Source organism: Cellulomonas humilata, assembly GCF_030814415.1.
Taxonomy (GTDB): domain Bacteria; phylum Actinomycetota; class Actinomycetes; order Actinomycetales; family Cellulomonadaceae; genus Cellulomonas; species Cellulomonas humilata_A.
In genome coordinates this window covers 286,221-343,891 of the sequence record NZ_JAUSVB010000001.1, presented here as the reverse complement: position 1 = coordinate 343,891, position 57,671 = coordinate 286,221, and the positions used below count along the sequence as shown (strand labels likewise).

48 protein-coding genes and 1 tRNA gene (2 of these 49 cut by a window edge) are annotated in these 57,671 nt (G+C 72.7%); 31 read left to right on the top strand and 18 right to left on the bottom strand.

Annotation, left to right across the window (positions count from 1 at the left end; translation table 11 throughout):
• The 3 genes in view from J2X26_RS01510 to J2X26_RS01500 are tightly spaced (at most 47 nt apart) and all read left to right on the top strand, a layout consistent with a single transcriptional unit that may run on beyond the window.
• A protein-coding gene (locus tag J2X26_RS01510) for a 4-(cytidine 5'-diphospho)-2-C-methyl-D-erythritol kinase (RefSeq protein ID WP_307489209.1) crosses the window boundary here: on the top strand, positions 1–909 show its 3' portion. Its footprint begins 30 nt before the window's first position; 909 of the gene's 939 nt are visible here — the last part of the coding sequence; its start codon lies off the left edge, out of view; its stop codon occupies positions 907–909.
• A gap of 47 nt (positions 910–956) precedes the next feature.
• A complete protein-coding gene (locus J2X26_RS01505) occupies positions 957–1,286 on the top strand; it encodes an ArsR/SmtB family transcription factor (RefSeq protein ID WP_307489208.1) in 330 nt (109 codons plus the stop codon).
• A 2-nt stretch (positions 1,287–1,288) separates the two neighbouring features.
• Positions 1,289–1,756 (top strand): SRPBCC domain-containing protein, encoded by a 468-nt coding sequence (locus tag J2X26_RS01500; protein WP_307489206.1) that lies wholly within the window; start codon positions 1,289–1,291, stop codon positions 1,754–1,756.
• A gap of 64 nt (positions 1,757–1,820) precedes the next feature.
• On the opposite strand, the gene J2X26_RS01495 is transcribed toward J2X26_RS01500, so the two are convergent.
• Positions 1,821–2,996: an LCP family protein gene (locus J2X26_RS01495; RefSeq protein WP_307489204.1), complete on the bottom strand. Its 1,176-nt coding sequence runs from the start codon at positions 2,994–2,996 to the stop codon at positions 1,821–1,823.
• 87 nt (positions 2,997–3,083) lie between these two features.
• On the opposite strand from J2X26_RS01495, the gene J2X26_RS01490 reads away from it, so the two are divergent.
• A complete protein-coding gene (locus tag J2X26_RS01490) occupies positions 3,084–4,874 on the top strand; it encodes an ABC-F family ATP-binding cassette domain-containing protein (RefSeq protein WP_307489202.1) in 1,791 nt (596 codons plus the stop codon).
• On the opposite strand, the gene J2X26_RS01485 is transcribed toward J2X26_RS01490, so the two are convergent.
• The 3 genes from J2X26_RS01485 to J2X26_RS01475 are packed head-to-tail and all read right to left on the bottom strand — an operon-like array spanning position 4,871 to position 7,216.
• Positions 4,871–6,055, bottom strand: a complete 1,185-nt coding sequence (locus J2X26_RS01485) for an MFS transporter (protein WP_307489200.1) — start codon at positions 6,053–6,055, stop codon at positions 4,871–4,873. The genes J2X26_RS01490 and J2X26_RS01485 overlap by 4 nt on opposite strands.
• 4 nt (positions 6,056–6,059) lie before the next feature.
• A complete protein-coding gene (locus J2X26_RS01480; protein ID WP_055917434.1) occupies positions 6,060–6,584 on the bottom strand; it encodes a MarR family winged helix-turn-helix transcriptional regulator in 525 nt (174 codons plus the stop codon).
• 35 nt (positions 6,585–6,619) lie between these two features.
• A complete protein-coding gene (locus tag J2X26_RS01475; protein ID WP_307490682.1) occupies positions 6,620–7,216 on the bottom strand; it encodes a TetR/AcrR family transcriptional regulator in 597 nt (198 codons plus the stop codon).
• Positions 7,217–7,331: 115 nt separating this feature from the next.
• Here J2X26_RS01475 and J2X26_RS01470 point away from each other — a divergent pair.
• The 8 genes from J2X26_RS01470 to J2X26_RS01435 all read left to right on the top strand — a co-directional run bounded on the left by J2X26_RS01470 (position 7,332) and on the right by J2X26_RS01435 (position 14,397).
• Positions 7,332–7,403, top strand: a tRNA-Gln gene (locus J2X26_RS01470).
• Positions 7,404–7,469: 66 nt separating this feature from the next.
• Positions 7,470–7,745 carry a hypothetical protein gene (locus tag J2X26_RS01465; RefSeq protein WP_307489199.1) on the top strand — a complete coding sequence of 92 codons (276 nt, stop codon included), beginning with the start codon at positions 7,470–7,472 and terminating at the stop codon, positions 7,743–7,745.
• A 64-nt stretch (positions 7,746–7,809) separates the two neighbouring features.
• Entirely contained in the window at positions 7,810–9,423 is a 1,614-nt protein-coding gene (gene glmU, locus J2X26_RS01460; protein WP_307489198.1) for a bifunctional UDP-N-acetylglucosamine diphosphorylase/glucosamine-1-phosphate N-acetyltransferase GlmU, read from the top strand.
• A complete protein-coding gene (locus J2X26_RS01455) occupies positions 9,420–10,403 on the top strand; it encodes a ribose-phosphate diphosphokinase (protein ID WP_307489196.1) in 984 nt (327 codons plus the stop codon). The genes glmU and J2X26_RS01455 overlap by 4 nt, the downstream gene beginning before the upstream one ends.
• 56 nt (positions 10,404–10,459) lie before the next feature.
• Positions 10,460–11,107, top strand: coding sequence for an SIMPL domain-containing protein (locus J2X26_RS01450; protein ID WP_307489195.1), 648 nt, complete (start codon positions 10,460–10,462; stop codon positions 11,105–11,107).
• A gap of 225 nt (positions 11,108–11,332) precedes the next feature.
• The gene (locus J2X26_RS01445) at positions 11,333–11,956 is read left to right on the top strand and encodes a 50S ribosomal protein L25/general stress protein Ctc (protein WP_307489193.1); all 624 of its coding nucleotides are present in this window, start codon (positions 11,333–11,335) and stop codon (positions 11,954–11,956) included.
• A 181-nt stretch (positions 11,957–12,137) separates the two neighbouring features.
• Positions 12,138–12,758, top strand: coding sequence for an aminoacyl-tRNA hydrolase (gene pth / locus J2X26_RS01440; protein ID WP_307489191.1), 621 nt, complete (start codon positions 12,138–12,140; stop codon positions 12,756–12,758).
• A 127-nt stretch (positions 12,759–12,885) separates the two neighbouring features.
• On the top strand, positions 12,886–14,397 hold the full coding sequence (locus tag J2X26_RS01435; protein ID WP_307489189.1) for a sugar transferase: 1,512 nt from the start codon (positions 12,886–12,888) through the stop codon (positions 14,395–14,397).
• On the opposite strand, the gene J2X26_RS01430 is transcribed toward J2X26_RS01435, so the two are convergent.
• A complete protein-coding gene (locus J2X26_RS01430) occupies positions 14,391–14,993 on the bottom strand; it encodes an acyltransferase (RefSeq protein ID WP_307489187.1) in 603 nt (200 codons plus the stop codon). The genes J2X26_RS01435 and J2X26_RS01430 overlap by 7 nt on opposite strands.
• Before the next feature lie 260 nt (positions 14,994–15,253).
• Between J2X26_RS01430 and J2X26_RS01425 the strand changes: the two genes are divergently transcribed.
• The 7 genes from J2X26_RS01425 to J2X26_RS01395 all read left to right on the top strand — a co-directional run bounded on the left by J2X26_RS01425 (position 15,254) and on the right by J2X26_RS01395 (position 26,323).
• Positions 15,254–19,960: a DUF4082 domain-containing protein gene (locus J2X26_RS01425; protein ID WP_307489185.1), complete on the top strand. Its 4,707-nt coding sequence runs from the start codon at positions 15,254–15,256 to the stop codon at positions 19,958–19,960.
• 186 nt (positions 19,961–20,146) lie between these two features.
• A complete protein-coding gene (locus tag J2X26_RS01420; RefSeq protein ID WP_307489183.1) occupies positions 20,147–21,202 on the top strand; it encodes a Gfo/Idh/MocA family protein in 1,056 nt (351 codons plus the stop codon).
• A complete protein-coding gene (locus J2X26_RS01415) occupies positions 21,199–22,206 on the top strand; it encodes an NAD-dependent epimerase/dehydratase family protein (RefSeq protein WP_307489181.1) in 1,008 nt (335 codons plus the stop codon). Before J2X26_RS01420 ends, J2X26_RS01415 begins: the two co-directional genes overlap by 4 nt.
• 14 nt (positions 22,207–22,220) lie before the next feature.
• Positions 22,221–23,333, top strand: coding sequence for a DegT/DnrJ/EryC1/StrS family aminotransferase (locus J2X26_RS01410; RefSeq protein WP_307490681.1), 1,113 nt, complete (start codon positions 22,221–22,223; stop codon positions 23,331–23,333).
• A 1-nt stretch (position 23,334) separates the two neighbouring features.
• Positions 23,335–24,054: a NeuD/PglB/VioB family sugar acetyltransferase gene (locus J2X26_RS01405; RefSeq protein WP_307489179.1), complete on the top strand. Its 720-nt coding sequence runs from the start codon at positions 23,335–23,337 to the stop codon at positions 24,052–24,054.
• Entirely contained in the window at positions 24,051–25,154 is a 1,104-nt protein-coding gene (locus tag J2X26_RS01400; RefSeq protein WP_307489178.1) for a DegT/DnrJ/EryC1/StrS family aminotransferase, read from the top strand. Before J2X26_RS01405 ends, J2X26_RS01400 begins: the two co-directional genes overlap by 4 nt.
• Positions 25,154–26,323 (top strand): glycosyltransferase family 4 protein, encoded by a 1,170-nt coding sequence (locus tag J2X26_RS01395; protein WP_307489176.1) that lies wholly within the window; start codon positions 25,154–25,156, stop codon positions 26,321–26,323. The genes J2X26_RS01400 and J2X26_RS01395 overlap by 1 nt, the downstream gene beginning before the upstream one ends.
• Before the next feature lie 61 nt (positions 26,324–26,384).
• On the opposite strand, the gene J2X26_RS01390 is transcribed toward J2X26_RS01395, so the two are convergent.
• Genes J2X26_RS01390 through J2X26_RS01380 form a run of 3 tightly spaced genes read right to left on the bottom strand, consistent with a single transcriptional unit; the run spans position 26,385 to position 30,619 of the window.
• Positions 26,385–27,938 (bottom strand): oligosaccharide flippase family protein, encoded by a 1,554-nt coding sequence (locus J2X26_RS01390; RefSeq protein WP_307489174.1) that lies wholly within the window; start codon positions 27,936–27,938, stop codon positions 26,385–26,387.
• Positions 27,935–29,356, bottom strand: a complete 1,422-nt coding sequence (locus tag J2X26_RS01385; RefSeq protein WP_307489173.1) for a glycosyltransferase family 4 protein — start codon at positions 29,354–29,356, stop codon at positions 27,935–27,937. Before J2X26_RS01385 ends, J2X26_RS01390 begins: the two co-directional genes overlap by 4 nt.
• 12 nt (positions 29,357–29,368) lie before the next feature.
• Positions 29,369–30,619: a glycosyltransferase gene (locus J2X26_RS01380; protein WP_307489171.1), complete on the bottom strand. Its 1,251-nt coding sequence runs from the start codon at positions 30,617–30,619 to the stop codon at positions 29,369–29,371.
• Between the two features lie 207 nt (positions 30,620–30,826).
• Between J2X26_RS01380 and J2X26_RS01375 the strand changes: the two genes are divergently transcribed.
• The gene (locus J2X26_RS01375; protein WP_307489169.1) at positions 30,827–31,780 is read left to right on the top strand and encodes a glycosyltransferase family 2 protein; all 954 of its coding nucleotides are present in this window, start codon (positions 30,827–30,829) and stop codon (positions 31,778–31,780) included.
• Here the strand turns inward: J2X26_RS01375 and J2X26_RS01370 are convergent.
• The 3 genes from J2X26_RS01370 to J2X26_RS01360 form a co-directional block, all read right to left on the bottom strand.
• Positions 31,764–32,426 carry a polysaccharide deacetylase family protein gene (locus J2X26_RS01370; protein WP_307489167.1) on the bottom strand — a complete coding sequence of 221 codons (663 nt, stop codon included), beginning with the start codon at positions 32,424–32,426 and terminating at the stop codon, positions 31,764–31,766. The two genes, J2X26_RS01375 and J2X26_RS01370, sit on opposite strands and share 17 nt — an antisense overlap.
• A complete protein-coding gene (locus J2X26_RS01365; protein WP_307489166.1) occupies positions 32,426–33,271 on the bottom strand; it encodes a glycosyltransferase in 846 nt (281 codons plus the stop codon). Before J2X26_RS01365 ends, J2X26_RS01370 begins: the two co-directional genes overlap by 1 nt.
• A gap of 118 nt (positions 33,272–33,389) precedes the next feature.
• A complete protein-coding gene (locus tag J2X26_RS01360) occupies positions 33,390–34,931 on the bottom strand; it encodes a DUF4082 domain-containing protein (RefSeq protein WP_307489165.1) in 1,542 nt (513 codons plus the stop codon).
• Between the two features lie 454 nt (positions 34,932–35,385).
• Here J2X26_RS01360 and J2X26_RS01355 point away from each other — a divergent pair, with 454 nt between their 5' ends.
• The 5 genes from J2X26_RS01355 to J2X26_RS01335 are packed head-to-tail and all read left to right on the top strand — an operon-like array spanning position 35,386 to position 40,674.
• Entirely contained in the window at positions 35,386–36,237 is an 852-nt protein-coding gene (locus J2X26_RS01355; protein WP_307489163.1) for a hypothetical protein, read from the top strand.
• A gap of 52 nt (positions 36,238–36,289) precedes the next feature.
• Positions 36,290–37,852, top strand: coding sequence for an acyl-CoA ligase (AMP-forming), exosortase A system-associated (locus J2X26_RS01350; RefSeq protein ID WP_307489161.1), 1,563 nt, complete (start codon positions 36,290–36,292; stop codon positions 37,850–37,852).
• Positions 37,849–39,075, top strand: coding sequence for a pyridoxal-dependent decarboxylase, exosortase A system-associated (locus tag J2X26_RS01345; RefSeq protein WP_307489159.1), 1,227 nt, complete (start codon positions 37,849–37,851; stop codon positions 39,073–39,075). Before J2X26_RS01350 ends, J2X26_RS01345 begins: the two co-directional genes overlap by 4 nt.
• A gap of 19 nt (positions 39,076–39,094) precedes the next feature.
• The gene (locus tag J2X26_RS01340) at positions 39,095–39,355 is read left to right on the top strand and encodes an acyl carrier protein (RefSeq protein WP_307489157.1); all 261 of its coding nucleotides are present in this window, start codon (positions 39,095–39,097) and stop codon (positions 39,353–39,355) included.
• Positions 39,355–40,674, top strand: coding sequence for a glycosyltransferase family 4 protein (locus J2X26_RS01335; protein WP_307489155.1), 1,320 nt, complete (start codon positions 39,355–39,357; stop codon positions 40,672–40,674). The genes J2X26_RS01340 and J2X26_RS01335 overlap by 1 nt, the downstream gene beginning before the upstream one ends.
• 13 nt (positions 40,675–40,687) lie before the next feature.
• Here the strand turns inward: J2X26_RS01335 and J2X26_RS01330 are convergent, their stop codons facing one another.
• Both J2X26_RS01330 and J2X26_RS01325 read right to left on the bottom strand, forming a co-directional pair.
• Positions 40,688–42,109 (bottom strand): O-antigen ligase family protein, encoded by a 1,422-nt coding sequence (locus tag J2X26_RS01330; RefSeq protein WP_307489154.1) that lies wholly within the window; start codon positions 42,107–42,109, stop codon positions 40,688–40,690.
• Complete coding sequence (locus tag J2X26_RS01325) at positions 42,102–43,022, bottom strand: hypothetical protein (RefSeq protein WP_307489152.1); 921 nt, start codon at positions 43,020–43,022, stop codon at positions 42,102–42,104. Before J2X26_RS01325 ends, J2X26_RS01330 begins: the two co-directional genes overlap by 8 nt.
• Before the next feature lie 195 nt (positions 43,023–43,217).
• Between J2X26_RS01325 and J2X26_RS01320 the strand changes: the two genes are divergently transcribed.
• Positions 43,218–44,129: a hypothetical protein gene (locus J2X26_RS01320; RefSeq protein ID WP_307489150.1), complete on the top strand. Its 912-nt coding sequence runs from the start codon at positions 43,218–43,220 to the stop codon at positions 44,127–44,129.
• Here J2X26_RS01320 and J2X26_RS01315 read toward each other — a convergent pair.
• The 5 genes from J2X26_RS01315 to lhgO all read right to left on the bottom strand — a co-directional run bounded on the left by J2X26_RS01315 (position 44,056) and on the right by lhgO (position 49,699).
• Positions 44,056–45,246, bottom strand: a complete 1,191-nt coding sequence (locus J2X26_RS01315; RefSeq protein WP_307489149.1) for a glycosyltransferase — start codon at positions 45,244–45,246, stop codon at positions 44,056–44,058. The genes J2X26_RS01320 and J2X26_RS01315 overlap by 74 nt on opposite strands.
• On the bottom strand, positions 45,222–46,235 hold the full coding sequence (locus J2X26_RS01310; protein WP_307489148.1) for a hypothetical protein: 1,014 nt from the start codon (positions 46,233–46,235) through the stop codon (positions 45,222–45,224). Before J2X26_RS01310 ends, J2X26_RS01315 begins: the two co-directional genes overlap by 25 nt.
• A gap of 5 nt (positions 46,236–46,240) precedes the next feature.
• On the bottom strand, positions 46,241–47,608 hold the full coding sequence (locus tag J2X26_RS01305) for an MFS transporter (protein WP_307489147.1): 1,368 nt from the start codon (positions 47,606–47,608) through the stop codon (positions 46,241–46,243).
• A gap of 6 nt (positions 47,609–47,614) precedes the next feature.
• Positions 47,615–48,337: a hypothetical protein gene (locus J2X26_RS01300; RefSeq protein WP_307489146.1), complete on the bottom strand. Its 723-nt coding sequence runs from the start codon at positions 48,335–48,337 to the stop codon at positions 47,615–47,617.
• Between the two features lie 171 nt (positions 48,338–48,508).
• Positions 48,509–49,699 carry an L-2-hydroxyglutarate oxidase gene (lhgO, locus tag J2X26_RS01295; protein WP_307489145.1) on the bottom strand — a complete coding sequence of 397 codons (1,191 nt, stop codon included), beginning with the start codon at positions 49,697–49,699 and terminating at the stop codon, positions 48,509–48,511.
• 151 nt (positions 49,700–49,850) lie between these two features.
• Here lhgO and mfd point away from each other — a divergent pair, with 151 nt between their 5' ends.
• The 5 genes from mfd to pntB all read left to right on the top strand — a co-directional run.
• On the top strand, positions 49,851–53,516 hold the full coding sequence (gene mfd, locus J2X26_RS01290; RefSeq protein ID WP_307489143.1) for a transcription-repair coupling factor: 3,666 nt from the start codon (positions 49,851–49,853) through the stop codon (positions 53,514–53,516).
• Between the two features lie 106 nt (positions 53,517–53,622).
• Positions 53,623–54,189, top strand: a complete 567-nt coding sequence (locus J2X26_RS01285) for a hypothetical protein (RefSeq protein WP_307489141.1) — start codon at positions 53,623–53,625, stop codon at positions 54,187–54,189.
• On the top strand, positions 54,186–54,827 hold the full coding sequence (locus J2X26_RS01280; RefSeq protein ID WP_307489140.1) for a MazG family protein: 642 nt from the start codon (positions 54,186–54,188) through the stop codon (positions 54,825–54,827). Before J2X26_RS01285 ends, J2X26_RS01280 begins: the two co-directional genes overlap by 4 nt.
• Before the next feature lie 127 nt (positions 54,828–54,954).
• On the top strand, positions 54,955–56,508 hold the full coding sequence (locus J2X26_RS01275) for a Re/Si-specific NAD(P)(+) transhydrogenase subunit alpha (protein WP_307489138.1): 1,554 nt from the start codon (positions 54,955–54,957) through the stop codon (positions 56,506–56,508).
• Positions 56,509–56,512: 4 nt separating this feature from the next.
• Positions 56,513–57,671, top strand: partial view of a Re/Si-specific NAD(P)(+) transhydrogenase subunit beta gene (gene pntB, locus J2X26_RS01270; RefSeq protein ID WP_307489137.1) — the 5' portion only. 224 nt of this gene lie beyond the right edge of the window; only the first 1,159 of its 1,383 coding nucleotides appear in the window; it begins with the start codon at positions 56,513–56,515; its stop codon lies off the right edge, out of view.

Genomic DNA, 57,671 nt, shown 5'->3' with positions numbered 1-57,671 from the left:
GAGCACGAGGTCAGAGTCCGCGCGCCCGGCAAGGTCAACCTCTCGCTACGGGTCGGTCCGCGCGAGGACGACGGCTACCACGCGGTGTCCACCGTGTTCCAGGCGGTGTCGGTGTTCGAGGAGGTCGTCGCCACCCCGTCGGAGCAGCGCACGCTGACCGTGAGCGGCCCGCAGGCCGAGCTGGTGCCGACGGACGGGTCCAACCTCGCCCTGCGCGCGGCGGCCCTGCTGGCGGACCGGGCCGGGATCGACGACGGCGTCCACCTGCACCTGCACAAGGGGGTGCCGGTCGCGGGCGGCATGGCGGGCGGCTCGGCGGACGCCGCGGCGACGCTGGTCGCCTGCGACGCGCTGTGGCGCACCGGGCTCAGCCGTGACGACCTGCTCGAGCTGGCCGCCGAGCTGGGGTCGGACGTGCCGTTCTCGCTGGCCGGCCACACCGCCGTCGGCTCCGGCCGCGGCCATCTGCTGACACCCGCGCTCAGCCGCGGCGAGTTCCACTGGGCGTTCGCGGTGCAGGACCGCGGGCTGTCCACCGCCGACGTCTACGCCGCGTTCGACGACCTGCACGGCACGGCGCTCGTGCCCGACCAGGACGACGACGTGCCGCTGATGCAGGCGCTGCGTGCCGGGGACCCGCGGGCGCTCGGTGCCGCACTGCACAACGACCTGCAGATGGCGGCGCTCGAGCTCGACCCGGGGCTGGCGGAGCCGCTCGCGGTCGCGCAGGACGCGGGGGCGCTCGGCGTCGTCGTGTCGGGATCCGGCCCGACGGTCGCCGCCCTCGGCCGGAGCCGCCAGCACGCGCTGGTGCTCGCGGCGGCGTTCACGGCGTCGGGTGTGGCCGACCGCGTCCTGACCGCCGCCGGCCCGGTGGCCGGTGCGCGCGTCGTCAGCTCGACGGACTGACACCTCGACCCCTTGACATCTCGTCGTGCGGAGCAATACTTAAGAACATGCTTAACAATGGCGAGCTGGACAAGGTCTTCAAGGCCCTGTCCGACGCGACCCGCCGCGCGATGGTCGAACGCCTCGTGCGCGGTCCGGTGTCGGTCAGCCAGCTCGCCGAGCCCTTCGCGATGTCCCTGCCGGCCGTCCATCAGCACCTCGCCGTGCTCGAGGACGCGGGCATCGTCACCTCGCACAAGATCGGCCGCGTCCGCACGGTCCAGCTCGCCACCGACGCCCTGACGGGCGCAGGGGAGTGGATGGGCCGGCAGCGGCTGCCCGCCGAGCGCCGGATGGACCGGCTCGGCACGTACCTCGCCTCCACGAAAGGACCCTGACCATGCCCACCGAGACCTCCACCACGGTCACCCACGCGACCTTCGTCGTCGAGCGCACGTTCGACGCCGACCTCGCCCGCGTCTGGGACGCGTTCGCCGTCCCCGAGCAGCACGCCCAGTGGTTCGGGTCGGACCCCGGGTTCACGCCGACCGAGGAGCACGAGGACTTCCGCGTCGGCGGGCAGGCCGTGCAGGACGGCCAGTGGCACGGCGGCCCCACCAGCCGCTACGTCGCCACCTACACGGACATCGTCGAGCGCTCGCGCATCGTGGCCACCTACGACATGTGGGTCGGCGGCGAGCACCTGTCGACGTCGCTCAACTCGACCGTGTTCGAGGCGGTCGAGGGCGGCACCCGCCTCACCTACACGGAGCAGAGCGTGTTCCTGGACGGCAAGGAGGACGGCAGCCAGCGCGAGGCCGGCTTCCAGGGCATCTTCGACGTGCTCGCGACGTACCTCGCCGGCTGAGCCACCGTCGAACCCGACAGGGGTGCCGTCATGACGACCATGGCGGCACCCCTGTCGGGTTCGATCACGCGCAGGTGGTGGACGAGTCGTCCGCGGACGTGAGGACGCCGTCCGGGGGCGTCCATGGGGGGTCGACCGCGGCCGGGGGAGCGGTCGGGTCCGTGGCCGGGGGTGCGGCCGGCGCCTCGCCCACGGGCTGGTCCGCCGCGATCCGGGCCCACAGCTCGGCCGCGGCGGCGGTGGCGACCCTGCGGTTGCCGTCCCGGGGGTCCGGCTCGGTGGGCATCGACGCGAACACGATCCGCTCCGCCTCCAGGTTGCGCAGCGACAGGCCGAACCCGGTCAGGTCGGTGAGGTCGCGGAACCCCTGGCTCGCGGTCAGGGAGCTCGTCGCGGCCTGCGCGAACCGGAGCAGCGACGTGGGGCTCGTGAGCACCTCCTGGCTGAGCACCGAGCGGGTCATGGCGGCCATCAGGTCGTGCTGACGCGTGATCCGGCCGGTGTCCGAGCCGTCGCCGATGTCGTGCCGGGCCCGGGCGAACTGCACGGCGGTCGTGCCGTCGAACACCTGCGCGCCCGCGGGGACGTCCAGCCCGGTGTCCTCGTCGCTCAGGGCGGTCGGCAGGCAGATGGGCACCCCGCCGACCGCTTCGACCATGTCCCGCAGCCCTACGAAGTCGACCAGCACCAACCCGTCCAGCCGGACGCCCGTGAGGGCCTCGACGGTCTTCCACGTGCACCCCGACGCCGACTCGACGTCCTGGCCCTCGGCCCACCCGATCGCGAACGCCTCGTTGAACTGCCGGGACGTCCGGGCAGGCGTCGTCGACCCGTCCGACATGGTGCACGACGGCCGGTCGGCCATCAGGTCCCGGGGGATCGACACCAGCTCGACCCGGGACCGGTCGGCGGACACGTGCGCGACGATCGTGGTGTCGGAGGCCATCCCCTCGTTCTCGCCGCCGATCGCAGCGTTCTCGCCGCTGCGGTCGTCGGACCCGATGATCAGCAGGTTCACCGGCGAGCCCGCCCGCGCGTCCCCGGGAGGCGGCTCCGTCGCCTGCGGTCGTGCGCTCTCGTCGCCCACGAGGCCGGTCAGGTCGACCTCCGCGACGTTCGACTGGAGCTCCCGGTACACGGCGGCCGCAGCGGCGACGGTGAAGACGAGGACGCCCACGGTCGCGAGGCCGACCGCACGAAGGGCCCGTCGTGGTGGCACTGCGCGCGCGTGCTGGCTCATCCTTCGGACGCTAGTGCGCAGGTCAGTGCCGCTGCCGGTGGTCGGCGTGGAGGACCTGCGCAGGTCTGCGGGTAGCCTTCACAGGACATGGCACACCTTCTCGGCGCGGATCGCGTCACGCTCGCGCTGGGTACGCGCACCCTCCTCGACGAGGTCTCCCTCGGGCTCGACGACGGCCAACGCATCGGCGTCGTCGGCCCCAACGGCGCCGGCAAGTCCACCCTGCTGCGCGTGCTGTCCGGCCTGCAGGAGCCCGACGACGGCCGCGTCACCCGTGCGGGTGGCGTGCGGATCGCCGTGCTGGACCAGCGCGACGACCTGCTGGCCGGCAGCACCGTCCTCGACGTGGTGCACGGGTCCGCCGACGAGCACGAGTGGGCGACCGACTCCCGCATCCGGTCGGTGCACGCCGGGCTGCTCGGGGACGTGTCCCTCGACGCGGACGTGGCCACCCTCTCCGGTGGCCAGCGCCGACGGGTCGCCCTGGCGGCGCTGCTCGTGCAGGACGACGAGGTCCTCGTCCTAGACGAGCCGACCAACCACCTCGACGTCGAGGGCGTGGCGTGGCTCGCCGCGCACCTGGTCGAGCGGTACCGGGGGTCCAACGGCGCGCTCGTCGTCGTCACCCACGACCGCTGGTTCCTCGACGCGGTCTGCACGCGCACGTGGGAGGTGCACGACGGGACGGTCGACCAGTACGAGGGCGGGTACGCCGCCTACGTGCTGGCGCGCGCCGAGCGGGCACGGACCGCGTCGACCACCGAGGAGAAGCGCCAGAACCTGCTGCGCAAGGAGCTCGCGTGGCTGCGCCGGGGAGCGCCCGCGCGCACCAGCAAGCCGAAGTTCCGCATCGACGCGGCCAACGCCCTCATCGAGAACGAGCCGCCGCCGCGTGACCAGCTGAGCCTGACCCGCATGGCGACCGCGCGGCTGGGCAAGGACGTGCTCGACATCGAGGACGCATCGGTGGTCTACGGCGACCGGGTCCTCCTGCACGACGTCACCTGGCGGCTCGGCCCCGGCGACAGGGTCGGCCTTGTCGGCGTGAACGGCGCCGGCAAGACCTCGCTGCTGCGGCTCCTGTCCGGGAGGCAGCAGCCGACGACCGGCCGGGTCAAGCGCGGCAAGACCGTGCAGGTGGCGGAGCTGACCCAGGACGTCGAGGAGCTCGACGAGCTGGCCGGCCTGCGCGTGATCGAGGTGATCGAGAGCGAGAAGCGCTCGGTCGTCGTCGGCGGCAAGGAGCTCACGGCCGCGCAGCTGGTCGAGCGCCTCGGCTTCGACCGCGAGCGCTCGCGGACCCCCGTGCGGGACCTGTCCGGTGGCGAACGCCGCAGGCTGCAGCTGCTGCGGCTCCTCGTCGGCGAGCCGAACGTGCTGCTGCTCGACGAGCCCACCAACGACCTCGACACGGACACGCTGGCCGCGCTCGAGGACCTGCTGGACGGCTGGCCGGGCACCCTGATCGTCGTCTCGCACGACCGCTACCTGCTGGAGCGGGTGTGCGACACGCAGATGGCCCTCCTGGGCGACGGACTGCTGCGTCAGCTGCCCGGCGGCGTCGAGCAGTACCTGGACCTGCGCCGCACCGCGACGGCGACCGCGGCATCCCCGCTGGACGCCCGCCCGGCCTCTGAGGTGGCCCCCGCCGCCGCCATCTCCACCGCCGACCTGCGCACCGCGCGCAAGGAGATCGCCCGGATCGAGCGCCGCCTGTCGCGGATCGCCGACCAGGAAGCCACCCTGCACCAGCGGATGTCCGACCAGGCGACCGACCACCAGGCCGTGATCGCGCTGGACGCCGAGCTGCGGGCGCTCGCCGCCGAGAAGGACGAGCTCGAGGCCGCGTGGCTCGAGGCCGCGGAGATCGTGGGCTAGGAAGGCCCGGGCTCCCGGCGCATGCTCCGCAGGCCCAGGCCCGTCGAGAGGCCCATGGTCAGCACCGCGCCGAGCACGACGAGCAGCGGTGCGGTCCACCCGCCGCTGGACGCGTGCACAGCCCCGAGGACGCTCGGGCCGAGGGCTGCGCAGCCGTAGCCGAGGCTCTGCACCGTCGCCGACATGCGGCGCGCGGCGGCCTGCGACCCGGCGCTGGAGGCGATGACGGTGAAGATCACCGCGAAGTTCCCGCCCTGCGCGACACCGGCGAACGTGCACCAGACCGGCCACCACCTGGGCGCGAGCAGCAGGCCGAGGGGGAGCACGGCCCAGCCGACGGCGATCGCCGCGGCGACGGCGGCGACCGGTGCGCGCCGACCCAGGGCGATCGGCACCGCGATGCCACCGACCATGCCGAACAGCTGGAACAGGGCCGCGGCCCCGCCGGACGCGGCGCGCTCCAGGCCGAGGGTGTCGTGCAGGACCGACGGCAGCCACGCGCTCACGGCGTAGTACCCGAACGCCTGCCCGGCGAACGCGACGGCGAGGAACCAGGTGACGGGTCGTCGCCAGACGTCCGGGGCGTTCGTGCTGGTGGGCAGCGCGACCGGCTCGGCACGGGAGAACGGGTAGGCCCGCTGCCACACCACGAGCGCGACGACGGCGAGCAGCCCCCACGACGCGAGCGCCCACCGCCAGCCGACGACGTCCGCGAGCGGTGCGGTCAGCGTGGTGGTCAGGACGCTGCCGCCGTTGAGCGCGGCCGTGTACAGGCCGGTCACCCGCGGCACGTGCCCGGGGAAGTCCCGCCCGATCACGACCGGCACGGCGACGTTGCCCGCGGTGATGGCCACCCCGATCAGGACGGTGCCGACGAGCGCGGTGCCGAACCCGTCGGCGGACCGCAGCAGCGTGCCTGCCAGGACGGTCACCAGCGACGCCGCGACCACCCGTCCGGTGCCGAGCCGCCCGAGCAGCACCGCCATGAGCGGGGTGGCGAGCGCGAAGCAGAGGACCGGGATGCCGGTGAGCAGGCCGACGCCCGCGGCGCTCAGGCCGAGGTCGGCCCGGACGTCGTCGACGACCGGGGCGAGCGCCGTGATCGGGGCGCGCAGGTTCAGCGCGTACAGCAGCACCGCCGCGAGAAGCAGCCCGCGCGCAGCGGACCGAGCAGCCGTCATGCCCTCACGACGCGTCGAACGGCGCGGTCACCTCGCGCAGCAGGTCCGCCAGCCGGTCGCGGTCCGCCTCGTCGAGGTCGCCCAGCAGTCCCCGCTCGACGTCGAGCAGGTCCGCGAACGCGGCGTCCACCCGGTCCAGGCCCGCGGGCGTCAGCTGCACCAGCACGCCGCGGCGGTCGTCGGGCGCCGGCTGCCGCTCGACCAGCCCGTGCTCCGCGAGGCGGTCGATGCGGTTGGTCATCGTGCCGCTGGTGACCAGCGTCTGCGTGAGGAGCGCACCCGGCGACAGCCGGTAGGGGGCACCTGCGCGCCGCAGGGCGGACAGCACGTCGAACTCCCACGTCTCGAGGTCGTGCCGCGCGAACGCCGAGCGGCGGGCGAGGTCGAGGTGCCGGGCGAGCCGGCTGACGCGTGAGAGGACCGTCAGGGGGCGGACGTCCAGGTCAGGGCGCTCGCGCTCCCAGGCGAGGACGATCCGATCGACCTCGTCGCGGGCCCCCGGGGCATCCGGAGGTGTGCGTGCCACCATGACGCGAGATTACTCGACGTCGAGAGAGATCTCGCTCAGATGCGCGTCAGCGTCGGCCGGCGCTCGAGGGCCGAGAGCCCGTTCCACGCGAGGTTCACCAGGTGCGCCGCGACGACGTTCTTGCTGGGGCTGCGCGCGTCGAGCCACCACTGCCCGGTGAGCGCGACCATGCCGACCAGCATCTGGGCGTAGATCGGCGCCATCTTCGGGTCCTGGCCCTGCTTCTTGAACTGGTCCGCGAGCATGTGCTCGACCTGCGTGGCGACGTCCCCGATCAGGCTGGAGAACGTGCCGGTCGCCTGCGCGACGGGGGAGTCCCGCACCAGGATCCGGAACCCGTCCTCGTTGGTCTCGATGTACCCGAGCAGCGCCAGCGTCGTCCGTTCGACGAGCATCTTCGGGTGCCCCCCGACCTCCAGCGCACCGCTCAGCGCGCCGGTCAGGGACTGGATCTCGCGGTCGACGACGACGGCGTAGATGCCTTCCTTGCCGCCGAAGTGCTCGTACACGACCGGCTTGGACACCTCGGCGCGCGCGGCGATCTCCTCGATGCTGGTGCCGTCGAAGCCCTTCTCCGCGAACAGGCGCCGGGCCACGTCGACCAGCTGGGCGCGCCGCTGCGTCCCCGTCATGCGGGAGCGGGTCGCGCGCTTGCTGTCGTTGGCCACGCGCCCATCATGCCGTGGCCGTGTACGGCAGCGATGCAGTGGCTGGCAGACTTGGCGCCTTCGACGCGTCACGCGTCGGTCCGCCCTGGTGTAACGGCAGCACGCCGGCCTTTGGAGCCGTGCAGTCCAGGTTCGAATCCTGGGGGCGGAGCGGCCCGTCGGAACCACTCGTCGCGGGTGATGGGTCCGTCGCCGTCCAGGCGGTACGGTGCGAGACATGGCGACGACGCGCGACCTGCGTGCTGCATACGTCCTGCTGGGCCTCCTGGTGTTCGCCGTCGTGTCCCAGGTGGTGGACCTCGCCGTGGGTGCACCCGAGGTCGGCGTGCGGGTCGCCGTGATCGTCGTGGCGGCCGTCGGAGCCGTGGTGACCGGGGTGTGGATCGCCCGGCAGAGGCGGGTCCCCCCACCGGCGCCGCGGCAGTTCACCCCCGCCCCGGAGGAGGCGCCCGACGACCCGGGCTCGGCTGAGACGACCTCTGTGCGCGGGTAGAGTGCACCCTGCGCACGAGATCCGCCGCCCGAGACCCGGGCAGATCCGCGAGGAGCACCCGCAGGTGACTTTCCCCCGCCCGGCCGCCGTCGTCGTCCTCGCCGCAGGTGAAGGAACCCGGATGCGCTCGGCAACCCCCAAGGTTCTGCACACCCTGGCCGGCCGCAGCATGCTCGGCCACGCGCTGTCCACGGCACGCGCGCTCGACCCCGGCCGCGTGCTGGTCGTCATCCGGCACGAGCGCGAGCTCGTCGCCGCGCACGTGCGCGAGGTCGACCCGCAGGCGCTGCTCGCGGACCAGGACGCGATCCCGGGCACCGGTCGCGCTGTCCAGGTGGCCATGAAGTCGCTCGACGCCGCCGCGCAGGCGGACGCTGCCGACGACCACGCCGTCGGGTCCGCGACGCACGCGCAGGTCTCCGGAGCCGTCGTCGTGATCGCGGGCGACGTCCCGCTGCTGGACGCCGGCACGCTGGAGGAGCTGCTCGCGGCGCACCACGCGGACGGCAACGCGGTCACGGTGCTAACCACGCAGGTCGCGGAGCCCACCGGGTACGGGCGGATCCTGCGCGAGCCCGGCACGGGTGACGTGCTCGGCATCGTCGAGGAGAAGGACGCCGACGACGCGCAGCGCGCGATCACGGAGATCAACTCCTCCATCTACGTCTTCGACGCCGGTGTCCTGCGCGGTGCGCTCGGCAGGCTCGGCCGGGACAACGCGCAGGGCGAGGTGTACCTGACGGACGTGCTGGCGATCGCCCGCACCGACGGGGGTCACGTCCGGGCGCTCCAGACGGACGACCCGGTGCTCGTCGAGGGCGTCAACGACCGCGTCCAGCTGTCGGTCCTGCGGGCGGAGATGAACCGCCGAATCCTCGAGACCTGGATGCGCGAGGGCGTCACGGTCGTGGACCCGGCGACCACGTGGATCGACGTCGACGTGGAGCTGGAGCGGGACGTCACCATCCTTCCCGGCACGCAGCTGCACGGTGCGACGGTGGTCCGCGAGGGCGCGACCGTCGGCCCGGACACCACGCTGACCGACGTCGAGGTCGGCCCGCGGGCGAGCGTCGTGCGCACGCACGGCACGCTCGCCGTGGTCGGGGCGGACGCGAGCGTGGGGCCGTTCGCGTACCTGCGCCCCGGCACGGTGCTCGGCGAGAAGGGCAAGATCGGCACGTTCGTCGAGACGAAGAACGCGCAGATCGGCACCGGCTCGAAGATCCCGCACCTGTCCTACGTGGGCGACGCGACCATCGGCGAGCACACGAACATCGGAGCCGCGTCGGTGACCGTCAACTACGACGGCGTCAACAAGCACCACACGACCATCGGCTCGTACGCCCGCACGGGCGCCGACAACATGTTCGTGGCCCCCGTGACCGTCGGCGACGGTGCGTACACCGGGGCTGGCAGCGTGATCCGTCGGGACGTGCCTTCGGGCGCCCTCGGCGTGAGCGCGGGAGCACAGCGCAACATCGAGGGCTGGGTCGCACGGGCGCGGGCAGGGACGGCAGCGGCCAAGGCCGTCGTCCGGCCGTCCGCCGACGACGAGCTCTCCCCGCAGGCCCGCGCCGAGCGCGACCGCGCCGCCGCAGCATCCGCCGACGCACCTCCGACCCCGCCGCCTGCACTGCCGGACTCCTCCGGCTCGACCTCGAAGGACTCCGCACGATGACCGGGATCATCTCCTCGGACGGCGAGAAGCGTCTCGTGCTCCTGACGGGCCGGGCGCACCCCGACCTGGCGACCAGCGTCGCCAGCCATCTGGCTATCGACCTGCTGCCGACCACCACCTACGAGTTCGCCAACGGGGAGATCTACACCCGATTCGGGGAGTCCGTCCGTGGCGCCGACACGTTCGTGCTGCAGTCGCACTCGTCGCCGATCAACACGTGGATCATGGAGCAGCTGCTCATGGTCGACGCCCTCAAGCGCGCCTCCGCCAAGACGATCACCGTCGTCGCACCGTTCTACGGGTACGCCCGCCAGGACAAGAAGCACCGCGGGCGTGAGCCGATCTCCGCGCGCCTCATGGCCGACCTGTTCAAGACGGCCGGCGCCGACCGTCTGATGAGCGTCGACCTGCACGCCGCGCAGATCCAGGGCTTCTTCGACGGACCCGTCGACCACCTCTGGGCCATGCCCATCCTCACCGAGTACGTGCGCAGCCGCGTCGACACCTCGAACGTCACGGTCGTCTCGCCCGACGCCGGCCGCATCCGCGTCGCCGAGCAGTGGGCCGCCAAGCTGGGCGGCGGGCCGCTGGCGTTCGTGCACAAGACGCGGGACATCCGCAGCCCCAACAAGACGGTCGCCAACCGCGTCGTCGGTGACGTCGAGGGCCGCAGCTGCGTGCTCGTCGACGACCTCATCGACACCGCCGGCACCATCGCCGGCGCCGTGCGCGTCCTGCTGGAGGCCGGCGCCAAGGACGTCATCGTCGCCGCGACGCACGGCGTCCTGTCCGACCCCGCGGTGGACCGCCTGCAGAACTGCGGCGCCCGCGAGGTCGTCATCACGGACACCCTGCCCATCGCCGAGGACCGTCGCTTCCCGCAGCTCACCGTGCTCTCGATCGCGCCGCTCATCGCGCGCGCCATCCGCGAGGTGTTCGACGACGGCTCGGTGACGTCCCTCTTCGACGGCCAGGCCTGAGACCTATGGACGGCCGCGACGACGAGGGTGCGCGTCGGCGCGGGCCCCGTGGGGGCGTGACGGTCACCGGCTCCGGTGAGGCGGAGGCGGTGCCGGACACGGCGATCGCCGACCTCGGCGCCGAGGCGCGGGGCGCGGACGCCGAGCGTGCCCTGGCCGAGGCCGGGCTGTGCATCGACCGGATGCGCGCGGTCCTGCGCGACGCCGGCGTCGACGACCTCTCGATGCGGACCACGCAGTCGAGCACGTGGACCGACGGCTCCGCGACCGGCTCGTCGCGCGTCGTGGCCCGGCTCGGGCTGCAGGTGACGCTGCACGACGTCGCGGTGGCGGGGGACGTCGTCGGGGCCGCGGTGGTCGCCGGCGGCGAGCCGGCCCGGATGGACGGCATCCGGCTGGAGATCAGCGACCCCACCGAGCCGCGCGCACGAGCACGGGAGGCCGCGTGGGCGGACGCCGTCGCACGCGCCACGCAGTGGGCCACGTTGTCCGGTCGCCGGCTGGGCGAGGTCCAGTGGGTGACCGAGGGCGGCGCCGACGCCGCGCCGCTGCGGATGGGCCGCGTGATGGGTGTGGCGAAGGCCATGTCCGTCCCGGTCGAGGCCGGTCAGCAGACCGTGTCCGCCGAGGTCACCGTGCGCTGGGCGTGGGGAGACGGTGCAGATCACGGCGACGGGTTGGGATCCGCTCGTTCGCTCGGGTAGGCTCTCCAGGTTGCCTCGGCGAGGGACGAAGGACGGTCGACGAAGTTCCACGACCACCTGCGCTCCGTGATCGACTGGGCGAGCGCCTCCGCGTGCCCGTCCTGCGTCCCGCGTCGAGGCCACCACACCTGTTCAGATCCGCGTCGCCGGCGTCCGCCGCGCACGCCACGCCATCACACCGCCACGTCGGCGACACTGCGCCGACGTCAGCACTGGGGAGTACACGTGTCCGAGGTCAAGCTTGCCGCCACCACCCGCACGGAGTTCGGCAAGGGTGCCGCACGCCGTCTGCGCCGCGCCGACCAGATCCCTGCCGTCCTCTACGGGCACGGCTCGGACCCGCTGCACGTCGCCCTGCCGGGCCACGCGACGATGCTCGCGGTGAAGCAGGCCAACGCCCTGTTCGCCATCGAGCTCGACGGCAAGACCACGCTGGCGATCACGAAGGACGTCCAGCGCGACGTCGTGAAGAACACCATCGAGCACGTCGACCTGCTCATCGTCACCAAGGGCGAGAAGGTCTCCGTCGACGTCCCCGTCACGGTCGTCGGCGAGTCCGCGCCCGGCACCATCCACGTCGTCGAGACGCAGACGCTGTCCCTCGAGGCCGAGGCGACGCACCTGCCGACCGAGGTCGAGGTCTCCATCGAGGGCCTCGTGGGCGGCTCGTCCGTCAGCGCCGGCGAGATCACGCTCCCCAAGGGCTCGGTCCTGCTCACGGACCCCGAGATCACGGTCGTCTCCGTGACGGTCCCGCACGCCTCCGCCGAGGACGTCGCGGCCGACGCCGCCGCCGCGGACCTGGCTGCCTCGCAGTCGGCCGCGTCCGCCGCTGCAGCCGAGGCCTGAGCCGGAGCGCAGCTCGGGGTGAGGGTCGCGGAGCGGCACTCGCCCTGAGCGGAGCACAGGCTCGGGCCGACCACAGGCCCGAGGCCTGAGCCTCAGCTCCACCCCCCACGACGCCCGGTACCGTTCCTGACGGTGCCGGGCGTCGTCGTCCCCGCACGTACCCCGCAGGAGGAGACCCCCGATGAGCGACGGACCCTGGCTGGTCGTCGGCCTCGGCAACCCGGGCCCGCAGTACGCGGGCAACCGGCACAACGTCGGCCAGATGGTGCTGGACGAGCTGGCGCGCCGGACGGGGTCGACGTTCGGGGCGCGCTCGTCGGGGCTGCTCTCGCGCCGACCGCAGGCGGCGGTCGCCGAGGCGCGCCTCGGGGTGCTCCCCGGGGGCGTCCCGGGCCCTCGGGTGGTGCTGGCGAAGCCGACGACGTACATGAACGTCTCGGGCGGTCCGGTGGCGGCGCTGGCCAAGTACTACGACGTGCCGGCGGAGCGGACGGTGCTGGTGCACGACGAGCTCGACATCCCGTTTGCGGACGTCCGGCTGAAGCGGGGTGGTGGCGAGGGCGGCCACAACGGTCTGCGGGACACCACCAAGGCCCTGGGCACCAAGGAGTACGTCCGGGTGCGCGTGGGAGTCGGGCGACCGCCCGGTCGGATGGACCCGGCGGACTACGTGCTGCGTGACTTCGCGAAGGCGGAGCTCAAGGATCTGCCGTGGCTCGTGGACGCGGCCGCGGACGCCGTGGAGCTCGTCGTCACCCAGGGACTCGAGGCCGCGCAGCTGAAGTTCCACACGAAGGCCTGATGGCACAAAGCCTCCCAAGCGGGTGAAGTATGGGTGAAAACGGACAAAAGGGTCTATCTCCACTCATTGCACACGCATAGCCTCCAACCCGGACGGATGATCAGATCTGGGGCGGACGGTAAGCAAAATGACGATCCTCGAGGATCCGGCGGAGAACATGGATGTTCTCCTCGACCGGCGCAGGGCAGCAACCGGGCCCCGGCGCTCGTGGGCATCGACGGAGCCGTTCGTGACCCACCCCCGGGAGGCGCTGGCGTCGTACGACGCGACGCACTGGGGCTCGGTCGCCGGCCACTACGTGCGTCAGGCCCTTGCCGTGGATGCCTGCATCGTCGCCTTGGTCATCGCGGTGGCCGCGTTGTTCGACGCCGCCGCGGCCTGGTGGTCCGCCGTCGCCGGCCTCGTGTTCCTCTTGACCGTCGCGGCCGGTCACGGCTACGACCGCAAGTCCCTCGGTGACGGGCCGGTCGAGTTCCAGGCGGTGCTCCGGGCCGGCGTCGGGTCTGCCGCGGTGGTGGCGCTCGGCAGCGTCGCGTTCGCCGTGCCGCTGCCCCGGGTGCACGTCGCGGGAACCGTCGTCCTCCTGACGGTCGGCGCGGCGATCGGACGGCACCTTCTGCGCCGGTCGCTGCACGGCCGCCGCAGCCGCGGGGTCGCGATGTCGCGCACGCTCGTCGTCGGCGACGCCACGTCGGTCCACCACCTGATCCACGACCTCCGCTCGGCCACCTACCACGGGTACCAGGTCATCGGTGTCTGCCTCCCCGCGATCACGGACCAGCCCCCCCAGGACGGTGTGCCCACCCTCGGTGCGCTCGCCGACATCCCGCAGGTCGCCTACGACCACCAGGCCGACGTCGTCATCGTGTCGGGCAGCGAGCTGTCGGGCGACGCGCTGCGCCGGTTGTCGTGGGCGCTGGGACGGGCCGGGGTCGACCTCGTCGTCGCCCCCGGGCTGGTCGAGGTGCTCGGTCCGCGCGTGCACCTGCGACCGACGGCAGGGCTGTCGCTGCTCGAGGTGGAGACGACGTCCCCGCGCCGCCGCCTGCTCGCCAAGTCGACCCTCGACCGCACCCTCGGGGCGGCCATCCTGCTCGCGGTCTCCCCGGTGATCCTCGCGGCGGCGATCGCGGTCCGCGTGACGAGCCGCGGTCCGGCGTTCTTCCACCAGCGCCGCATCGGCGTCGACGGGCGCGAGTTCACGATGTGGAAGCTGCGCAGCATGTACACGGACGCCGAGGAGCGTCGCGCCGCCCTCCTGGGCGACAGCGACCGCGACGGGCTCATGTTCAAGATGCACGACGACCCCCGCATCACCTCGGTCGGTCGTCTGCTGCGCCGGTACTCCGTCGACGAGCTCCCGCAGCTCTGGAACGTCGTGCGCGGGGACATGTCGCTCGTCGGACCGCGCCCGCCGCTGCCGCAGGAGGTCGACGAGTACCACGACGCCGTCTACCGCCGGCTGCGGGTGCGGCCGGGCCTGACCGGCCTGTGGCAGGTCAGTGGCCGCGCCGACCTGTCGTGGGACGAGTCGATCCGGCTGGACCTGCGCTACGTCGACAACTGGTCCGTCGCGATGGACCTGATGATCCTGTGGAAGACGGGCCGCGCCGTGTTCGGCGGCTCGGGAGCCTACTGAGCGAGCCGGAGCTCGCCGCCGTGCTCCTCGTACCGCTCACCAGTCGTCGGGCACACCCATCGTTCGTCGCCGTCGGGCTCGAGCGGGGCGCCTGCCCGGCCGACCCAGCGGATGCGCCGGGCGGGCACGCCCGCGACGAGCGCGAAGTCGGGGACGTCCTTGGTCACCACGGAGCCGGCCGCGACGAGCGCCCACCGGCCGATGGTCACGGGGGCGACGCACACCGACCGCGCCCCGATCGACGCCCCGGTGCGGACCGTCACGCCGACCGCGTGCCAGTCGTCGGCGGACTTGAGGCTGCCGTCCGGGTTGACCGCCCGCGGGTAGTAGTCGTTCGTGAACACCACGGCCGGGCCGACGAAGGCGCCGTCCTCGAGCACCGCCGGCTCGTACACCAGCGCGTGGTTCTGGATCTTGCACCGGTCCCCGACGACCACCCCGGGGCCGATGTAGGCGCCGCGCCCGACGATGCAGTCCTCACCCACGCGGGCGTCCTCGCGCACCTGGGCGAGGTGCCAGACCCGCGTGCCGGCGCCGATGGTCGCGCGGGGGTCGACGTCGGCCGTGGCGGCGACGGTCGGGGTGCGGTCGGGCACGGTGTTCTCCTCGGGGTCGGGCGCGCTGACGCGGGTCGAGCCCGATTGTGCCGCGGGTCTGCCGCGGGGGCGACGCCCTGTACGTCATCCGGGGGATTGTCGCTGTCACGACGGGTGATATCTGTGTCTTTGCACCGATCGCGCCCGAGATGTCCTTTATCGTCCGTTATCAGGAGCCGTCCCCCCGGCTCAGTACTCGGCGAGAGCAGCCCCACGGGACTGCCGCAGCTGGAGCTGGACCCCATCACCCGGAGCGCCCCATGAGTCCCCGTCTCGTTCCCCGTCGTCTCGTCGGGCTCATCGCCGCGCTCGCCACCGGAGCCTCCCTGGTGATCGTCGCCGCGACTCCCGGTACTGCTGCCGATCCGTGCGTCGCCGGGGGCAACCCCGTCGTCTGCGAGAACTCGAAGGCCGGCACCGACCCTGACGTGTGGGACATCGACGGGGCCGGCGACGAGGGGATCCAGGGGTTCGCCACCGACATCTCGGTGAACGTGGGCAGCACCGTCCAGTTCAAGATCAAGACCACCGCGGTGAACTACGACATCGACATCTACCGGACCGGGTGGTACGGCGGCGACGGCGCACGGTTCATCACGTCGGTGCCCTCGCCGTCCGTCCGCCAGAACCAGCCGGGGTGCGTCTCCGACGACGACACCGGCAACTACGACTGCGGGAACTGGGCGGTCTCGGCCAGCTGGGCCGTGCCGGCGACCGCGGTGTCCGGGGTCTACCTCGCCAAGCTGACTGACCCCGTGACCGACGACACGAGCCACATCACGTTCGTCGTGCGCAACGACGCGAGCACGTCCGCCGTGGTGTTCCAGACCGCCGACACGACGTGGCACGCGTACAACACGTACGGCGGCTCGAGCTTCTACCAGGGCGGCGCCGTCGGGCGCGCCTACAAGCTCAGCTACAACCGGCCGTTCGCCACGCGCAACTGGGAGCAGGGCCGCGACTTCTACTTCAGCTCCGAGTACGCGATGGTGCGCTTCCTGGAGCGCAACGGGTACGACGTGAGCTACATGGCCGGCGTCGACTCGGACCGCCGCGGCGCGCTCATCAAGAACCACAAGGTCTTCCTGTCGGTCGGCCACGACGAGTACTGGTCGGGCACGCAGCGGGCGAACATCGAGGCCGCCCGTGACGCCGGCGTGAACCTCGCGTTCTTCAGCGGGAACGAGGCGTACTGGCGTACCCGCTACGAGAGCTCGATCGCGGGGACCGCGACGGCATACCGGACGCTCACGTCGTACAAGGAGACGTGGTCGAACCAGAAGGTCGACACGAGCTCGCCCGAGTGGACCGGCACGTGGCGCGACCCGCGCTTCTCGTCGCCGGCCAACGGCGGTGGTCGTCCCGAGAACGCCCTGACCGGCACGATGTACACCTCGAACTTCTCGGACCTGCCCGTGACCGTCTCCTCGGACGAGGGCAAGTACCGGCTCTGGCGCAACACGTCGCTGACCTCCCTCACCTCGGGGACGAAGGTCGCGCTCGCGCCGCACACCATCGGCTACGAGTCGAACGAAGACGTCGACAACGGGGCGCGGCCACAGGGCCTCGTCCGGTTGTCGACGACCACCGGCCAGGTCCCGCAGTATCTGCAGGACTTCGGCAACGTGGTCGCAGCGGGCACGACGACGCACCACCTCACGCTGTACCGGGCTCCCAGCGGCGCGCTGGTGTTCTCGGCCGGATCGATCCAGTGGGCGTGGGGCCTCGACCAGGAGCACGACGGCGACGGTGCCGCCGCCGACGTGCGCATGCAGCAGGCCACGGTGAACCTGCTCGCGGACATGAAGGCGCAGCCGGGGACCCTGATGACCGGCCTCGTCGCGGCGATCGCCACGGCGGACACCACCGGCCCCGTGGCCACCATCAGCTCGCCCGCGTCCGGTGCGGCGATCGCCAACGGCACGACGGTGACCGTCAGTGGCGTGGCGACCGACGTCGGTGGGCGCGTGGCAGGCGTCGAGGTCTCCACCGACGGTGCGTCGTGGCACCCGGCGGTGGGCACGACCGCGTGGAGCTACACCTACGTGCAGTCCGGGCTCGGGTCGGCGCCGGTGCGGGTCCGCGCCGTCGACGACAGCGCCAACATCGGCGCGATCGCCACCAGGTCGTTCACCGTGGCGTGCCCGTGCTCGATCTACGGGTCGACGGTCCCGAAGATCCCCGCCGCGAACGACCCTGGCGCGGTCGAGCTGGGCCTGAAGTTCTCCTCGACCAGCGACGGGTTCGTCACCGGGGTGCGCTTCTACAAGGGCTCCGGGAACACCGGGACGCACGTCGGCTCGCTGTGGAGCTCCACCGGCGCGCGCCTGTCGACCGCGACCTTCCAGAACGAGTCGGCGGCCGGCTGGCAGACCGCGACGTTGTCGCCGGCGGTCCAGGTCACGGCCGGGACGACGTACGTCGTGTCGTACACGGCTCCCGCAGGGAACTACGCCCTCCAGGACGACGCGTTCTGGTACAGGGGCGTGTCCGCGCCGCCGCTCCAGGTCGCGGGCGGTTTCGGCGCCTCGGGGGCGGGCACGTTCGGCGCACCCGGCACGTTCCCGGCGGAGAGCTTCCGCTCGACTCAGTACTACGTCGATGTCGTCTTCTCGTCCGTCGACACCACACCCCTGACGATCAGCGGCCAGTCGCCCATCGGCGGCTCCACCAGCGTGCCCGTCGGCTCACCGGTCAGCGTGGTGCTGTCCAAGGCGGTCACCGCCGGCTCGGTCGCGATGACGCTCACGACACAGGGCGGGGCGGCAGTGGCTGGCACGACGAGCTACGACGCGACCACCCAGCGGGCCACGTTCACCGCGTCGGCCGCGCTCACCCCGTCGACCGCGTACACGGCGTCGATCAGCGCGTCGGCCAACGGGTCCGGCATCTCCGGCCCGGCGACGTGGTCGTTCACCACGGCCGCGCCCCCACAGGTGCCGGGCGCCCGCACGGTCAGCTTCTACGACGACTCCGCCGTGCCCGCCACGCTCCAGGACCCGGACACGGACGCCGTGACCCTCGGGACCCGGTTCGCCAGCAGCGTCGACGGAACCGTCACGGGCGTCCGCTTCTACAAGGGGCCGAACAACACCGGCACCCACGTGGGGCAGCTCTGGGCCGTCGGCGGCACCCAGCCGCTCGCGCAGGCGACGTTCGGCACCGAGAGCACGTCCGGCTGGCAGACCGTCTCGTTCGCGACGCCGGTGCGCATCACCAAGGACACCGAGTACATCGTCGCCTACCGCGCACCGGTCGGCCGGTACTCCTCGACGGCCGGAGCGTTCTCGGGGACGGGTCTCCAGCGTGCCCCGCTGCGCACCGAGTCGCTGAGCGGCGCCTACACGTACAGCACGGGCTATCCGGGGTCGACCAGCTCGACCAGCTACCTGGTGGACGTCGTGTTCACGCAGGACGCGACGGCGCTGGCGGTCTCCGCGCAGTCGCCGGCGCCGGCCGACCCGGGGGCGTCAACCACGGCCCCGGTCACGGTGACGTTCAACGCCCCGCTCGCTGCCGGCGCCACGCTGGGCCTCACGACAGGCGGCGCGACCGTCGCGGGCACCGCGACACGGTCGCCCGACGGGCGGACCCTCGTCTACACCCCGGCGGCTGCGCTCGCGCGGTCGACGACCTACACGGCGACGGCGAGCGGACTGGTCTCGACCGACGGCAGCACCTTGGCGGCGGTGGTCTGGTCGTTCACGACGGCGGGCTCCGACAACTGCCCCTGCACGCTCTTCAGCGGGCTCACACCTGCGAGCGCCTCGGTGAACGACTCGTCCGCGGTCGAGCTCGGTGCGTCCTTCAGCCCCACGGCATGGGGCCTCGTGACCGGAGTCCGCTTCTACAAGGGTCCGGGCAACACGGGGACACACACGGGATCGCTGTGGAGCTCGAGCGGTGAGCTGCTGCGCACGGTGACATTCACCGGCGAGTCGGCGTCGGGCTGGCAGACAGCGATGTTCTCAAGCCCGTACCAGGTGGCTCCCGGCACCAGCTACGTCATCTCGTACCACGCCCCCCTGGGGCACTACTCGGCGACGTCGAACGACTTCACGGTCAACCGGACCGTGGGACCGCTGGCGACGCCGGCCGTCGGGAACGGCCGGTACCGCTACGGCGCCGGCGGCGTCGCACCGACAGACACGTGGCAGCAGACCAACTACTTCGTCGACGTCGTGTTCTCGACGGCGACCCCGGACCTGCCCACCGTCTCGGCGCAGGCGCCCCCGGCAGGCGCGGCGGGCGTCTCCACGTCCGCCACCGTGGCAGCGACACTCTCGGTCGCACCGGCTTCGGGCACACCGTCCTTGGCGCTGTTGGGACCGTTCGGGTCGATCGCAGGGGCCAGCGCCTACGACCCCGCGACGCGACGAGTGACGTTCACACCGGACTCCGCCCTTCCGGCGGGCAGCTCGATCTCGGTCACGACGAGCCTCTCCGGCACACCGCTGCTCGGAGGAGCCTGGACGTTCACGACCGCGGCCGCGACCGGTGCGTCGGTGTCGCTCTGGACGGATGCCGAGGTCCCGACGGTCGCCGCGTGGAACGATCCTGACCCCGTCATGGTGGGCACGCGGTTCACCGCGAGCGTGCCCGGCGCCGTCACGGCCATCCGGTTCTACAAGGGCGCGACCAACACCGGCACGCACACCGTCAGCCTCTGGGACGCATCAGGCACCAAGGTGGCGGAGGCGCTCTCGACGGCGGAGTCCGCCTCCGGTTGGCAGACGGTGCCCCTGGCCGAACCGGCGGTGCTCGTGCCGGGACAGGTGTACACGGCGGCCAACCACTCCACGACGGGCCGCTACGCGGTGACGTCGAACGGGCTCGCCGCGGTCCGCACGGTCGGCCCGCTGTCCACGATCGCCACCGGCGGTGCGTACGTGTACGGGACGACGTTCCCGGCGTCCTCGACGCCCACGTTCTTCGGGGTGGACCTCGTGTTCGCGCCCGCGGGCTAGCTCTTCCGGACCAGCCCGTGGCCGCCTGGCGGTCGTCCTCCGACCCGGCGGCCACGGGTCTCTCTGCGCCGGGTGCCGCCGTTCGGGTGTTCACCCCGTCGTTGCTGGGTGAAAATGTCCGATATCTACGGACATGCCCCCTCGGGTTCGTGACACTGGAGCCCACCGAGACGTGAGGGGCATGACATGACCGACCAGCTGCGTGCGGCTGTGGTGGGGGCGGGCTACTGGGGACCCAACCTCGCCCGCAACTTCCGGAACAGCCCGGACTGGGATCTGGTCGCCGTGTGCGACCTGGACGCCGAGCGGGCCCGCAAGGTGGTCGGCGCGCGCTCCACCGTGGACGTCATGACGTCGGTGAGCGACCTCCTTGCCCGCGACGACGTCGACGCGGTCGCGATCGCGACGCCGGCCCGCACCCACGCCCCGATCGCGCTCGCGGCGCTCGAGGCCGGCAAGCACGTCGTCGTCGAGAAGCCGATCGCCGACCGTGGCGCGGGCGCCCGCACGATGGTGGCGCGTGCCGCCGAGCTTGACCGGGTCCTCATGGTCGACCACACGTTCTGCTACACGGCGCCGGTGCTGAAGATGCGCGAGCTGATCGCGGAGGGCCACCTGGGCGAGATCCTCTTCGTCGACTCGGTGCGGATCAACCTCGGGATCGTGCAGCCGGACGTCGACGTCTTCTGGGACCTCGCCCCGCACGACCTCTCGATCCTCGACTTCATCCTGCCGGGCGGCCTCGTGCCGTCGGGCGTGGCTGCCCAGGGTGCCGACCCGCTCGGCACCGGGCAGTCCTGCGTCGGGTATCTGACGCTGCCGCTGCCGGGCGGGGCGATCGCCCACGTGCACGTGAACTGGCTCAGCCCCACCAAGATCCGGCAGATGGTCGTCGGGGGCAGCAAGCGCACGCTCGTCTGGGACGACCTGTCGCCGCAGCAGCGACTGACCGTCTACGACCGTGGCGTCGAGCTCGGGCAGCCGCTGCCGGACAAGACGACCGCCAACATCTCCTACCGCCTCGGTGACGCCTGGGCCCCGGCCCTGCCGGAGAAGGAGGCGCTCGGCGTCATGGTCGCCGAGTTCGCGTCCGCCATCCGCGAGCGCCGTGCACCGCGCACGGACGGCCACGCCGGTCTGCGCGTGCTCGACGTCCTCGAGTCCGCATCTCTCAGCCTGAGCGACGGTGGTCGTCTGACCCCCGTCGCCTCGTCCGCACCTACGTTGGAGTCCGTCGTATGAGCACGCTTCAGGGGGCCCAGGTCCTCGTCACCGGCGGGGCCGGCACCATCGGCTCGACCATCGTCGACCAGCTCCTCGACGCAGGCGTGAGCAACGTCGTCGTCCTGGACAACCTGGTCCGCGGGCGTCGCGAGAACCTCGCCGACGCGCTCGCCACCGGCCGGGTTGAGCTCGTCGAGGGCGACCTCCGCGACCGCGACCTGGTGCACGACGTCACCCGCGGGAAGGATCTGGTGTTCCACCAGGCCGCGATCCGGATCACCCAGTGCGCCGAGGAACCGCGCCTCGCGCTCGAGGTCCTCGTGGACGGCACGTTCACGGTCCTCGAGGCCGCGGCGGAGCACAAGGTCGACAAGGTGATCGCCGCGTCCAGCGCGTCGGTGTACGGGCTGGCGGAGCAGTTCCCGACGGGGGAGCGGCACCACCACCACAACAACGACACGTTCTACGGCGCAGCCAAGTCGTTCAACGAGGGCATGGCCCGCAGCTTCCGGGCGATGTACGGGCTCGACTACGTGCTGCTGCGCTACTTCAACGTGTACGGCCCGCGCATGGACGTGCACGGCCTGTACACGGAGGTCCTCGTGCGCTGGATGGAGCGGATCGCCGACGGCCAGCCGCCCCTGATCTTCGGCGACGGTCTGCAGACGATGGACTTCGTCGTCACCACCGACATCGCCCGCGCCAACCTGCTGGCGGCGACGAGCGACGTCGTGGACGGCGTCTACAACATCGCGAGCGGCACGGAGACGAGCCTGCTCGGGCTGGCGCAGGCGCTGCTGCGGGCCATGGACTCCGACCTGTCCGTCGAGCACGGTCCGGACCGTGCGGTCAACGGCGTGACGCGCAGGCTCGCCGACACGTCGGCCGCGCGCATCGACCTGGGCTTCGAGGCGCAGATCGGCCTCGAGGAGGGTCTGCGGGAGCTCGTCGCCTGGTGGCGTCCCCTGCGCAGCGAGATCGCCGCTGGCCGCGCGCTGAGCACGGCGGGTGCACGCCAGTGAGCCGTGTCAACGTCATGCAACCGTGGTTCGGGCCGGAGGAGATCGCCGCGGTCAGCGAGGTCATCGCGTCCGGCTGGGTGGCGCAGGGTCCCCGGGTCGCCGCCTTCGAGGCCGCGTTCGCCGAGGCCATGCAGGTCGAGCACGCCGTCGCGGCGTCGTCCTGCACGACGGCGCTGCACCTGGCGCTGGTCGTCGCCGGCGTGCGGGCCGGGGACGACGTCGTCGTCCCGTCCTTCTCGTTCATCGCCACGTCGAACGCGCCCGTGTACGTGGGTGCGCGCCCCGTGTTCGCCGACGTCGACCCCGTGACCGGCAACCTCACCGCGGCGACGGTCGAGGCGGTGCTCACCGAGGCCACCCGCGCGGTCATCGTCGTGGACCAGGGCGGTGTCCCCGTGGACCTCGACGCGATCCGGGCCGTGACGGACCCCCGCGGGATCGTCGTGATCGAGGACGCGGCCTGCGGCGCGGGCTCGACCTACCGCGGCCGGCCCGTCGGTGCCGGCGCGGACGTCGCGGCGTGGTCGTTCCACCCGCGCAAGATCGTCACCACGGGCGAGGGCGGCATGCTCACGACGCCCCACGCCGAGTGGGCGGAGCGGGCGCGGCGCCTGCGCGAGCACGCGATGAGCGTGTCCGCCGCGGCCCGGCACGCCAGCGTGCTCGCGCCCCCGGAGGAGTACCTCGAGGTCGGCTACAACTACCGGATGACGGACCTGCAGGCCGCCGTCGGCATCGTCCAGCTGGGCCGGCTGCCGGAGGTGGTCGCCCGGCGTCGCCAGATCGCGGCGACCTACGCCAAGCAGATCGCCGAGCTCCCGGGCCTGCGCGCGGTGGCGGACCCGGACTGGGGCACGTCCAACTTCCAGTCGTTCTGGGTCGAGGTCGGGCCGGAGTTCCCCCTCGACCGCGACGGGCTGCTCGCGCACCTGGCCGACGGCGAGATCTCCGCGCGCCGCGGCATCATGGCGACGCACCGCCAGCCCGCCTACGCGGGCACGCCCCACGCGCCGCTGCCGGTCACGGAGCACCTCACCGACTCGACCCTGATCCTGCCCGTGTTCCACCAGATGTCGGAGTCCGAGCAGTCCCGGGTCATCGACGCGCTGCGTTCGGCGGGTGCGTGACGTGGCCACGCCGCTGATCCTGGTCGCCGCGAGCGGCCTGGCCCGCGAGGTGCTCGCACTCGTGCGGGCGCACGGCGGGCACGACGTCGTCGGTTTCCTGGACGACGACGTCGCGCGGCACGGCACCACGCTCGACGGCATCCCGGTGCTGGGCGGCCTGGATGCCGTGACGGACCACCCGGACGCCGAGCTGCTCGTCTGCGCAGGCAAGGGTGCGAGCCGCGAGCTGATCGTGGACCGCCTCGACGCGCTGGGCATCTTCCCGATCCGGTACGCGACGGTCGTGCACCCGGGCGTTGACGTCCCTGTGGGGTGCGAGGTCGGAGTCGGGTCGATCGTGCTGTCCGGGGTCGCGCTGACGACAGCCGTCACCGTCGGCTCGCACGTCGTCGTGATGCCGAACGCGACGCTCACGCACGACTGCGTGCTGCAGGACTTCAGCACGATCTGCGCGGGTGTGGCACTCGGCGGCGGCGTCGTCGTCGGCCGTGCCGCCTACCTGGGCATGAACGCCTCCGCGCGCGAGAACGTGCGCGTGGGGGAAGGGGCGACGCTCGGCATGGGCGCTGCGCTCCTGGTGGACCAGCCGGACGGCGAGACCTGGGTGGGGGTGCCCGCGCGACCGCTCGGCGTGCCCTCGGGGCTCGCCCGGCACCGTAACGACGGGTGGCCCGCGACCGCGGAGCTCGCCCAGCGCATCGACGAAGGAGCACGGGCATGACGACGATCCCGCTGGTGGACCTGGGGGCCCAGCAGGCCGAGATCGCCGAGGAGGTGCGCGCCGGTCTCGACGAGGTCTTCGCGACCACGGCGTTCGTCGGAGGTCCGGCTGTCGGCCGGTTCGAGGCCGCGTACGCAGCGTTCTCGCAGGTCACCTACTGCGTCGGCGTCGCCAACGGCACCGATGCCCTGGAGCTCGCCCTGCGGGCGGCAGGGGTGCGTCCGGGCGGCGAGGTGATCGTCCCGGCGAACACCTTCATCGCCACCGCGGAGGCGGCCTCCCGGATCGGCGCCGTCCCGGTGCCTGTCGACGTCGACCCCGTGCACCTGCTCATCGACCCCGCCGCGGTCCGCGCGGCCGTCGGTCCGCGCACCGAGGCGATCGTCCCTGTGCACCTCTTCGGCCAGGTCGCCCCCGTCGAGGAGATCGGCAAGATCGCCGCCGACGCCGGTGTCCCGATGATCGAGGACGCCGCCCAGTCGCAGGGTGCGCTCCGGCACGGCCGAGCCGCCGGCTCGTTCGGGCTGGCCGCGGGCACGAGCTTCTACCCGGGCAAGAACCTCGGGGCCGCCGGCGACGCCGGAGCGGTGACGACGTCCGACGCCGAGGTCGCCCGGACGGTGCGCGTGATCGCGGCCCACGGCTCGGCGCGCAAGTACGAGCACGAGACCATCGGCATGAACTCCCGGCTCGACACCGTCCAGGCCGTCGTGCTCGAGGCGAAGCTGCGCCGGCTCGCCGTGTGGAACGACGCCCGTCGCGCAGCCGCGGCCCGGTACGCCGAGCTGCTCAGCGGGATCGACGGCGTCGGCATCCCCGTGAGCGCTGCCGGCAACGAGGACGTCTGGCACCTGTACGTCGTCCAGGTCGACGAGCGCGACCGCGTCCTGCGCGAGCTCAACGAGGCGGGGATCGGCGCCGGCATCCACTACCCGACGCCGGTGCACCTCACGGGCGCCTACGCCGACCTCGCGCTGCGCGCGGGGGCGTTCCCCGTCGCCGAGACCGCCGCCGGCCGGATCCTGTCGCTGCCGATGTTCCCGCACCTGACGGCGGCGCAGCAGGAGCGGGTCGTGGACGTGCTGGCCGGGGCGGTCTGATGGCCGCCAGGCCCCGCGTGGTCCTCGTCCACCTCAACAGCCTCGAGCTCGGGGGGACGCAGATCAACGCGGTGGACCTGGCCGCCGCCGTGGTGCCGCTCGGGTTCGAGTCGCACCTGATCGGACCGGAGCCCACCGGCACGGGCGCCAGCCTGCTCGACGTCGCCGCCGAGCGCGGCGTCCGTGTCACCCCGTTCCGGGAGCCTCCGACGGCGCTCGCCTACAGTCGCGTGCTCCGGCAGCGGGCCGACCAGGTCGGCGCCGACCTGCTGCACGCCTACGGGACGTGGGGTGCCGCGCGCGCCTTCTACTGGGGGCCCAGCCGGTTCGCCCGTCGCCCGTGGGTCCAGACGATGTACGAGATGGAGCTCCATCACTCCGTCCACCGGCACCACCCGCTGATCGTCGGGACGGAGTACCTGCTCGAGGAGTGCGAGAACCGCCCCGGGCCGACCGTGCTGATCAGCCCGCCGGTCGACATGCTCCGGGACCGGCCCCGGCCCGCCGACGCGCCCCCCAACGAGCACGTGACGCTCGTCATCGTGTCCCGGCTCGAGGAGGACATGAAGTCGGTCCCCGTCGAGGCAGCGATCGGTGCGGTCCGGCAGCTGACGGACCACGACCTCGTCCTGGAGATCGTCGGGACGGGTGCCGCGGAGCCGCGGCTGCGCATCCTGGGCGAGAAGGCGAACGCCGACCTGGGCCGCGAGGCGGTGCGGTTCCTCGGGGCGATGTCCGACCCCCGGCCTGCGTACTCCCGCGCTGACATCGTCCTCGGCATGGGCGGGTCGGCCGCCCGCGGGCTCGCGCACGGCAAGCCGCTCGTGGTGCAGGGGGAGAGCGGCTTCAGCGCCGTGCTCGAGCCTGACAACGCCGCGCTGCTGGCGCGCAGCAGCTACTGGAGCCCGGACCATGTGAGCCAGCCGGAGGCGCTCCTGGCTCGGAACCTGCTGACGCTCGTCGACGACGAGGACCGTCGTCGACGGCTCGGTGAGTTCAGCCGGACGTTCGCCGAGCAGCGCTTCGGCCTGACCGCGATGGCGGAGAAGCTGGTCGCCGTCTACGAGACCGCGCTGACGTCGTACACGGCCCGCTCGTGGTGGTCCGACCTCCCGGTCGAGGCCCGCCGTGTCCCGGACAAGCTCGTTCGCACCGTCCGGGGCCGCTGACCGGCCCAGTTCACGAGGCCGGGTCGTGTGCTCGGTCGGCTCAGGAGGTCGCGATGTCGGCTCAGGAGGTCGCGATCCGGGAGAACCGCTGCAGACGGCCCCGCACCGACGCCGGCAGAGGCGCGAGCGCGAGGGCGTCTGCGTAGGTGTCCCTCAGCACCAGGCGCAGGAGCAGCAGGTGGGTCGCCAGGACCGTGACGCCGATGAGCGCGGCCCGCAGGACCAGCGGGCCGGGCACCAGCGCCAGGACGAGCAGACCGGCACCACCCGAGACGAGCGCGCACACCGCCACCGACCCGAACGACCGGGCGAGCTCACCGACGGTCGTACCGATCTCCTTGGAGACCAGGACCCAGCGCGCGGCGGTCGCGGCCACGGCGACCCCGACGAACGCCCAGGCGACGGCGGTGAGGCCCTGGGAGACCACGAGCGCGGTCGCCGCCACCGTGATGACGTCGGTGATCGTGGCGTACACGAACCACTTGCCGGCGCGGCCGAGCGCGTAGAACAGACCGTGGTCGAGCAAGGCGCCGATCGTCAGGATGCCTGCCACAGCGAGGCCGCGGGTCACGGGCACGCTCTGCTCCCACTGGTTCCCGAACAGGAGCGGGATGACGACGGGCGCGGCGACCGCGACGAAGACGAGCACCGGCGTCACGGCGCCGTAGGTCAGCGAGGACGCACGCCGGTACGCGGCCCGGAGGCGGTCCGGCATGTCGCGCACCCGAGCCAGCACGACCACGGACACCGGAGCGACCGCGGAGCCGCCCAGCTCCTGGGCCACCTGCACCAGACGCTGCGCGATGGTCAGGTACCCGAGCGCGGCCGTGCCCAGCGAGACCGCGATGATCGCCGTCTCCGCCCAGTTCCGGAGGACCGCGACCAGCTCGACGCCGACGACCTTGTAGCCGAACCGCGCCATCGTGCCGAACTCGCTCCGGGAGAACGACAGCGTGGGCCGCCAGCCGGCGGCGATCCAGGCTGCGGTCGTGGTGACGAGCGTCGTCGTGATCGCCTGCGCGACGAGCGCCCACACGCCGCCGCCGGCCAGGGCGATCACGACGGCGACCACCTGGGCGAGTGCGGCGGCGGCCGTGCCCTGGATGGCGAGCCTGCGGAACGCCATCCGCCGCCGCAGCAGCGCGGTCGGCACGGCTGCGACCACGACGAGGGGCACCGAGGCGAGCAGGACGCGCAGGACGGGGCCGGCGGTGGGCGCGTCAAGGACGTCCACCACCAGCGGCACGCACGCGAACAGCACCCCGCCGATCGCGAAGGCCGCCACGAGGGAGAACCAGAACCCGGTGCTCAGCATGCGCTCGTCCGGGTCGTCGGCCTGCACGAGGTACGTGGACAGACCGAGGTCGGACAGCAGCAGGACGAAGGGGATGACGGCCGCGGCCACAGCGACCACACCGAACTCCTCGGGCGTGACCATGCGGGCCAGGACGGCGATCGTCGCCAGGCCGGAGAGGCGGACGATCCACTTCTGCGCGGTCAGCCAGGCTGCTCCGTGCGCGGCCGCGCGGCCCAGGCCGGTCGACGGCTCCTCGGAGCTCCCGGGCGGGTCGCCCTCGGGGGCGGGCGTCGCGACCTGTCCCTGGTCCGCCGTCATCGGCCCACCCGACCGTGCGGGATGGCGTCGGTGCGTCGGGCGACCGCGGCGCGGACCACGGCCGCATGCCCCGCGACCATGGTGGCGAAGCTGTCGTCGGCGGGCGGCCCGGACCGACCCTGCGCGCGGACGGTCTGCGCGACGTGAGTCACCGCAGCCGCGATCGCCGCCGCGTTCGACTGACGTGACGCCCGGCGCCGGGCGGCCGCGGCACGCCCGTCGGTCACCTCGGCGGCCGCACCGCTGGCGTTGCTGACCAGCGTCGACCCTGGGGCGGCGCGCGCCACGAGCTCGGCTGCGCCACCCGCCTCACTGATGACGAGGGGCAGCCCGGCGGACACCGCCTCCGTCGCCGCCAGGGGCCATCCCTCGAAGAACGAGTTGAGGACGAACGCGTCGGCAGCGCACAGCAGGGTCGCGGCGTCCGAGGTGCCGAGCAGGTGCACGCGGTCGCCGTCCGGGTGGCTGCACCGGATCGCGTCCGCGCGGCGGTACTCCAGCCAGTCCGACGGGTCGCCGGCCACCACCAGGTGCGCGCGCGAGGTCCTGCCCGCCGCCAGGAACGAGGCGACGGTCCCGGCGATGTTCTTCTGCGCGTCGTACCGGGCCAGGCACGCGAACACGACCTCGCCGGTCAGCGACGTGCCGAGCGTGCGTTCCAGCTCGGCGCGGGCGGCGGACCGGACCTGGTCGGTCGCGGCGGGCAGCGGCATGGCCCCGTTGGCGACGACGACGATCTTCTCGCCCGCGCTCGCGGGCACACGCTCGACGTGGAACTGGCGGACCAGCGCGCTGACGGCGATCACGGAGTCGGCCCGGTCGAACAGCTCGGCGGTGCTCCGCCACTTCTCCGGCGAGTAGTGGATCTCCGTGTTGTGCAGGACAGGCACCAGTGGCGCGCCGGTGCCGACGGCCGCCGCGACCAGGTGGTCCGGCGCGCTGTGCACCTGGACGACGTCGAGCCGCGCCGACACCAGGGCCTGCATCGCCGACTGCTCGTCGGCGGCCACCACCACCTCGATCCCGAGCTCACGGAGCCGGGCGGTGCGCTGTCCCTCCTGCGGGCAGACGACGACGGGCTCGATCCCTTCCGATGCCAGGCCCTCGGCCAGCATCTCGATGACGCGTCCGATCCCGCCGATGTCGAGGGAGTCCGCGACGAGCCCGCAGCGCAGGTCCGGCTCACGCACCGTGGCACCGGTCGCGAGCGGGTGGAAGGCCGCACCGGGGACCGCGGGCAACGAGGCGAGCGGACGCCGCAGGACCGCACGGGTGAGCGGGTGCACGTACCCGTAGCGCAGACCGGGCGACGTAAGGTCGACCAGGCCGACCGTGACTCCCAGCGCACCGGCGGAGACGCGCGCGGCCGCTCGTGCGGTGGCGCCGACCCGACGCGGAGACGACTCGTCGACCGACATCACACGACCCCGCTACCGGGCGAGCTCCGCGGGTGCACCTGCGGAGCTCCCCGGGGCGGTGGCAGGGCGGGGCCGCAGCCCGAAGGGGGCGTTGCGGCGCGTCGGCCAGGGTGCGCGGACGTCGTCGGCGACCGAGCCGCTTAGCACCAGGATCCAGCCACCGGTGTCCTGCGCCAGGCCGACGAGGTGGGGCACGTCGCGCAGGCTCGGCGCGAGGGTGCGCAGGGCAGTCTCGTCGACGTCCGCGACGAGCAGCGCCCGACCGTCGCCCGGTTCGCGCAGGGACCCGGCGAGGTCGGCGGCGGTCTGGACGACCACCGAGACGTCCCGGCCCCGGCGGGTCACGGACGCCGGGCTCCACGGTTGTGCGTCGGCGCGGTGCGGCGCGAGGTTGACGACGTCCAGCCGGTCCGCTCCGACGACGTCCAGGACGTCATCGACGGTCAGCCGGATGTCACCGAGCACGACGTCCCGGATGCCGAGCCCGTCGGCACGGGCGAGACGCGCGGCGGCCCGCGACTCCCGGAGCCAGGTGGCGACCCCGTGCCGACGACGCCACGCCGTCCGCCACCGGCTCCGGTCCGGCGTGGCGCGCACGACGCCACACGTGGTCCGGAGAGGGAGCAGACCGGGGTACAGTCGCGCCACCTGCTGGTGGGCCTCGGCGAGCCGGTCGAGGTTCGCCGTCATGCTGTTGTGCGTGAGCACCACGTCGTGTGTCCCGACGTGCAGGCCCTCGCTGCGGACGCGGGCGCCGTACTCGACGGCGTAGGCGTGCCACGCCAGGTCGGGGTGCTCGCTGAGCGGCTCGGCGAGCACACGATCGCGTTCGATCAGGAAGAGGACCTCGTCGACGCTGTCGACCGGGACCGACGACGAGGGCTCGCCGATCATCACGACCCGGTCGCGCACCACACCGGCGACCGAGCCGGACGGTGTGATGCCGACCGCACCGAGCAGGCCCGTACCCGGGTCGTCCTGGAGCGCGGCGGCCGCTTCCTCCAGTGCGACGAGCGAGTGCAGATACACGTCCTGGTGGACGAAGACGACGACGTCGTTCCGCGCACGGCGGGCGCCGTCGTTGAGAGCGGCACCGGCGGAGGCGAACGCGCCGTCGCGGTTGTCCACGGGGAGGTACTCGGTCTGCGGGGCGTCCGGCGTCCCGGCGTGGATCGACGCGTCGAGGCAGGTGGTCCGGACGTCGAGGTCGTTGAACACGCAGACGATCGACACCGGTGTGCGGCGCGGCTGCGTGCCTGTCATGGGGACCTCTCTCGGGCGTGGCTGCGTCTTCTCGACGTGTCGACGATAGGGGACGAAAGGGGCAGGTTGGACATCTGGTCGAGAGGTTCACCCGGGTGGTGGCGACCCTGCGGGGACCTGCTCGGCGGACGGGTGATGCGGCTCGATCCGGTCGCGTGCGACGATGCCCGCACCCCCGCCAGCCGATCGATCCTGAGGATGACCACGGTGCCTGCTGATCCGCGTGGCGCGCCCGGTCGGGTGGCTGTCGTCGTCGTCACGTTCAACAGCGCCGACGTCGTGCCCGGGCTGCTCGCCTCGTTGCCCGACGGCCTCGCCGACCTCGCGTGGACGCTCGTCGTGGTGGACAACGGCTCGCGCGACGGCACCGTCGAGGTGGTGGAGTCGCTCGCCCCCGACGCCGTCGTCGTGCGGTCCGCCCGCAACGGGGGCTACGCGGCCGGCATCAACCTCGGTGCCGCGCAGGTGCCGGACCGGGGAGCCGTGCTCGTGCTCAACCCCGACGTCCGCCTGGGGCCCGGCTGCGTCCCCGAGCTCGTCGCCGCGCTCGGGCGCACGGGAGCCGGGATCGTGGTGCCGAGGCTCGACGACGCCGGCGGTCGCCTCATCTCGTCACGCCGCCGCGAGCCGACCTTGCGCCGTGCGCTCGCGGACGCGCTCCTCGGGGCGGAACGGGCCGGGTCGATCGCGGACCTGGGTGAGGTCATCACCGACCCCCGCGCCTACGAGGTCGAGTCGCCCGCGGACTGGGCCGAGGGCTCGACGCAGCTCGTCTCGGCCGCGTGCTGGGACGCCGTCGGGCCGTGGGACGAGTCGTACTTCCTGTACTCCGAGGAGACCGACTTCGCCCTGCGCGCCCGCGACGCCGGCTATCCCACCTGGTTCGTCCCGACCGCGCACGCCGTGCACCTGGAGGGCGGCTCGTCGGGCAACCCGGGGCTCTGGCGGCTGCTGGTCGCCAACCGGTTGCGCCTGTACAGCCGTCGGCACGGCCGTGTCGCGACGGCCGCCTTCTGGGTGGTGCTCGTCGGCCGTGAGGGCAGCCGGGCCCTGCTCGGCAAGCAGACGAGCCGGGCCGCGCTGCGGGGACTGCTGAGCCCGCGCTACCTGCGTCAGACCCCAGGCCCGCACAGCATCGTGGCGGTCAGCGCCAGCGCTTGAGCAGCCCCTTGGCCTCGAGTGCCGCCCGCCGGTGCACCGGCGGAGGGACCAGTGCCGCCTGGACCAGGGTCTGGGGTGTGTCGTCGCGCGTCACGCTGAACCGCGGCTGGAGCCACGCCCCGGCTGTCGCGAGGCGCCGGTCGGAGGTGTGCACGGCCGTGTACCCCAGCCGGCGCAACGCGCTCAACGTCTCGCGGTCGTACTGACCACGCGGCAGCGCAGCCTCGGTCACGTCCCCGGCGATCGTGGCGATGACCTCGCGGGCCTCGACGAGCTCCCGTCGCTGGACGTCGGGCGACATCGACCGCCACGAGACGTGGTCCATGCCGTGCGACCCGACCCGCATCCCCGCCGCACCGAGCTCGGCAACCTGCTGCGTCGTCACGCTGCCGGCCGTGTCGAGTCGGCCCGCCAGGACGAAGAACGTGCCCGTCAGGCCACGCTCGAGCAGCCCGGGCAGACCGAGCTCGACGTCCGAGGCGTTCCCGTCGTCGAACGAGATCACCGTCGCGGGCCACGTCGCGATCTCGTCGAGGATGCGCAGGTACTCGTCGGCCGTGATCCAGTACCGCGCCTCGTCGTCGTCGATTGGGCGACCTGGTGCACCGATGCCGTGGAAGCAGATGTTGCGCACGTCGCGGCCCATCAGTCCGTGCCTCCCGCCAGGCGCGACGACGTGTCGAGCTCCCACTGATCACCGCCGCGGCGCGCGCGGCGGTCGGCGACAAGGGTGAGCACGGCGTAGACGACTCCCGCCGGCGCGAGCCACGGTCTGCGCAGGACGACGTCGGTCAGCCAGCTGGTGCGGCTGGACGCGCGCACCCCTGCGCGTCCCTTGCGCAGGGCGACGTTCCCGCGGCGCACCCGGGTCAGACGCGCGACGAGGTCGCGGGTCCGACGCGGCGTCTCGACCTCGGTCGTGACGGAGGTGAGCACCACGCGTTCGGTCGCGGAGAACAGGGAGTCGAGGAACAGGTCGTCCGCGAGCACGTCGGGGAACTGCTCGAAGCGCGCGCGACCCGCGGCGGACAGGGCGATCATGCCCCGACCGTAGAGGCCCCTCCGGGCGGCCGGGAGCCGGGACTGGATGGCGAAGTAGCAGCGGACGGCCAGCGGTCGGCCGGTCAGGACGAGGTGGCGGTCCGGGACGGCGACGAGCGGGGTCGGCGCACCTTCGGCACCGGGCTGCGTCAGGGCGTCGACGAGGACTCGGACCGTGGCGGCCGTCGTGGCGATGTCGGCGTCGAGGTAGATCCGGGGGTTGCTCGTCGCGACCGCGTCGCCGGCGTTGAGGGCGGCCGCCTTGCCCGGTGCCGGCAGGTCGAGCACGCGGACGTCACGGGCGCTCGCGACGGCGACGGTCTCGTCGACGCACCCGTTGGCCACGACGACGACCTCGAGCTCACCCGGTGCGGTGCCGGCCAGGAGCCTGTCGAGGTTGCGGCCGATGACGGCCGCCTCGTTGTACGCGGCGATGATCACGCTGGTCATCGGGCCGCTCCTCCTCGTCCTGCCGGTACCGACCGTCAGGCGGGGAGACAGAGCCGCACCGGACGCGAGCCCGAGACTACGGGATCACGTCCGGTGCGGATGATGCTGCGCGGGTGGATCAGCCGACGCGCTGGCCGGCCTTGGGGCCGTCATGCCAGACGTTCCCCGAGAGGGTCACGGCGGGGGCGTTGACCGAGGAGAACGGTCCGTATGCACCGCCGTTCGGGAAGATCGTCGTCGTGATGTGGTTGTTCGAGATCATGACGTTGTTCACGCGGGACAGGACGTCGGTCCCGACCTGGTAGCCGCCGTACACGGTGTACGCGCCGCCGCCCATCAGGTTGCTGTCGATGAGGATGTTCTTCATCGAGTCGGCGGACCCGGTCGACAGGATGATCGCGGAGGTCGAGCCCTTCGCCACCAGGATCGTGTTGTGCACGATCCTGACGTTGTCGGACCCGAGCGACTGGATGCCGTCGTTGTGCGAGTCGGACGTCATCAGCAGGTCGTGGATGTACGAGTCCTGCACCGTGACGTTGTCACCGATCTTGAGGCCGTCGATCGTGCTGTGGATGTTCACGCGGGTGAGCGTGTAGTTCCGTCCGGCGACCGCGGCGTCGTTGTTCGTGTTGCCGTTGCCGTCGAGCTCCGAGTCGATGATCTGGAGGTTCTTGGCGCCCTCGTCGTTCAGGACGAGCCAGAACCCGTTGGCCCGGACGATCGAGTTGCGGATGACCACGTCGTTCGCGCCGGCCGTGATGACCAGCGGCGTGGTGATCAGCTTGGAGTCGATGACCGTGCCCGGCTGGGTGATGCGTGACGGGCCCGTGTACGGCGTCAGGGCGACGCCGGCGGGGACGCCGGTGGTCGACGCGCCGGGGTAGGCCCCCGTGACGGGCGGCGGCGGCGTGGGCGTCGCGGTCGGCGTCGGTGTCGGGGTGGGCGTGGGCGTCGGCTTCGGCGTGGCCGTCGGGGTCGGCGTGGGCGTCGCGGTCGGCGTCGGCGTCGGGGTGGCCGTCGGCGTCGGCGTCGGGGTGGCCGTCGGGGTCGGTGCCGGCGTCTTGGTGGGCGTCGGGGTGGCCGTGGGCGTCGCCGTGGGGGTGGAGCCCGCGTCCGTCGACGGCGCGAACACCGCGTCGACCCAGTACTGGCTGCGGTTCCAGGTCTGCTGCGGGAACGAGCTGGACTTCCCGTACGAGTAGACGCCCGACTTGCCCTTCGGGACCGCGAGGAGGTCGGTCTTCGAGCCCTCCCAGAACTGCTGGGTCTGCTGGTAGCGGCCCTTTGGCGCGAGGTACGAGGCGACGTAGCCGGAGCCGGCCTTCAGCTTCACGGGCTGGTCGAAGTACGCGGTCTGCCAGCCGCGGGAGGTCTCGCCGGCGAACGTGACCGTCGCGAGGCGCTTGCCCGAGGCGTCCCAGAGGTTGCCGACGTGGGTGCCGGTGTTCTCGGGCGTCTTGTAGAACCGGACACCCAGGACGACGCCGTCCTTGGCGGGCGTGAACGGGGTGCCCAGCTCGACGCTGTCCCGGTCGCTGTCGACGCTGCCGTTGGTGGGCGCGGCGTCGCCCCACACGGTGACCTTGCCGGGGACTGCTGCGGCCGCCTGGGCCGGCGTCAGGCCGGCCCCCGAGGAGGCGACGCTGAGGGTGACCCCCACGACCGCTGCTGCCGCGACTGTCGCGATCACCCGCGCCAGAGGCGCACGCCGCGAGGGCGCTCTGTGCATGCTCGATCGGTTCACGAGGTGTGTCTCCCTACCATCGCGGCGCCCGAGATGACGGTCTTGTTGGGACCGATATCTCATGTCTCCGTGCGAGGGGCGCCGTTTTTGTCACTGTCGGATAACGAAGCGGCCCTCATGCTGGCATGGGTGAACTTACCGACAAACCTTCACTCGCATGGAGCAATCGCCTGATTCCCCCGATCGTGGGCTGAACTGGAAGAACGTCCAACAAAACTCGTTATGAGATTTGTCTCATTATTTGAGACATTTTGAAGCGGTTGCCTGATGGAACCGGGCATCTGCGGACAACCTTCACTCCGCCGGTCCGTTGGTCTCGCCCCCCGACGGGCGATGACACGACAGGTACGGCGTGGCAGGCTGCACGACCGTGACGACCCCTGTCCGCCTCAGCCCGGTCGACGACGGCAACCTTCCGGAGATCGCTCGTTTCCTCCACGAGAACCTGAACAGCCGCCTCTCCGCCGATGCCTGGGCGCGCGCTCTCGCACCCACCTGGCGCACGGCCGAACCCACCCACGGCTTCGGCCTGTGGGCCGACGGGGTGCTCGTCGGCGTCTACGCCGCCTTCTTCTCCGAGCGTGTGGTCGCCGGTCGGGAGCGACGGATCTGCAACCTGGCGGCGTGGTGCGTCCTCGACGGGTACGGGGCGCACGGGCTGAGGCTGCTCAGGGCCCTGCTGTCCTGCGGGGCCGACGTCTTCACCGACCTGTCTCCCAGCGGCTCGGTGGTCCCCATCGACCTCCGCCTCGGGTTCCAGCGGCTCGACACCACGACGGACGTCCGGCCCGGCTACCCGTCCTGGCAGCGACGCGTCACCGTCGTCACCGACCAGCGGCGCATCGCCGATCTCCTGACCGGGCGTGATGCCGAGCTCTTTCGCGACCACGTCGGCTCCGCGGCGGTCCAGCACGTCGTCCTCCTGGTCGACGGGCGACCGTGCTACGTGATGTACCGCCGCGTCCGCCGCAAGCGCCTGCCCGTGTTCGGCGCTCTCGTGCACGTCGGGGACACCGCCCTCTTCGCGCGCGGGGTGCGGTCCCTCGGCGCGCACCTGCTGGTCCGCGGCATGCCGGTCCTGCTCGCCGAGCGCCGCATCGTCGGCGGACCGGTCGCGTGGTCGAGGACGGTGCAGGGGCGGCCGAAGCTCTTCAAGGGCGCCGACGTCGAGGCCGCCGACATCGACGACCTCTACAGCGAGATCACCTCCGTACCGTGGTGAGTTCACCCGATGTGTCCCAGATCGGGGCGGGAGCGGTCGTTACGCTGACGCGGTGATCACGGTCTGGCACGAACTCCTCGCCGCGCGCGCCCGGGTCGCCGGCGACGCCCCTGCGCTCTCGTTCAAGACGGAGACGCTGAGCTATGAGGATCTGTGGGCAGCCGCGAACCGCTGCGGCTCCGCGCTCGCCGGGCTCGGCCTGGCGCGCGAGGACCGGGTGGCGGTGTTCCTCGAGAAGCGCCCCGAGACGGTGACGGCGTTCCTGGGTGCCTCCGTGGCGGGCGGGGCCTTCGTGCCGGTGAACCCGCTGCTCAAGCCCCAGCAGGTCGCGCACATCCTGTCCGACTCCGGCGCGCGCGTCCTCGTCACGTCGGCGGCGCGGCTCGACCTCCTGTCCGAGGTGCTCGCACAGTGCGCCGCGCTCGAGCACGTCGTCGTCGTCGACGAGCCCGGGACGGCCCCTGACGGCGTCGCGGTGCACGGGTGGGCGACCCTGATGCGCGACGCGACGGTGGCACCGCCTCCCCCGGGGGTCGACCTCGACGTCGCCGCCATCCTCTACACGTCCGGCAGCACAGGCCTGCCCAAGGGTGTGGTCCTGAGCCACCGCAACCTGGTGGTCGGTGCGCAGAGCGTCAGCCAGTACCTCGAGAACACCGCGGACGACGTGATCCTGTCCGTCCTGCCGCTCAGCTTCGACGCCGGCCTGTCGCAGGTCACCACGGCCCTCGCCTCCGGGGCGCACGTCGTCCTCCTCAACTACCTCGTCGCGGCGGACGTGGCCCGGGCGTGCGCGCGGTGGAAGGTGACCGGGCTGACCTGCGTGCCACCGCTGTGGATCCAGATCGCGGACCTGGACTGGCCGCCCGAGGCGCGCGCGTCACTGCGCTACTTCGCCAACACCGGGGGACGGATGCCGAAGACGGTCCTCGACAAGCTGCGCTCGGTGTTCCCCGACGCCCGCCCGTACCTGATGTACGGGCTGACGGAGGCGTTCCGGTCGACCTACCTGGACCCCGCCGAGGTCGACCGCCGGCCGGACTCGATCGGCAAGGCGATCCCGAACGCGGAGATCCTCGTGGTCCGGCCCGACGGCACCCCCTGCGACCCGGGGGAGCCGGGCGAGCTGGTCCACCGGGGCGCGCTGGTCTCGCTGGGCTACTGGGGCGACCCCGAGCGCACCGCGCAGCGGTTCCGTCCCGTGCCGGGACCCACCACCGGGCACCGGCTGCCGGAGCTCGCGGTGTGGTCGGGAGACACGGTGCGGGCCGACGAGGAGGGGTTCCTCTACTTCGTCGGTCGTGCCGACGAGATGATCAAGACGTCCGGCTACCGCGTCAGCCCCACGGAGGTCGAGGAGGCCGCGCTGCGCACCGAGCTCGCCGTCGACGCCGTGGCGTTCGGGGCCGAGGACTCCCGGCTCGGGCAGCGGATCGTGCTGGTCGTGGCGCCGGCCACCGGGGTGACGCTGGAACCGGCCACGCTCCTGGCCGCGCTGCGCAGCGCCCTGCCGACGTTCATGGTGCCCGCCGAGATCGTCGTCCGGGACACGATCCCGCGGTCGCCGAACGGCAAGTACGACAGACGGCGCGTCCGGGCGGAGTACGAGTCGTGACCGCGTCGACCACCGTGAGCGCGTTCGGCGAGGTCGACGGCGTCCTGACCGTGGGAGGGATCGGCGTCGACCGGCTGGCGCGACGGGTCGGCTCCACACCGTTCTTCGCCTACGACCGGCACCTCATCACCCAGCGGGTCGCCCTGCTGCGCTCGCTGCTCCCCGAGCGGCTGAGCCTCGGCTACGCGGTCAAGGCCAACCCCATGCCCGCCGTCGTCCACCTGCTCGCCTCGCTGGTCGACTCCCTCGACGTCGCGAGCGCCTACGAGATGCGGGTCGCGCTGGACACCGGGACGGCCGCGTCTCGCGTGAGCTTCGCCGGACCTGGCAAGACCACCGCGGAGCTCGAGCAGGCGGTCGCCTCCGGCGTCACGATCGAGATCGAGTCGGAGGGTGAGGCGCGCCGCGTCGTCGCCGCCGGCGAGGAGCTGGGGGTGCGACCGTGCGTCGCCGTGCGCGTCAACCCGGACTTCGCGGTCCGCGGTTCCGGGATGCGGATGGGCGGCGGTCCCCAGCAGTTCGGCGTCGACGCCGAGCAGGTGCCGCAGCTCCTGCGCGAGCTGGACGCGGCGGGCGTCGACCTGCTGGGGTTCCACGTCTTCGCCGGGTCGCAGAACCTGTCGGCGGACCTGATCGTGCAGGCGCAGACGCGCACCGTCGAGCTGGTGCTCGCCCTGGCCGCCGACGCGCCACAGCCCGTCCGGTACGTCAACCTCGGCGGCGGCTTCGGCGTCCCGTACTTCCCGCAGGACCAGCCCCTCGACATCGCCGCGGTCGCCGCGAACCTCACCCGGCTGGTCGAGGACGAGCTGGCGCCGGCGCTCCCGGACGCCGACCTCGTCATCGAGCTCGGCCGCTACCTCGTCGCCGAGGCCGGTGTCTACGTCACGCGCGTGGTCGACCGGAAGGTCTCCCGCGGCAGCACCTACCTCGTGGTCGACGGCGGGATGCACCACCAGCTCGCCGCGTCCGGCAACCTGGGCCAGGTGATCCGCCGCAACTACCCGCTCGCGGTCGCGGGGCGCATCACGGCGGAGCCCGAGGAGACGGCCACGGTCGTCGGGTGCCTCTGCACCCCGCTGGACCTGCTGGGCGACCGCGTCGAGCTCCCGCGAGCCGACGTCGGCGACCTCGTCGTCGTCTTCCAGGCCGGCGCCTACGGCCTGACGGCCAGCCCGACGGCCTTCCTGGGCCATCCCGCACCAGTCGAGATCCTCGTCTGACCCACCACCAAGGAGCCTCATGACCGACGCAACGCTCGAGGGTGTCAAGGGCATCGTCGTCACCACCCTGGGCATCGAGGACCGTGCCGCGACGCTGACGGCGTCGAGCCCGCTGTTCGGCGCGGTGCCCGAGCTGGACTCGCTCGGCGTGCTCGAGGTGGTCACCAACCTCGAGTCGCACTTCGCGATCACGATCGACGATGAGGAGTTCTCCGGCGAGATCTTCGAGACGCTGGGCTCGCTCGCGGAGTTCGTCGAGGGCAAGCTCCCGTCGGCCTGATGCGCCCGCCACGCGTCCTGATCATCGTCCAGAACCTGCCGGTCCCGCTGGACCGACGGGTGTGGCTGGAGGCCCAGGCACTGACCGCCGCGGGCTACCAGGTCAGCGTCATCTGCCCGAAGGGTCCCGACGACCCCGCGCGGCAGGTGCTCGACGGGGTCGGCATCTACAAGTACCGCCCTGCCCCCGAGGCGAACGGCCTCCTGGGCTTCGTCGTCGAGTTCGCGTACTCGTGGCTGCGGACGGCGGCACTGTCCGTGGTCGTGCGGCGCGAGCGCGGTTTCGACGTCATCCAGGCGTGCAACCCGCCGGACACCTACTGGCTGCTGGCACTCCTGTGGCGGGTCGCCGGCGTGCGGTTCGTCTTCGACCATCACGACCTCAACCCCGAGCTGTTCCGCTCGCGGTTCGGGGAACCGCGGTCGATCGGGGCACGTGCGCAGTACGGCGGGCTGCTCTGGCTCGAGCGGCGCACGTTCCGGGCGGCGGACCGGGTCATCTCGACGAACGAGTCGTACCGTCGAGTCGCCCTCGAGCGCGGTGGGGTGCCCCGGGAGCACACGGAGGTCGTGCGCAGCGGCCCGGACACCCGTCGGATGCGGCCGGTGGTACCCGAGTCGGATCGTGCGCGCGGCGGCCACCTGCTCGTCTACCTGGGGATCATGGGCCCGCAGGACGACGTGCACGTGGTGCTGGAGGTCATGGACGAGCTGGTCCGCGTGCGTGGACGACAGGACGTGCGCGCGGCGCTGCTCGGGTTCGGGGACACCCTCGAGGACCTGCGGCGGCAGTGCATCGCACTCGGGCTCGACGACGTCGTCGAGTTCACCGGCCGGGTCGGTCTCCGCGAGATCGGTGACTACCTGAGCGCCGCGAGCCTCGGGCTCGGCCCGGACCGGAACACGCCGCTGAACGACGCCTCCACGATGAACAAGACCATGGAGTACATGGCCTACGCCGTGCCCGCCGTCTCGTTCGACCTCACGGAGACCCGGTTCTCGGCCGGCGATACCGGCGTCATCGTCCCGTCCGGGGACATCGGCGCCTTTGCGGACGCGGTCGAGGAGCTCCTGGACGACGAGCACCGGCGCGTCGCACTCTCGTTGGCTGCGCGTGAGCGCGCGACGGCCGAGCTCGACTGGCGTCCGCAGCGGAGCCGCTACCTCGGGGTGTTCGACGGACTGCTTCGTTTCCGTTCGACGGTTCCGTCGGACGACCCCGCCCCGGACACCAAGGATCCGTGGGGGCGGGCCTACGTGGACCTCGACGAGCCCGGACGGCTCGAGTCGTTCGTCCGGTCCCGGGGTCCCGCGCGCTGAGCCCGCGCAGGCCTCAGGCCGGCCCGCCCGAGGCCTGCACGGGGTGGCTCCGCCGGGCGTCGTCGGCGGCAGGCGGCACGCTCGCCTGCTGCGGACCGGGAGCCGGCTCGACGTCGACCGCCGGTGGAGGCGGCGCCGGATCTCGGTCGCTCGGATGGAGGCGGATCAGCGCCCCCGCGATGCCGAGCGCCAGGAACAGCGTCCCCATCGTCATCGGGAAGCCGAACCCGTCGAAGAAGGCGAGCGAGACCGCCCCGGCCAGGATGCCCGCGACGAGCGAGAGCGCGAGATCACGCGACTGCGGGTCCGCCCACCGGCGCCGGCGGCGCACCAGGACCACGATCGCGGTGATCGGGATCGCGACGAACGCGACGGTCCCGACGATGCCGCAGCTGACGAGCAGCCCGAGGTAGTTGTTGTCGAAGATCCGGTACTTGGGCAGGAAGGTGCCCAGGCCACGTCCGAACCAGGGAGCGTCGATGAAGAACTGCCAGGCGACCGCGTAGCTGTCGGTCCGGGAGGTGATGCTCGGGTCGTCCTTCACACCGCTGAACATGCCGCGGACCGAGCTGAACAACCGGGGGACACCGGCGGCCAGCACGACGGCCACGGCGAGGAACGACCCGCCCACCCGCCAGCGCAGCGCCGGCGGCCAGCCCCACAGGAGCACGAGCATGCAGACCGCGAGGCCGATGTACGCCGAGCGGGACATGGACAGCGCCAGGGCCAGGGAGATCGTCCCGACCGGGAACCAGCGCCGAAGGAACCCGCGCCCTGCGGGGTGGAGCGCCCCGTGCAGCGCGAGGGGCAGCAGGATCGACAGGAGCGCCCCGAACTCGATCGGGCTGGTCGCCGTCCCCGAGATGCGCACCAGGCCGTTGCGGAACGCAGCACTGACGTCGCTGACCGCGGTCAGGCCCGGGATCGCGATGCGGTCGACCAGAGGCTGCTTGGTCACGTACTGCGCGAGGCCGACGAGGGCCATCAGGCCGCCGATGAAGGCGAACCGGCGCACCAGCACCTCGACGTCGCGCAGCTTGGTCAGGCCGTCGTGCGCGGTCAGCAGCGCACCCGACCACGAGACGACGACGAGCAGGGCGACATCGGCGGGGCTGATCTCATCCCCGTCGATCGGCCGCGTCATCGCGGCCACGTAGCTGATGCCGACGGCGACCAGGAAGTACGTGAGCGCGATCCGGATCGGTCGTCGCGGCCCGGCCACGCTCGCGGAGCGCCAGAGCTGCGCGAGGAACCACACCAGTGCGCTGGCGAGACCGAAGAGGGTCGAGGGGGCTCCCGCGCTGCCCAGCGGGTGGAACACCAGCCGCGACGGGATGCCGAACAGCAGGACGAGATAGACGGTCAGCCACGTGAGGACGCCGGTCGTCCGGAGGGTGTCCCGCGACCGGGCAGTCGTGACCGTCGAGCTACCCACGATGGATGATGTGGTACTCGTCGTCGAGGGCGGGGTCGTCCAGCGCCTGCGGCGGCCACTGCGAGCCGTACAGCTCCTCGGAGCGGGCGAAGTCCTGGGGCTGGATGTGCGAGGCGCCCGTCGGGGACGACACCGGGTCCGCCTCGTTCGTCTCGACGTTCTCCGGCTCGGCCCCCGGCTCGGGCTCCGGCTCGGCCTCCGGCGCCGGGGCCGCCTCGGGGACCACGGCCGCGGGCTCGTCGACCTGCGCGGGCGCGACCACGGTCGGCTCCTGCTCCTCGACGTCCGGCACGGCCACGGTCGCTCGGCGGTGCTCGCGACGACGCGCCGCCAGGCTGTCGAACGCGATCGCACCGACGAGGGTCAGCACCATCCCGACGCCTGCTGCGGCGATGAGCGCACGCAGCGAGTCGCTGCGCTCGGTGGTGGGCCGCGTGTCGACCGAGAGGGGCATCGACGTGACGCGGGAGTCCGCCGGCGCGTCGACCTGGTCCTGGAGCATGGACAGGGCGTCGGGCAGGGTGTCGAGGACGGCGCCGAGGGCCGCCATCACGTCGTCCTCGGACGGGTCCTCCACCTTGATCAGCACCAGCGGGCCGCGGGAGAGCGGGTCGAGCACGATGTCGTAGGTGGTGTTCGGGAAGTCTTCGGCGAACACCTGGCGGGACTCGTCGCCCGCGAGGTAGGCGACGACCAACGCTGCCGGCTGCTCGAGCCCGCCCAGCGCGAGCAGGGGGTTCGAGCCGTCCGCGACGGAGGCTCCGGGAGGGAGGAGGAGCACGCTGCCGGTCGCGCTGTAGGTCGGCGGGACGGCGTCGTTCGCCACGTACACGAGACCGGCGGTCAAGAGGAGACCCACGAGCACGACGTACCACCGCCGCAGGAGTGCGGCGAGGACGGCGGTGAACTCCATGGGTGCTCCTGTCGGGTTCGACCGCCCGCACGAACGTCGCTGGCGGCGGTCCTTCGAGGTTAGCGCCGGGGTCTGCGCCCACGGCACGAGCACTCGGAATCATGTCCGATTCGTCACGATATCTTCATCCGGTTGCCGGGCTGTCGGCCCTGGTCACCGTGCCAGACTCGACGAGGTGCGAGGAGGTGACGGGCGATGACGATCTGGGACGCGCTCCTGGCACTCGTGCATCGGTGGTACGTGCTGCTCGGTGCCGTGCTCATCGGGCTGCTCGCCAGCTACGTCGCCGTCTCCGCCGAGGGCGCCTACTGGTCGAAGGCGGAGGTCACGTTCCTGGCGCCCACCAGCGCGATCAACCCCAACGCCCTGCGCACCACCTCCAGCGACCTGATCATCGCCGCCGGCGCTGTCGCGAAGCGCGTGAACGGGAACGCTACGTGGAACCAGATGGCCGACCCCGCGGCGACGATCGTCGGCCAGGGCATCGTGGACGGGTCGCAGGTCAAGCTTCCGGACCACGGGGGCCAGTGGTCGCGCGTCTACCCGCGACAGGTGCTCGACGTCCAGGTGAGCGGTCCGACTGCCGAGGTCGTCCGAACGCGTCGGGCGCAGCTCCTCGAGAGCATCGACACCGAGCTGGCGGGCCTGCAGCAGGGCGTCGCCCCGTCCGACCGGATCACGACGGCGGTCGTGCCTGCCGCGCCGTCGATCATCTACATCCACGGCAGCAAGGTCCGCGCTCTGGTGATGATCTGGGTCCTGGTCGGTGTGGGCGTGCTCGCCGCGATCCAGATCCTCGAGCCGCACTCCCGGCAGCCGTGGTCGGGTGCCGTTCCCGCGCTCGTGCCCAGCGGGGCCCCTGGACGTCGGGCGGCGCCCGGGACGTTGCGGACACGGCTGGTCGGGCATCCCCCGCGCGGGAAGCGTCCTGCCGTGCCGCCGGACGGGCACGCTGACGGGATCGGGTGGACGACGGCGACCGCCGCGGCGCACGTCGACAGGCGTCGTCCTGCGGCCGACCAGCAGGCGGGCGTCAGCCGACGGCACGGGCGTGCAGCGCCCCGCGGAGCAGCTCGGCGCGCTGGGCGCCGACCCGGCCGTACGTGAACCGGGCGGCGGCGGCCTGCGCGGCTGCAGCGTAGGTCCGTCGGATCTCGGCGTCGTCGGCCAGCAGCCGGATCGCCGAGGCGAGCTGTGCGACCGAGCCGGGCTCGACGACGACGCCCGTGCGCCCGTCCTCGACGAGCCGAGCGGCTCCCATCGGCGTCGTGACGACCGGGAGGCCGCAGGCAGCGGCCTCGTAGGTCACCTGCGGACCGCCCTCCTCCCAGGTGGGGAAGACGAAGACGTCCGATCCGGCGTACAGCGCCGCCGGGTTCTCCACGTAGCCCGCCAGGCGGACGCGGCCCGACCGGGTGTGCGCGTCGACCAGCTCCCGGATCTCGTCGTCGACCGCGCCCACGAGGACCAGCTCGCCGTCGACGTCGAGGGACGCCCAGGCCTCCAGGAGCTCGGGGACGCCCTTGCGCACACCGATCCGGCCGACGAAGACGGCCTGGAACCCGGAGGGCCGCTCCACGGTGGCGTCCAGGTCGAAGCGCTCCGGCCGCCAGCCGAACGAGGTCGGCAGGATCTGCTCGGGTCGGATGTCGAGCGCGAGGAGAGACCGCTCCACCTCGGGATTCGACGCGAAGTAGTAGTCGTAGTGCCGGAGCTCGGCCGTCTCGCCGTCGATCACGTCCTTCGTCACCGCGTGCGCCGGTGGCATCCCCAGCCGGGCGTAGGCCGCATCCAGGAGGGGGCCGGCCGTCGCGCAGGCGGAGTTGATCATCTCGCGCACCGTCACGATGCCGCGCTCGCGGGCAGCCTCGACGGCGGCGCCCGGAGTTCCGGGCCAGAAGTGCGCGACCGTCGAGCGCGGGTCCGCTGTCGCGACGGCCCGGAGGAACTGTCGGTCCAGCATGCGCAGCGCGGGTCGCTCGACCCGGCGCCACGGGAGTCTGCTGGTCACCGCCGGGAACGGGGCGCGGACCGTGACTCCCTCCGGCAGGGGAGTTCTGGCGCGGCCCGCGAAGACCTCGGTCCGGAGACCGGTGGCCACCATCCCGCCGGCGATCTGCGCACAGCTCTCGGCCGGTCCGCGGCCGCTGAACGAGTACGGCGCGTACACCAGCGCGCGGACGTCGCCCGTCGCCGCGATCACCTCACCACCGCCGGCGACCATGCACCCGGGATGAGGATGGTCGGCGTGGCGTCGGGCGACGCGTCCACCGTCCACACATCGGTGGTCCCCGGCTGGTCGGCTCGGGACAGGCCGTACAGGAGCGTGTCGTCGTCGAGCCACTCGGCCTGGTCGTCGACGCCCCGGGTGGCGGGCAGCAGGCTCTCGGTCCCCGTGGCGAGGTCGAGCACGGCCAGGGCCCAGACGGGCTGCCCCGCCACCGTGTCCACCACCTTCTTGTAGGCGACCTCCGTGCGGTCCGGCGAGACGGACGGGCACTCGGCGCCGTCCCGCACCGATGTCAGGGTCCGGTCCTCGACCGAGCCCTCGACCAGCCACGTCGTCCCCGCGGACTGCGAGGCGGCGGTCGCGTAGAAGGTGTCGTCGTCGACGAACGTCACGCCCCAGATGTTGCGGTCCGCGGCCGTGAACGGGGCACCGTCGACGGTCAGGGCGAAGTCCTCGACGTTGCCCAGCGAGGTGCCGTCGGCGCGGTGGATCTCGGTGAGCGTCGAGAAACCGACCGTCGCGTAGGTGTGGCCGGTGACGAACGAGGTCGTCGCGACGAGGGTGCCGTCGTCGGACAGCCGGGTGCGGCTGGGGATCCCGGGCAGGCCCCACGTCTCGACGGGCTGCCAGTCGGTGTCCAGCAGCTCGGCCTCCCACCGGGTGGCGATGCCGGCGAGCGTGCGCAGGCAGGAGGCGAGCGGGCCGGCGACGTCGACACGGTCGCAGGCGACGTCCGTGAACGCGCGCGGGCCGTCCGGGTCGTCGAGCGGCACCGCGGCGACCAGGCCGTACTCGTTGCCCGGCAGGGTCGAGCGGAACACGAGGTGCGGGCCGGCGAGCACGGCGTCCAGGGCGGTCGACGCGACGGGCGGTGCGGACTCGACGGCCGCACGGTTCGATCGCCAGGCCGCGACGGCGTAGCCACCCATCCCGACGACGGCGACGACCGTGACGGCGACGAGGATCGCGACCCGGGACCTCACTCGTCTCACCGGTCCGCCGCGGCGTCGACGGGCTCGGGGACCGGGGCGTCGAGCCCGCGCACGACGTACCACGCGACCGGGACGGCGCACGCGAGGAGGACCGCCACCGTCAGGATCGCGGGCCCGCGGCCGACGGTGTACCAGAGGAGGCCGAAGAGGGCGGACGACGCCATGCGCGCCACGGCGACCACGGTCTGTGCGGTGCCGATGGCCGACGCCCGGACGTTCGGGGCGGCCCGCCGACCGACGAGTGCGGCGAGCACGCCGTCCGTCGCGGCGTAGAACAGCCCGAGCAGGAGGAGGGCCGCGACGGTGGTCGCGGCGGACCCGGTCGCGACGCCGGCGCATACGTAGGCGGCCACGAGCGCGGCGTGGCCCCAGACGAAGACCCGCGCCCGCCCGACCCGGTCCGCCAGCCGGCCCACGGGGATCGCGAGGGCCATGTAGGCGACGTTCGTCCCGACGTACAGGAGCGGGAACCACTGGGTCGCGAAGCCGTCGCGCGACTGCAGGGAGAGGTAGATGAAGCCGTCGCCGACGGTGAGCAGGGCGAGGACGCCGGCCATCACGAAGATGCGGCGCAGGCCCGGCTCCGTGAGGAACGTCCAGCTGAACGGGCGGCCCGCGGGCTCGAGCCCGGGGATGTCGCAGCTGCAGCCCTTGCACTTGGGCAGCTTGCGGGCCTCGCGCGAGCGGTGCTGGGTGAGCCAGGCAGCCCGGCGTGGGCGCAGGTCGGGCACCAGCAGGACGAGCGCGGCGAGCCCGATGACGGCGCAGCCGAACGAGATGACGAACACCGTCTGGTAGCCGTCGGGGATGGCCCACAGCACCACGAACGCGAGGAGCGGCCCGAGGGCGGCGCCGATGGTGTCGAGCGTGCGGTGCACCCCGAACGACCGGCCGAGCGTGCGCGGGTCGGACGACGCCGTGATCATCGCATCGCGCGGCGCCGTGCGGATGCCCTTGCCGATGCGGTCGACCGCGACGATCGCGACGACCGCACCGAAGCTGCTGGCGACGAGCAGGACCCCGCGGGTGATCGCGGAGAGGCCGTAGCCGACGACGGCCACCCACTTCGGGTGGTCACCCTTGTCCGCTGCCCAACCGCCGGCGATCCGGACGAGGGCGCTGGCGCCCTGCATGAGTCCGTCGACGAACCCGTAGGCGAGCGTCGAGAGGCCGAGAGCAGTGGTCAGGTAGAGCGGCAGGACGGCGGCGACGGACTCCGAGGAGATGTCGGTCAGCAGGCTGACGACGCCGAGGGTGATGACGACCGACGAGACGCGACCGCGCTTGGCAGCCCGGACGGCGCGCGCCTCCTCCGGCGAGGCGGCTTCGCTGCGGGCGGGGCGGTCGCGCAGGGACAGGTACACCGCCGGTCACCCGGCCGTCGTCAGCGTGCCGGCGACGGACAGCTCGGTGCCACCGCCGGTGCGGGCGGTCACCGTCAGCACCAGCCCGTCGGGCCCACGGGTGAAGGACGTGGCGGTGGTGCCCGGCAGGGCGGGGGAGTCACCGACGGCGAAGCCCGCGGCGCTCAGGGCGGCGACATAGGCGGCCTGGACGTCTGCGGGGGCGGCGTCGCTGCTCGCCTGGAGGCCGACCTGCAGCCGGTCGCCCGATGCGGACACCGAGCTGGACACGACGGTGAGGCCCTCCGGGATGGGCACGACCGTCGTCGGGAAGCCCTTCACCACGGCACCGTTCGCGTTGCCGGTCGCGGGCAGCGGACCCGTCAGCGACGGACCGGGTGCTGCCGGGACGGGCAGCCCGGACGGCCCAGGGGCCTGCGACGGCAGGATCTCGCTCGCGAGCACCTCCGCACTGCTGCGCTCTGAGCTGCTGCCCTCCGACGAGCCGGTGGCCGCCGGGTCGGGAGTCGCGGCACCGCCGGACGGGCGGTCGGTGGCTGATCCGGCGCGGTCGCGGGCGGAAGCCGACGACGAGGCCGACGACGAGGCAGCGGCGTCCGGCGTCGTCCCGTGCGAGGTGCACCCGGCGGTCGCGCCGAGCCCGAGCACGAGCGCGGCCGCGAGCACCACGGCACGACCGCGCGGGGCGGCTGCGGCGGGGGCCCGGGACGGGCTGTGCGGGGTGGACATCGGCGACCTCGGCAGGGGTGGGGTCCAGCGGATCGACGACCGACCAAAGCGCCAGAAAGCGGACATGTGGAACGTGCCCACGGTACCGACGCGACGAGCCCGTCCGGCCCGCGCGGACCCCTTTTCACCCGGGTCAGAAGGGTGCCGTCACACGTTCGGTCCAGGGCGGCCTCAGGACAGAGCGAGCTGGCCGACCACGTGGCCCGCGATCTCCAGGGCGCACGTCGCCGCCGGTGACGGCGCGTTGAGCACATGGACCTGGCGGGCGGTGCGCTGCAGCAGGAAGTCGTCGACGAGCCGGCCGTCACGCGCGACCGCCTGCGCACGCACCCCGGCGGGCGAGGGCACGAGGTCGTCCGGGACGATCGCGGGGACCAGGGCGGCCAGGCTGTGCGCGAACGCGCGCCGGGACAGCGACCTGCCCACCTCGCGGGCGCCGGGCACCGCGTTCCGGACGCCCATCCGCCACAGGCCCGGCCAGGTCAGGGCGTCGACCGTGTCGCGCAGGTCGACGTCGCGCCAGGTGTACCCCTCGCGCGCCAGGGCGAGCACAGCGTTGGGCCCCGCGTGCACCCCGCCGCCGACCATGCGGGTCAGGTGCACGCCCAGGAACGGGAACCGCGGGTCGGGGACGGGGTAGACGAGGCCGTTGACCAGCTCGGCGGCGGTCGCGGACAGCTCGAAGTACTCGCCGCGGAACGGCACGATGCGCGCGCCCGGGTCGAGGCCGCAGGCACGCGCGACGCGGTCGGCATGGAGACCCGCGCAGGCCACCACGGCGTCCGCCCGCAGCTCGGTCGTGGTGCCGAGGTGCTCGAGCTCCAGGTGCACGCCGTCGGCCGTCTCGGTGGCGGCGACGACGCGGGTCCCGAACCGGACCGCGCCCTCGCCCGCCGACACCTGGGCGGCCAGCGCACGGCAGACGCCGGTGTAGTCGACGATCCCGGTGCTCTCCACCCACAGCGCGTCGACGCAGGCCACGTGCGGCTCGCGCTCGCGGGCGCCGGACCGGCCGACGAGCTGCGCCGGGACACCGTTGGCGCGTGCGCGCTCGGCGAGCCGGTGCAGCCCGGCCACCTGGTCGGGAGTCGTCGCGACGACGAGCTTGCCGATGATCTCGACGTCGACGCCGTGCGCGCGGGCGTACTCCGTCATGCTCCGCTGACCGGCGACCGACATGCGCGCCTTCAGGCTGCCCGGCGTGTAGTAGAGGCCCGAGTGGATCACGCCCGAGTTCCGGCCCGTCTGGTGCACGGCGACGGCCTGCTCCTTCTCGACCACCGTCACGCGGTGCCCGTCGCCGGTCAGGCGTGCTGCCACCGCAAGGCCGACGATCCCGGCCCCGACCACCACCACGTGCACGGCATCTCCTGATTCTCGGCATCCACCTGCGCGCAGGCTAGCGGTCACGTGTCGGCGGCGGCTCGTAGACTGGCTGCGCACCCCGGGTCCGATGGATCCGGGGCTGTCGTGCTGCGCCGTCGTGCGCGGGCCCCGACCATGCGAAGGAACCATGGACCTCACCGGCCTCCTGCCCGCCCTGCTCTCCGACCCGGCCGCCGCCGCTGCGGTGGAATCCGTCCGCGCGCGCGGTGAGCTCGATGTCGTCGGCCCTGCGGGGGTGCGCCCGCCGCTGCTCGCCGCGCTCGCGTCGGGTCGCCCGCTCGTCGTCGTGACGGCCACGGGCCGGGACGCCGACGAGCTGGCCGCCGCGCTCCGCTGCTACGTGCCGGCCGACGACGTCGCGGTGCTGCCGTCGTGGGAGACGCTGCCGCACGAGCGGCTGTCGCCGCGCAGCGACACCGTGGCCCGGCGCCTCGCGGTGTTCCGACGCCTCGCGCACCCGGAGACCGAGGGCCACGCCGGTCCGGTCCGCGTGCTCGTCATGCCGGTGCGGGCGCTCCTGCAGCCGGTGGTCGAGGGGCTCGGGGAGCTGGTGCCCGTCGCGATCAGCACGGGCGACCGGGTGGACCTGGCGGACCTCGCGGAGAGGCTCGTCGCCGCGGCGTACACGCGCGTCGACATGGTGGAGAAGCGCGGCGAGTTCGCGGTGCGCGGCGGGATCATCGACGTGTTCCCGCCCACCGAGGACCACCCGCTGCGCGTCGAGCTGTGGGGTGAGGACGTCGAGGAGATCCGCTGGTTCTCCATCGCGGACCAGCGCAGCCTCGAGGTGGCCGACCACGGCGTCTGGGCGCCGCCGTGCCGGGAGATCCTGCTCACCGACGCGGTCCGTGCGCGTGCCGCCGAGCTGGTCCCGCAGCTGCCGGGAGCGGTCGACATGCTGGACAAGCTGGCGGCCGGCATCGCGGTCGAGGGCATGGAGTCGCTGGCGCCCGCGCTGGTCGAGTCGATGGTCCCGGTGCTCGACCTGGTGGCGGACGACAGCCTGCTGGTGCTGGTGGACCCCGAGCGGGTGCGCCGCCGCGCGCACGACCTGGTGGCCACCACGCAGGAGTTCCTCGAGGCCGCGTGGACGTCCGCGGCGGCCGGTGCGGCGACGCCCCTGGACCTGTCCGCGGCCAGCTTCGCGTCGTTCGCGGAGATCCGCGCGCTCGCGGCCGTGCGCGGACTGGGCTGGTGGACGCTGTCGCCGTTCTCCCTGGACGTCGACGCCACGGAGGCAGCAAAGCCGGACGACTTCTACGAGGGCGCGACAGGCACCGGCCACACCGCGGCACGGAACCTGGCACCGCACGAGAACCGCATGGCCGACGACCTGGCCGCCACGGCGGACACCCTCGTGATCGCGGCGCGGGACGTCGAGCGCTACCGCGGCGAGGTCGCCCGCGCGGTCGCCGACGTGCGCGTCCTGCAGCAGGCGGGCTGGCGGCTGGTGCTCGCCACCGAGGGGCACGGTCCGGCGCAGCGCATGGTCGAGCAGCTCAAGGCCGCCGAGGTCCCGGCACGGCTGGTGGGGACGATCGCCGAGGAGCCCGAGGGCGGTGTCGTCCTCGTCGTGCCCGCCCCCGTGGGCCCCGGCTTCGTCGCCGAGCCGCTGCACCTCGCGGTGTTCTCCGAGTCGGACCTCACCGGCCGCGCGGGGACGTCGACCCGGGACATGCGCAAGATGCCGAGCCGGCGCCGCAACGTCGTCGACCCGCTCCAGCTGCGCCCGCACGACTACGTGGTGCACGAGCAGCACGGCGTCGGGCGGTTCGTGGAGCTGGTGCAGCGGACCATCGGCACGGGCGCCACGGCGGCGACGCGCGAGTACCTGGTGATCGAGTACGCGTCGAGCAAGCGGGGCCAGCCGGGGGACCGGCTCTTCGTACCCAGCGACCAGCTGGACCAGGTCACCAAGTACGTGGGGGGCGAGGCACCGAGCCTGTCCAAGATGGGCGGCGGCGACTGGGCCAAGACCAAGGGCCGCGCCAAGAAGGCCGTCAAGGAGATCGCCGCGGAGCTCATCCGGCTCTACTCGGCGCGCATGGCGACCGCAGGGCACGCGTTCGGGCCGGACACCCCGTGGCAGCGCGAGCTCGAGGACGCGTTCGCGTACGTCGAGACGCCGGACCAGGCGGCCACGATCGACGAGGTCAAGGCCGACATGGAGAAGCCGATCCCGATGGACCGCCTGGTCTGCGGGGACGTCGGCTACGGCAAGACGGAGATCGCGGTGCGCGCCGCGTTCAAGGCGGTGCAGGACGGCAAGCAGGTGGCGATCCTGGTGCCGACGACGCTCCTGGTGCAGCAGCACCTCGACACCTTCAGCGAGCGGTACAGCGCGTTCCCGGTGACGGTGAAGGCGCTGAGCCGGTTCCAGTCGCCCAAGGAGTCGAAGGAGGTCGTCGCCGGGCTGTCCGACGGCACGGTCGACGTCGTCATCGGCACGCACCGGCTCATCACGGGCGAGGTGCGGTTCAAGGACCTCGGCCTCGTGGTGATCGACGAGGAGCAGCGGTTCGGCGTCGAGCACAAGGAGACGCTCAAGGCGCTGCGCACCAACGTCGACGTGCTCGCGATGAGCGCGACCCCGATCCCGCGCACGCTGGAGATGGCGGTCACGGGCATCCGGGAGATGTCGACGCTGGCCACCCCGCCCGAGGAGCGCCACCCGGTCCTGACGTTCGTCGGCGCGTACGACGAGAAGCAGATCAGCGCGGCCATCCGGCGGGAGCTGCTGCGCGAGGGGCAGGTCTTCTACGTCCACAACAAGGTCGACTCGATCGAGCGGACCGCGTCGCGCCTGATGGAGCTGGTCCCGGAGGCCCGCGTCGCGGTGGCGCACGGGAAGATGAACGAGCACCAGCTCGAGCAGGTCATCGTCGACTTCTGGGAGAAGCGGTTCGACGTGCTGGTCTGCACGACGATCGTCGAGACCGGCCTGGACATCTCCAACGCGAACACGCTCATCCTCGAGCGCGCGGACCTGCTGGGCCTCTCGCAGCTGCACCAGCTGCGCGGGCGCGTCGGCCGCGGGCGGGAGCGGGCGTACTCCTACTTCCTGTACCCGCCGGAGAAGCCGCTCACGGAGACCGCGCACGACCGGCTGCAGACCATCGCGGCGAACACCGACCTCGGGGCCGGCATGGCGGTCGCGATGAAGGACCTGGAGATCCGCGGCGCCGGCAACCTGCTGGGCGGGGAGCAGTCCGGGCACATCGAGGGCGTCGGCTTCGACCTGTACATCCGCATGGTCGGCGAGGCCGTGGCGAACTTCCGCGGCGACGTCGAGGAGGAGCTGCCCGACGTCACGATCGAGCTGCCCGTCGACGCGCACATCCCGCACGACTACATCGCGCACGAGCGCCTGCGGCTCGAGGCGTACCGCAAGATCGCGGCGTCGGCGGACTCGGCGGCCCTGGGCGAGGTCCGCGCGGAGCTCGTCGACCGCTACGGCGCGGTGCCGTCGGCCGTCGACAACCTGTTCGAGGTGGCCGAGTTCCGCCAGCACGTGCGCAACAGCGGGCTGTCCGACGTCACCGCGCAGGGCAAGTTCGTCCGCTTCGCGCCCGTCGACCTGCCGGAGTCGGCGCAGCTGCGGCTCAAGCGGCTGTACCCAGGCGCTGTGCTCAAGCCGACGACCCGGACCGTCCTGGTGCCGTGGCCGATGACGGCGCGGCTGGGCGGCAGGCCCGTGCAGGGCCGCGAGGTCATGCTCTGGGCCCGGCAGTTCATCGACGCGGTGGTGCGCGGGGACGTCTCCGCGGCCGCGTCCGTCGGCACCGGCCGGTAGCAGGGATTCACTGGTCGGGGCCCTACGATGACCCCGATCGACGAGCGACGACGCGGGAGGTCCGGCGGTGGCGGTGCAGTGGCGTGCGAGGGCGCGAGCAGCGGGTGTGCTGGTCGCACTGGTGACGACGGCCGGTCTGGCGGGGTGCACCGGCGAGCCCGGCGCGGCGGCCGTGGTCGACGGCACCGCGGTCACCACGTCGGACGTGCAGGCCGCCCTGACCGAGCTCGAGCCGTGGTTCCAAGGCGTGACGACCACCAACGTGCTGGCCGTCCTGGTGCAGGAGCCCACGGTGGTCGCGCTGGCCGAGGAGAAGGGTGTCGGGGTCTCCGACGAGGACGCCCAGGCCCTGCTGGACCAGGTGGTGCAGCAGAAGGTCGCCGACGCCACCGCGACGTTCACCGAGCCGTCGCTCGCGGTCGCGCGGTACTCGATCGCCTACAGCAACCTCCAGGACCTCCCCGAGGCCGATGCGATCGGCGACGAGATCGACACCCGGCTGCGTGCCCTCGACATCGAGGTCAACCCACGGTTCGGCTCGCTGGAGGACGGCAACCAGATCGGCGCGCCCGTGCCGGCCTCGTGGATCGTCGTCCCGAAGGCTGGCTCGACCGCCGACGACGGCAGCACCGAGCCGACGCCGGAGCCGACGCCGTCACCGACCGCGAAGTGACGTCGTCGCAGCCGGACTCCCTGCGCGCGCTGGTGAGCGTGATGGACCGGCTGCGCTCGCCGGGCGGCTGCCCGTGGGACGCCCAGCAGACGCACGAGTCGCTGGTGCCGTACGCGCTCGAGGAGGCCCACGAGCTGGCGGAGGCCATCGAGACGGGGGACCGCTCCGGGCTGCGTGAGGAGCTGGGGGACCTGCTGCTGCAGGTGGTGTTCCACGCGCGCATCGCCACCGAGCACCCGAGCGACCCGTTCGACGTGGACGACGTGGCGGACGACCTCGTCGCGAAGCTCGTGCGCAGGCATCCGCACGTGTTCGAGGACCCTGGCCCTGCGGAGGCCGCGGGGGACGTGCACGTGCAGTGGGACCGCCTGAAGAACGCGGAGAAGCAGCGTGGCTCGGCGCTCGACGGTGTGCCGCTCGCGCTGGGTGCGCTCGCGCGGGCGCAGAAGATCGCCGGACGGGCGGGACGAGCCGGACTGGCGACGCAGGTGCCGACGGGGGACGGCCTGGGGGAACGGCTGCTCGCGCTGGTCCTGGAGGCCGACGCCGCCGGGGTCGACGCCGAGGGTGCACTGCGTCGGACGGCGGCCGCGTGGGAGCAGGGACTGCGGGCCGACGAGGCCGCCGCCGGCTCCTGAGACGTTCGACGGTTCGTCCGAAGGACGGAAGGAAAGCGCTTGCCGCAGGTCGGTTCGAACCCGTAGCCTGCCCGTGCCCGCCATGATGAGCGCGACACGAACCACTGGACGACGGAGGAACGCAGCGATGCGCATCGGCATCCCGACCGAGAGCCGGATCGGCGAACGGCTCGTCGCCGCGACCCCGAAGACGGTCGGCCAGCTGGTCGGCCTCGGCTACGAGGTGGTCGTCGAGCGCGGCGCGGGTGCCTCCGCGACGTTCAGCGACGAGGCGTACGAGGCGGCGGGCGCCGCGGTCGGGAACGCGGCCGACGCCTGGCTGAGCGACGTCGTCGCCAAGGTCAACCCGCCGACGGACGCCGAGGTCGCCTCGCTGCGTCCCGGCACCACGCTCGTCGCGATGCTCTCGCCCGCATCCAGCCCGGTGCTCGTCGACGACCTGCACGCGCGCGGCGTGACCGCGCTCGCCCTCGACGCGGTGCCGCGCATCTCCCGGGCGCAGGCCCTCGACGTGCTGAGCACCATGTCGAACGTGGCCGGCTACCGCGCGGTGGTCGAGGCCGCCGAGGTCTACGGCGGCATGTTCACCGGGCAGGTCACCGCCGCAGGCAAGACACCGCCGGCCCGCGTGTTCGTCATCGGCGCCGGGGTGGCCGGGCTCGCCGCGATCGGGGCGGCGGGCAGCATGGGCGCCCGCGTGCGCGCGTTCGACGTCCGGCCCGAGGTCGGCGAGCAGATCGAGTCCATGGGTGCGACGTTCGTGCAGGCCGAAGCCGCACAACAGGCGGTCAGCGCGGACGGGTACGCCAGCGCGCTCACGCAGGAGCAGGAGCTGCTGACGCAGCAGATGTACACCGCCGAGACGGCGGACGCGGACATCGTCATCACGACCGCGCTGGTGCGGGGGCACGCGCCCACCACCATCACCGCGGAGATGGTCGCCGGGATGCGTCGCGGCAGCGTGATCATCGACCTCGCGGCCTCGGGCGGCGGCAACTGCGAGCTCACCGTGCCGGGTACCGCGGTGGTGACCGAGAACGGCGTGACCGTCGTCGGGTACACCGACCTGACCAGCCGGATGCCGCAGCACACGTCCCAGCTGTTCGGCACCAACATCGTGCACCTGCTCCAGCTGCTCACCCCGGGCAAGGACGGGCAGCTGGTGCTCGACCTCGACGACCCCGTGCAGCGCGGGATGGTGGTCACGCACGACGGCGAGGTCCTGTGGCCGCCGCCGCCGGTGCAGGTGTCGGCCGCGCCCGCGGCGCCCGCCGGTCCGACCTCCGAAGAGCGCGCGGCAGCGACCGCGGCCGCCGCCGCGGACAAGGTGCGTCGGCGTCAGCGGAGGTCGGTGGTCCTCGCCCTGCTGGCCGTCCTCGTGCTGTTCGGGATCTCCTTCGCGCCTGCCGTGTTCCTCGGGCACGTCACGGTGTTCGTGCTCGCGGTGATCGTCGGCTACTACGTGATCTCCAACGTGAGCCACTCTCTGCACACGCCCCTGATGGCCCAGACCAACGCGATCTCCGGGATCATCCTGGTCGGCGCGCTCCTGCAGATCGGCGACGACAGCTGGCTCGTCACCGTCCTCGCGGTGATCGCCGCCTCGGTCGCCAGCATCAACGTCTTCGGGGGATTCCTCGTCGCGAACCGCATGATCCGCATGTTCCGGAAGGACGCCTGACCCCGTGCTGACCTCCGTGGCCCAGGCTGTCTATCTCGCCGCCGCCGTCCTGTTCATCCTCAGCCTCGCCGGACTCTCGAAGCAGGAGACCGCCCGCCGCGGGAACGTCGCGGGCATGGTGGGCATGGCGCTCGCGCTCGTCGCGACCGTCGCGCTCGCCCTGGAGGGCTCCGAGCGGCCCGTCGAGGTCACCGGGTCGCTGATCCTCGTCGTGTTCCTCGTCGGCTCGACCGTGGGCACGTGGCAGGCGCGTCGCGTCGAGATGACGCAGATGCCCGAGCTGATCGCGATCCTGCACTCGTTCGTCGGCCTCGCGGCGGTGCTGGTCGGGTACAACTCGTTCCTCACCGAGCCGTCGGACCCCGCCCACCTGGTCGAGGTGTTCCTCGGGGTGCTCATCGGCGCCGTGACGTTCACCGGCTCGATCGTCGCCTACCTCAAGCTGTCCACGAAGATCAGCTCCGCGCCGATGGTGCTGCCCGGTCGCAACTGGCTCAACCTGGGCATGGTCGTGGCGTCCGGCGCGCTGCTGGCGTGGTTCCTCGGCACCGGGAGCGTCTGGCCCCTGCTGCTCATGACCGTCGTCGCGCTCGCGCTCGGCTGGCACCTGGTGGCGTCCATCGGCGGCGGTGACATGCCGGTCGTCGTCTCGATGCTCAACTCGTACTCCGGGTGGGCGGCCGCCGCGGCGGGCTTCATGCTCAGCAACGACCTGCTCATCGTCACCGGCGCGCTCGTCGGCTCGTCCGGTGCGATCCTCAGCTACCTCATGTGCACGGCCATGAACCGGTCGTTCGTCAGCGTCATCCTCGGCGGGTACGGCACCGCGGGCGGGACGGTCGTCGCGGCGGACGCCGAGCTCGGCGAGTACCACGAGATCAAGCCGCCCGAGGCCGCCGAGCTGCTCGCCGACGCCCGCCGTGTGGTCATCACCCCCGGGTACGGCATGGCCGTCGCCAAGGCCCAGTACCCCGTCGCGGAGCTCGTGGCCAAGCTCCGCGCCCGCGGTATCGACGTGCGGTTCGGGGTCCACCCGGTCGCGGGCCGGCTCCCCGGGCACATGAACGTGCTGCTCGCCGAGGCCAAGGTGCCGTACGACATCGTGCTCGAGATGGACGAGATCAACGGCGACCTGGCCGACACCGACGTCGTCCTCGTCATCG

Coding starts and splice junctions, on each gene's coding strand:
- J2X26_RS01315 (WP_307489149.1), bottom strand. CDS start 45,246: ATGGTCGCCGGCGGTGGTGAGGTGATCGCGGCGACGGGCGACGTCCGC.
- J2X26_RS01435 (WP_307489189.1), top strand. CDS start 12,886: ATGACGATCCTCGAGGATCCGGCGGAGAACATGGATGTTCTCCTCGAC.
- J2X26_RS01500 (WP_307489206.1), top strand. CDS start 1,289: ATGCCCACCGAGACCTCCACCACGGTCACCCACGCGACCTTCGTCGTC.
- J2X26_RS01335 (WP_307489155.1), top strand. CDS start 39,355: ATGCGCCCGCCACGCGTCCTGATCATCGTCCAGAACCTGCCGGTCCCG.
- J2X26_RS01325 (WP_307489152.1), bottom strand. CDS start 43,022: ATGGAGTTCACCGCCGTCCTCGCCGCACTCCTGCGGCGGTGGTACGTC.
- J2X26_RS01380 (WP_307489171.1), bottom strand. CDS start 30,619: ATGACAGGCACGCAGCCGCGCCGCACACCGGTGTCGATCGTCTGCGTG.
- J2X26_RS01300 (WP_307489146.1), bottom strand. CDS start 48,337: ATGTCCACCCCGCACAGCCCGTCCCGGGCCCCCGCCGCAGCCGCCCCG.
- J2X26_RS01425 (WP_307489185.1), top strand. CDS start 15,254: ATGAGTCCCCGTCTCGTTCCCCGTCGTCTCGTCGGGCTCATCGCCGCG.
- J2X26_RS01505 (WP_307489208.1), top strand. CDS start 957: ATGCTTAACAATGGCGAGCTGGACAAGGTCTTCAAGGCCCTGTCCGAC.
- J2X26_RS01275 (WP_307489138.1), top strand. CDS start 54,955: ATGCGCATCGGCATCCCGACCGAGAGCCGGATCGGCGAACGGCTCGTC.
- J2X26_RS01395 (WP_307489176.1), top strand. CDS start 25,154: ATGGCCGCCAGGCCCCGCGTGGTCCTCGTCCACCTCAACAGCCTCGAG.
- J2X26_RS01495 (WP_307489204.1), bottom strand. CDS start 2,996: ATGAGCCAGCACGCGCGCGCAGTGCCACCACGACGGGCCCTTCGTGCG.
- J2X26_RS01410 (WP_307490681.1), top strand. CDS start 22,221: ATGCAACCGTGGTTCGGGCCGGAGGAGATCGCCGCGGTCAGCGAGGTC.
- mfd (WP_307489143.1), top strand. CDS start 49,851: ATGGACCTCACCGGCCTCCTGCCCGCCCTGCTCTCCGACCCGGCCGCC.
- J2X26_RS01415 (WP_307489181.1), top strand. CDS start 21,199: ATGAGCACGCTTCAGGGGGCCCAGGTCCTCGTCACCGGCGGGGCCGGC.
- J2X26_RS01400 (WP_307489178.1), top strand. CDS start 24,051: ATGACGACGATCCCGCTGGTGGACCTGGGGGCCCAGCAGGCCGAGATC.
- J2X26_RS01385 (WP_307489173.1), bottom strand. CDS start 29,356: ATGTCGGTCGACGAGTCGTCTCCGCGTCGGGTCGGCGCCACCGCACGA.
- J2X26_RS01390 (WP_307489174.1), bottom strand. CDS start 27,938: ATGACGGCGGACCAGGGACAGGTCGCGACGCCCGCCCCCGAGGGCGAC.
- J2X26_RS01365 (WP_307489166.1), bottom strand. CDS start 33,271: ATGACCAGCGTGATCATCGCCGCGTACAACGAGGCGGCCGTCATCGGC.
- J2X26_RS01370 (WP_307489167.1), bottom strand. CDS start 32,426: ATGGGCCGCGACGTGCGCAACATCTGCTTCCACGGCATCGGTGCACCA.
- J2X26_RS01320 (WP_307489150.1), top strand. CDS start 43,218: ATGACGATCTGGGACGCGCTCCTGGCACTCGTGCATCGGTGGTACGTG.
- pth (WP_307489191.1), top strand. CDS start 12,138: ATGAGCGACGGACCCTGGCTGGTCGTCGGCCTCGGCAACCCGGGCCCG.
- J2X26_RS01490 (WP_307489202.1), top strand. CDS start 3,084: ATGGCACACCTTCTCGGCGCGGATCGCGTCACGCTCGCGCTGGGTACG.
- J2X26_RS01465 (WP_307489199.1), top strand. CDS start 7,470: ATGGCGACGACGCGCGACCTGCGTGCTGCATACGTCCTGCTGGGCCTC.
- J2X26_RS01485 (WP_307489200.1), bottom strand. CDS start 6,055: ATGACGGCTGCTCGGTCCGCTGCGCGCGGGCTGCTTCTCGCGGCGGTG.
- J2X26_RS01475 (WP_307490682.1), bottom strand. CDS start 7,216: ATGACGGGGACGCAGCGGCGCGCCCAGCTGGTCGACGTGGCCCGGCGC.
- J2X26_RS01480 (WP_055917434.1), bottom strand. CDS start 6,584: ATGGTGGCACGCACACCTCCGGATGCCCCGGGGGCCCGCGACGAGGTC.
- J2X26_RS01420 (WP_307489183.1), top strand. CDS start 20,147: ATGACCGACCAGCTGCGTGCGGCTGTGGTGGGGGCGGGCTACTGGGGA.
- J2X26_RS01455 (WP_307489196.1), top strand. CDS start 9,420: ATGACCGGGATCATCTCCTCGGACGGCGAGAAGCGTCTCGTGCTCCTG.
- J2X26_RS01340 (WP_307489157.1), top strand. CDS start 39,095: ATGACCGACGCAACGCTCGAGGGTGTCAAGGGCATCGTCGTCACCACC.